The organism is Mesorhizobium sp. ZC-5, assembly GCF_025753855.1.
Classification (GTDB): Bacteria; Pseudomonadota; Alphaproteobacteria; order Rhizobiales; family Rhizobiaceae; genus Neomesorhizobium.
In genome coordinates this window covers 559,035-616,055 of sequence record NZ_JAOWPT010000002.1, presented here as the reverse complement: position 1 = coordinate 616,055, position 57,021 = coordinate 559,035, and the positions used below count along the sequence as shown (strand labels likewise).

Sequence of the window (57,021 nt, the reverse complement as noted above, 5' to 3'; positions counted from 1 at the left end):
ACGGCGGCGGACCAGTTGCGGCTTGGCCGCGCCGATATCATGCTGGCCGGCGGCACCGACGCACCGCTGGTCTACGGCATCCTGAAAAGCTGGGAAGCCCTGCGGGCGCTCGCCCGCGAGACCTGCCGGCCATTTTCCGCCGACCGCGACGGGCTGGTCATCGGCGAGGGCGCCGGCATGGCGGTGCTCGAGACCTGGGAGCATGCGACCGCGCGGGGCGCCACCATATTGGCTGAACTCGCAGGCACCGGGCTTTCCGCCGATGCGACCGACATCGTCGCACCCACCGTCGAGGGTCCGGTCGCGGCGATGCGAGCCTGTCTTCTCGATGCGGGATTGGCGCCCGAAGAAGTCGACTACATCAACGCCCATGGAACCGGCACCAAGGCCAACGACCAGATCGAGACGGCCGCGATCCGCCGGGTCTTCGGCAAGCATGCCGACAGCCTTTCGGTGTCGTCGACCAAGTCGATGCATGCCCATTGCATGGGCGCGTCTGGCGCAATCGAGATGATTGCCTGCGTCATGGCAATCCGCGAAGGCATCGTGCCGCCGACCGCCAACTACCGTGAAAAAGACGCGGAATGCGACCTCGATGTCACCCCAAACGTTGCCAGGGTTCGCTCGGTCCGTGCCGCGATCAGCAACGGATTCGCCTTCGGCGGCACCAACTCCACCATCGCGTTCAAGGCGGCCTGAGGCCTTTTTCCTCCTTGCTGCCGAGGCACTTCCGGCTTTTTGCCCGGCCGGCATTGATGAACTGGCGAAGCGTGCTTAACTGAAGCAAACCTTCCAGTCGCTGTAGCCTTGCTCAGCAATATCCAAGGAACCCCGATGGCCGACCTGTCCGTATTCCCCTCCGCATTTCCGATTACCCAGCGCTGGCCGGCGCAGTACCCCGACCGCATCCAGCTCTACTCCCTTCCGACACCCAACGGCGTCAAGGTTTCGATCGCGCTCGAGGAACTCGGCCTTCCCTATGAGCCGCATCTCATCGACATCGGCAAGAACGAGAGCTGGACCCCGGAATTTCTTTCGCTCAATCCAAACGGCAAGATCCCGGCAATCATCGATCCCGACGGTCCGGGCGGCAAGCCGATCGGCCTGTTCGAGTCGGGTGCCATCCTCGTCTACCTCGCCGAGAAGACCGGCAAGCTGATGTCCGCCGATCCGGCGCTCCGCTATGAAACCCTGCAATGGGTGTTCTTCCAGATGGCCTCGATCGGCCCGATGTTCGGCCAGCTCGGCTTCTTCCACAAGTTCGCCGGCCGGGAATACGAGGACAAGCGGCCGTTCCAGCGCTATCGCGACGAATCCAAGCGCCTGTTCGGCGTGCTCGAGGGCCGGCTGACCGGCCGCGAGTGGATCATGGGCAACGACTACTCCATCGCCGACATCGCCACCCTCGGCTGGGTCCGCAATATGGGCGGCTTTTACGGAGCCGGCGAAATACTCGAACTGGACAAGTTCAAAAATACGCAGGCCTGGCTCGATCGTGGCCTGGCCCGGCCGGCGGTCCAGCGCGGGCTGAACATTCCGGCGCGCGCCTGATCGATTGCATGAGGGCGCCGCTGTTTTGGACGGCGTCCTTTTGTCAGTGCGCTTCGTCCCAGTTGTCTGCGGCGCGCGCGTCGACATGCAACGGCACTGCCATGTCGACGGCCGGCATGGCGGCGTTTTCCATCACCTTCTTGATCACCGGCAATGTTGCCTCGACCTCATCCTCGGAGGTCTCGAAGATCAGTTCGTCGTGCACCTGGAGCAGCATGCGTGCCGAAAGGCCGGCCTCTTTCAAGGCATCTTCCATGCGGATCATGGCGCGGCGGATGATGTCGGCAGCCGAACCCTGGATCGGCGCGTTGATCGAGGCGCGCTCATTGAAGGCGCGCACCGACGGATTGGACGAGCGAATTTCCGGATAGTGGATGCGTCGGCCGAAGATGGTTTCGACAAACCCCTTGTCGCGGGCCATCTGCTTGGCACCGTCCATATAGTCGCGGATGCCGGGGAAGCGCTCGAAATATTTCTTGATGTAGTCACCCGCCTCGGATCGTTCGATCGACAGCTGGTTGGCCAGGCCGAAAGCCGAAATGCCGTAGACGATACCGAAATTGATCGCCTTGGCGCGACGCCGGACTTCCGAGGGCATGCCCTCGACCGGCACGCCGAACATTTCGGAAGCGGTCATCGCGTGAATGTCGATGCCGTCGGCGAACGCCTGCCGCAGTTGCGGGATGTCGGCGATGTGGGCAAGCACGCGCAACTCGATCTGGCTGTAATCGGCCGACACCAGCTTGTTGCCCTTGTCGGCGATGAAGGCGGTGCGGATGCGCCGGCCCTCGGCGGTGCGGATGGGGATGTTCTGCAGGTTGGGTTCCGAAGACGAGATGCGCCCAGTCGGCGTCGAAGCGAGCGCGTATGACGTGTGCAGGCGCTTGGTTTCGGGGTGGATGTATTCCGGCAGCGCATCGGTGTAGGTGGATTTCAGCTTGGTGAGCTGGCGCCAGTCAACGATACGGCGCGGCAGTTCGTAGCCCTCCGCGGCCAGTTCCTCAAGCAGCTGCGCCGTGGTCGACCATTGGCCGGACTTGGTTTTCGAACCGCCCGGCAGCCCCATCTTGCCGAACAGGATATCGCCCAGCTGCTTGGGCGAGCCGATGGTGAAGCGTTCGCCGGCAGCGGTATAGACATCTTCTTCCAGGGCGCCGGCACGCTGGGCGAATTCGCCGGACAGACGGGACAGCATCTGCCGGTCGACGGAGATGCCGCGTTCCTCCATGCGTGCCAGCACCGGCACCAGCGGCCGCTCCAGCCGCTCATAGACGGAAACCAGCCCGTCGGCTGCAAGGCGCGGCTTCAGGATATGCCAGAGGCGGATGGCGATATCGGCGCCTTCGGTCGCGTACGTCGTCGCACGCTCGATGTCGACCAGGTCGAAGGTGACGAGGTTCTTGCCGGAGCCGGTCACTTCCTTGAACGGGATCATGTCATGGCCGAGCCAACGCTCGGCCAATGCGGTGATGTCGTGCGCGCCGGTGCCAGCGCCGAGCACGTAGGAGATCAGCATCGTGTCGTCGAACGGGGCCACGTCGATGCCGAGCCGGTGCATCAGCAGCCAGTCGTATTTCAGGTTGTGGCCTATCTTCAGCACCGACCTGTCGGCGAGCAGCGGCTTGAGTTCCGCCAGTGCCTCGTCCAGCCCAACCTGGTTGTCGCTGCGACCGCCGCCGAGCAGATCGACGGCGCTGGCACGATGCCCAACGGGGATATAAGCGGCACGGCCTGGCCGAATCGCGAGCGAAAAACCCACCGGCTCAGCGCGCATCGGGTCGAGCGAGGTGGTTTCCGTGCGGAACGCGACCGTGCCCTCAGCGCGCGCTTCCGCCACCCATTGCTGCAGGGTGGCAAGGTCGCGGATGCAATCGTATTTGCCGCGATCGATCGCCACATTCATCGCTGCCTGCGCGCGGGCGGCGGCAAGCATCGCCGGCGTCTGCGGGGTATCTGCCGCTGCAGGGCCGGCCCCGGTTGTGGCAGGCTTGGCCGTTTCGACGGGCGAGGCGGATTTGGCTGCCGTCTGCCCGGAACCGACGTCCGGGCCATGCGCGTCGGCTCCACTCTCGACCTCGACCTTGGCGGACTCGATCACGGCGATATCCGCGCCGGTGGCTTCGGCGACGCGGCGCGTCAGGGTGGAAAACTCCATTGCCTTCAGGAAGGCGATGAGCTTCGGCCCGTCCGGCATCTTCAGCACGAGATCGCTCAGCGGTTCGGTGATGGCGACATCGTTCTTCAGCCTGACCAGGTCGCGCGATATCCGCGCCTTGTCGGCATTCCCGACGATCGATTCCCGGCGCTTTTCCTGCTTAATCTCGCCTGCGCGCTCAAGAAGCGTGTCGAGGTCCCCGAACATTTCGAGCAATTGCGCCGCCGTCTTGGGACCGATGCCCGGCACTCCAGGCACGTTGTCGACCGAGTCGCCGGTCAGCGCCTGCAGGTCGATCATCTTTTCCGGCGGCACGCCCCATTTCTCGATGACTTCCGGGACGCCGATCTGACGATCCTTCATGGGGTCATACATCGATACAGTCGGCCCGACGAGCTGCATCAGGTCCTTGTCGGAGGAGATGATGGTGACGTCGCCGCCTGCCTCCCTCGCCAGCCGCGCGTAGGTGGCGATCAGATCGTCGGCTTCGAAACCTTCCATCTCCAGGCAGGGCAGATCGAAGGCGCGCGTCGCCTCGCGTATCAGTCCGAATTGCGGGATCAGGTCCTCGGGCGGCGCCGAGCGGTTTGCCTTGTATTCGGCATAGAGTTCGTTGCGGAATGTCTTGGACGAATAGTCGAAAATGACGGCGAAGTGCGTCGGAACCACACCCACGGCGGTGTTTCTGGCGTCCTGCAGCAGCTTCCACACCATGTTGCAGAAACCCAGCACCGCGCTGACGGGAAGCCCATCGGATTTGCGGTTGAGAGGCGGGAGTGCGTGATAGGCCCGGAAAATGTAGCCGGAGCCGTCGACAAGGAAGAGATGATCGCCGTTTTTCATGGGCGTAAGCCCTAACGCGGAGGCGCCAAACTGTCTATTGCAATCGCCCAAAAGCCACGCCACTTATGCCACGCAACTGCCATACGGCGGACCATCACGGGTTTGTTACAAACTTGTAATTTTCGTGCCCTTGAATCGCCTCTTTTGGATTTCCAAATACGGGTCATCGGCAATTTTCGCCGAGTCCGGAATAAGGCCCGTCCCCCGCCTAACCCGGACACTGCGGCAGCCTCATCCCCCTCTCCGGGCTGCCGCATCGTTTCGAAAAAAGGCCGCCGTGGTTTCCCCTCCACCACGGCGGCATTTTTTTAACTCTCCCCCACCGCTGGCCCAATGCCGCCGGGCTTTCCGTTTCCGCGGTGCCGCTTTAGGGTGGCGCCCGCAGATTCGAAAGGAAGCCCGATGTCCGCACTTGCCCCGGTCCTCGATCGCCTTGACCGCGATCTCGACAAGAGCCTCGAACGGCTGTTCAACCTTCTGCGGATCAAGTCGATCTCCACCGATCCGGCCTTTGCCGCCGAATGCCGCAAGGCCGCCGAATGGCTGGTCACGGACCTCAAGACAATCGGCTTCGATGCCAGCGTGCGCGATACCCCCGGCCACCCTATGGTCGTCGCCCATCACGATGGTCCCGCCGGCTCCCCGCATGTGCTTTTCTACGGTCACTACGACGTGCAGCCGGTCGATCCGCTCGAACTGTGGAGCGATGACCCTTTCGACCCGGCTGTGAAAGAACGAGAAGGCGTGAAGGTCATCACCAGCCGCGGCTCCTCCGACGACAAGGGGCAGCTGATGCTGTTCGTCGAGGCATGCCGGGTATGGAAGGCCGAGCACGGTTCCCTGCCCTGCCGGATCACGCTGCTGTTCGAGGGCGAAGAGGAATCCGGCTCGCCGTCGCTGAAGCCTTTCCTCGATGCGAACAAGGACGAACTCAAGGCCGATTTCGCGCTGGTCTGCGACACCGACATGTGGAACCCCGAAACGCCGTCAATCTGCACATCCTTGCGCGGACTGGTCGGCGAAGAGGTTATCGTCAAGGCCGCCAATCGCGACCTGCATTCCGGCATGTATGGCGGTCCCGCCGCCAATCCGATCCGCATCCTGACGAAGATCCTCGCGGCCATCCACGACGACGACGCCCGCGTCACCATTCCGAGCTTCTACGACGGCGTCGAGGAAACGCCGTCGCAGGTGCTGCAAGCCTGGGAAACGCTCGGCGAGACCGCTGAAAGCTTCCTCGGCCCCATCGGACTGTCGCAGCCGGCCGGCGAAAAGGGACGCTCGGTCCTGGAAATGGTGTGGGCGCGCCCGACGGCCGAATTCAACGGCATCAACGGTGGTTATACCGGCAAGGGCTTCAAGACGGTGATCGCGGCGGAAGCCTCCGCCAAGGTGTCGTTCCGGCTCGTGCACAAGCAGAACCCCGAAAAAATACGCGCCGCCTTCCGCGCTTTCGTCGAACAGCGCATCCCGGCCGACTGTTCGGTGGAGTTTCACCCGCATGGCGGTTCGCCGGCGATCCAGCTCTCCTATGACTCGCCGTTCCTGGCCAAGGCCAAGGAGGCGCTGACCGACGAGTGGGGAAACCCGGCAGTGATGCTGGGCGGCGGCGGCTCGATACCCGTGGTCGGCGATTTTCGCAGCTTCCTGGGCATGGAGTCATTGCTCGTCGGCTTCGCCCTTTCGGACGATCGCATCCATTCGCCCAACGAGAAGTACGATTTGCGGTCCTTCCAGAAGGGCCAGCGTTCGTGGGCACGCATCCTCGCCGCGTTGACGAACTGAGAGGCCCGGCGATGAGCAACAGCAGCCCCACCATCCGCTTTCACAAGCACGACCTGCCCAATCTCGACCACTACAATGTCGGGGCGGTGGCCATCGACACCGAGACGCTCGGGCTCAACCCGCACCGCGACCGCCTCTGCGTCGTGCAGCTTTCGCCCGGCGACGGCACCGCCGACGTCGTGCAGATCGCTCCCGGCCAGCGCGAGGCGCCCAACCTGGTCGCCCTGCTCGGCAACCCTGCGATCACCAAGCTGTTCCATTTCGGCCGATTCGATATCGCCATCTTGTTTCACGCGTTCGGCGCCCTGGCGGAACCGGTATTTTGCACCAAGATCGCGTCGCGGCTGACCCGCACCTACACCGACCGACACGGCCTCAAGGACATCTGCGCGGAGTTGCTCGGCGTCAACCTGTCGAAAGTACAGCAATCGTCGGATTGGGCGGCGGAGATCCTAACCCCGGAGCAACTGGAATACGCAGCTTCCGATGTGCTTTACCTGCACCGGCTGCGCGATGCCCTGTCGGCAAGACTGGTGCGGGAAGGCCGCGTCGAGGTCGCCGACGCCTGTTTCCGCTTCCTGCCGACGCGCTCGAAACTCGACCTGCTCGGCTGGCCCGAAGATGATATTTTCGCGCACAGCTGAGTACGGCCGCTACGGTATCCTGATCGCGGTGCCGGAAACCTTCAGGCTCGACCCGCACGGCAGGACCCTTCCGTCTTCGTAGCGAACGCCCGCGAGTGCATTGGCTCCCTTGGCGGCCGCCTCGGTCTTGGCGGCGTCGAGGGCTACGTCCCAGCCAGCCCGCCGGTCCCAGAAGCGGTTGAGGCACGTCGTGGTGCTGACCTGCCCGATCTCGACGGCATTGGCGGGTTTGTTGTCGAGAACGGCTACCACCGGAACAGTAACGCCCTTTGCGGCGATGCGCGGCTCGATCTGGCCGCAGGCCGCAGCGGCCATCGCGGCAATCAGCACTGGAAAAGTTTCGGTTCGCATCCGATCGAAGCCCTTTCGAATCGAGATGTCGCGATTCTAGCCGGTTTCAAGCTTTGCCGGGTCTGAAAATGCTATGCGCCCGCGAAGTGCCTCCGATGGCCTGGATGGCCACCCCGGATCGCTCAGGATTTGTCCGTTTACCTGGGATTCAACACGGGAGACGATGCTGACCATGATTCGCTGAGGAAACAGACGTGCTCGAAACCTCGCTTTACAGCCCGGTAAAAGGGTTTCTCGAAGGCCTGGGGTTCATGGTCAAGGGCGAGATCGGCGGCTGCGACCTGCTCGCGCTGAGCGCCGATTCTCCGCCCATCGTGGTCATCTGCGAACTGAAGCTGCAGTTCAACCTCGAACTTGTCCTCCAGGGGGTAGACCGGATGGCCGCAGGCGACGAGGTCTGGCTCGCCGCATGCATGTCCATTCGCGGCAAGGGTCGCGAGAGCGACGCGCGCTTTCGCAACCTCTGCCGCCGCCTCGGGCTTGGCCTGCTCGGCGTCTCCGCCAGCGGCCAAGTGCATGTTCTTCTCAGCCCGGTGGCGCCGACGCCGCGGCGCGACCCGCGTCGCCGCTCGAGGCTGGTTGACGAACATCGGCGCCGCCAAGGCGATCCCGTCGCGGGCGGAGGCTCGCGTGCCCCGATCATGACGGCTTACCGCCAGGAGGCACTGGCTTGCGCCGCCGCGCTCGCCGACGGGCCAAAACGGCCGCGTGATTTGAAGCCCGCCATGCCCAACGCGCCCAAGATCCTGCTGCACAACGTTTACATGTGGTTCTCGCGCGTCGATCGCGGTGTTTACGAACTCACAGGGAAGGGTCGCGAAGCGTTGCAGCGATGGCCGCAATCCCCTGCCGCCGCCGACCTGCCGGCTGAATGACCCGACGAACGCGCGAACCGGCTTAAGGCCTCCTTAAATCGCCGCATTTAGTCTGCACCGATCGCCGCACCAACGGGGACGGACAGCGGACGCATGGCAGGCAGGGACAGGAACACACGGATCGAGCCGACATTCGACGGACCGTCGCGTTCGCGCGGGTCGTCCGGCCTGTCGGTGCGCGAGGAGGATCGCGTCGTGCCTTCGAACCGCAAGACTTCCGCGACCCGCAAATCCTCCAAGGCGCGCGCCTCCAAGTCCGGCCGGCGCAAGCGCGGCCTGTTCAGCCGGTTCGGCCGGCTTTTCTACTGGACCCTGGTGCTGGGGCTGTGGGGCGGCATCGGCCTTGCCGGCATCGTCGCCTACTACGGCGCCCAGATGCCGAGCGCCACGACCTGGGCCATCCCCGACCGGCCGCCGAATGTGAAGATCGTCTCGGCCGACGGTCAACTGGTCGCCAATCGCGGCATAACCGGCGGCGAGGCGGTCGGGCTGCATGAAATGTCGCCCTACATCCCGCAGGCGGTGATGGCGATCGAGGACCGCCGCTTCTATTCGCATTTTGGCGTCGATCCGATCGGCCTCGCCCGCGCCATGGTAGGCAACATCATGGAGGGGCGGCTTTCGCAAGGCGGCTCGACGCTGACGCAGCAGCTTGCCAAGAACCTGTTCCTCAAGCCGGACCGCACCATAGAGCGCAAGGTACAGGAAGTGCTTCTCGCGTTCTGGCTCGAGCAGAAATACACCAAGGACCAGATCCTCGAAATGTACCTGAACCGGGTCTATTTCGGCTCGGGTTCCTATGGGGTCGAGGCGGCCTCCCGCCGCTATTTCGGCAAGTCGGCGCGTGACGTGACGCTTTCGGAGGCCTCGGTGCTTGCCGGCCTGCTCAAGGCGCCGTCGCGGCTGTCGCCCGCCCGCGATCCCAAGGCCGCCGAGCAGCGCGCCCAGCTGGTGCTGGCGGCGATGCGCGAGCAGCAACTGATTGGGGAAAAGGAATTGACGACCGCGATGAGCGCGCCGGCGACAGAGGCGTCGTCCTACTGGACCGGCTCGGAGAACTATGTCGCCGACCGTATCATGGACGAACTGCCGGAGCTGATCGGCGAGGTGCGCAGCGACGTCATCGTCGACACCACCGTCGACCTGAATTTGCAGAAGCTGGCCGAACAGTCGATCCGCCGCCTGATCGAGGAAAAAGGCGAGAAGCTGAACGTCACCCAGGGCGCGCTTGTCTCGATCGACAATTCCGGCGCGGTGCGGGCGATGGTCGGCGGCGCCGACTATGCCGACAGCCAGTTCGACCGCGCCTCCGAAGCGCGCCGCCAGCCGGGCTCGGCGTTCAAGCCGTTCGTTTTCCTCGCCGCGCTCGAACATGGCCGCACGCCCGACAGCGTCCGCAACGACGCGCCAATCCGGATCGGCAAATGGAAGCCGGAAAACTACAACGGCAAGTATTACGGCAAGGTCACGCTGGCGACGGCGCTGGCCAAGTCGCTGAACTCGGTGGCCGCGCAACTCACCATGGAGGTCGGGCCGGATGCCGTCGTCGAGGTGGCGCACCGCATGGGAATCGAATCCAAGCTGCAGTCCAACACCTCAATCGCGCTCGGCACGTCGGAAGTGACGCCGCTCGAACTGACCGCGGCCTACGTGCCGTTCGCCAATGGCGGCTATCGCCCGGAGGTGCATTTTGTCCAGCGGGTGACGACGACCTCCGGCGAAGTGCTCTACGAGAATACCCATGACGGCTATCCGCGCGTCATCAGCCCGGAAATGGTCGGCATGATGAACGTGATGATGAAGCAGACGATCGACACCGGCACCGGCCGCAAGGCGGCGTTTGCATGGCCCGCCGCCGGCAAGACCGGCACCACGCAGAACTCGCGCGACGCCTGGTTCGTCGGCTATACCGCCAACCTCACCACCGGTGTCTGGTTCGGCAACGACAACGCCAAGGCGACCAAGAACATCACCGGCGGCTCGCTGCCGGTCACCGCGTGGCACGAATTCATGGTTGCGGCACACGAGGGCGTACCTGTCGCCAGACTGCCAGGCACATGGACGCCCGAGCCGCAGCGGCTGGAGGCAAGCGTGCCCGACGCGAACGTGCCAGATCCTGCGCTCGGGATCGGCACGTCCAACGCGCAGGATCGGCCATTGCCGCTTCCCGCGCGCCGCCAGCAGCCGGCCGGCCAGGCCGATGCAGCAGGCGATTTCGAACCGCCTGCGCGGACCGATCGCACGGCGTCGATCAAGCGGCCGGTGCCGCAGGCCGATGTCGGCGGCCCGACGGTGCGGCGCGAAACCTCGATCCTCGACGTCATCCTCGGCAACAACTAAAGCGCGTCGCGGAGAACAGGATTCGGCGGCCGCGCTTTAGATTCCTTGATTTGATGCATGTCGTTATCCCGAACCGGGGACACTTCGGGCGACATGCATTGGCAAATCCGGTCCGACGTAACCGTCGCCATGCGGCTTCCGGCGCCCTCGCAATGTGCCTCGCCATCCGCTACATAGCGGACTTGGAGAAGCACCATGGCTGAAGCCGATACAAGAAAGACCATCGTTCTGACCGGCGCCAGCCGGGGCATCGGCCACGCCACCGTCAAGCGCTTCTCGCGCGAGGGCTGGCGGGTCATCACCTGCTCCAGACAGGCATTCGCGGAAGATTGCCCATGGCCGGCGGGGCCGGAGGACCACATCAAGGTGGATCTGTCGGACCAGGAAGACGTCGGCATCGCCGTCTCCGAAATCCGCCACCGCCTCGAAGCGCATGGCGGCCAGCTGCATGCGCTGGTCAACAATGCGGGCATCTCGCCGAAGCTCAAGGACGGCAACAGCCGCATGAATTCCATCGACACGCCGATGCATGTCTGGCGCGATGTCTTCCAGGTCAATTTCTTCGCGCCGATCATGCTGGCGCGCGGACTGTTCAAGGAACTGGCGGCGGCGAAGGGCTCGATCGTCAACGTGACCTCGATTGCCGGCACCCGCGTGCATCCCTTTGCCGGCACCGCCTATGCGACCTCCAAGGCGGCACTCGGTTCGCTGACCCGCGAGATGGCGGGCGATTTCGGCCCGCATGGAATCCGGGTCAACGCGATCGCACCGGGCGAGATCGACACCGCGATCCTGTCGCCCGGCACCGAGAAGATCGTCGAGACGATCCCGCTGCGGCGGCTCGGTTCGACCTCGGAAGTCGCCGACATCATCTTTTTCCTGTGCTCGCAGCAGGCCTCCTACGTCACCGGCTCGGAGATACACATCAACGGCGGCCAGCACGTCTAGAACCCGCCATCCGGCGCGCTTCAAGCAGCTGGAGGTTGTTTCGGCTCGGGCTCCGAGGATGGTTCGAATTCCGGATCCGGTGGCGGCTCGTCCGGGGCGTCGGGCTTCGGCGCCTCGGCGCCAAGCTCGGTCAGCGGCTGATCGGATGTGAGCGGCCCGGCCATCGGCGGCTTGGGCTTGTCGGCGGTGGAATCCTTCAGGACCTGTTCGACGATGCCGCGGGCGATCTCGCGCTCGCCCATGATGACGATGTCGGCGCCGAGCCCGGTCAGATGGTCCACCTCGGCGTCGGAATGGGCGCGCGCGATGATGTTGATCGACGGATTGGCGGCTCGCGCCCGCATGACGATCTGGCCGGCCTCGAAGGCGTTGGGAATGGCGAGGATCAGACGGCGGGCGCCCGCCGGATTGGCCGCCTCGAACACTTCGGACCTGGCGGCGTTGCCGGTGACGATCTCGATCTCGTCGGCGCGCAGCCTGGCGATTGTCTTGTCGGCGTCCTCGATCACCAGGAACGGCAATCCGGCCTCCTTGAGCGATTTGCCGATCAGGCTGCCGACGCGTCCGTAGCCGATCAGGATCGTGTGGTCGTCGAGCGCGGTCGGCGGCGGTGGCCCGTCCGCCTCCACAGGCACGGCGGCTTCCGGCGAGGCGGGTTGCGTATCGGCTTCCACGTCCAGCGCCGTCTTGGCCTGCTGTTTCTCCAGCCACGGCTTCAGCCGGTCGACCACCACGAAGGCCAGCGGGTTCAGCACGATGGACAGGATGGCGCCGGCCAGGATGAGATCACGCCCCTGTTCCGGCAAAAGATCCAGGCTGACACCCAGTTCGGCAAGGATGAAGGAAAACTCGCCGATCTGCGCGAGACTCGCCGAAATGATCAGCGCGGTGCCGATCGGATAGCGGAAGGCGACGACGATCAGGAAGGCGGCGAGCGACTTGCCGATGACGATGATGAACAGCGTGGCGAGGATTGGCCAGGTGTTGTCGAGCAGGCTCAACGGATTGAACAGCATGCCGACCGAGACGAAGAACAGCACCGAAAACGCGTCGCGCAGCGGCAGCGATTCTTCGGCCGCGCGATGGCTGAGTTCGGATTCGCTCATGATCATGCCGGCAAAAAAGGCGCCGAGCGCCAGCGACACGCCGAAGAGGTGCGCCGCGCCGAAGGCAACGCCGAGCGCGATCGCCAGCACGGACAGACGGAAGAGCTCGCGCGACCCGGTATGCGCGACGTAGTGCAGGATCCAAGGGATGACGCGGCGCCCGACCACCAGCATGACGATGACGAAGGCCGCGACCTTGGCGAGCGTGATGCCCAGAACACCCCAGAGGCCATAGTCGAATTGCAGCGAAAGCAGGTTGCTGGTCGCGGCAGGCTGTTGCCCGGCATTGCCGCCCAATACGCCGGCCAGAGCCGGCAGCAGGACGAGCGCCAGAACCATGGCGAGATCTTCGACGATCAGCCAGCCGACGGCGATGCGGCCACGTTCGGTCTCGATCATGCGGCGCTCCTGCAGCGCGCGCAGCAGCACCACGGTGCTGGCAACCGACAACGCCAGGCCGAAGACGAGGCCGGCGCCGACCGACCAGCCGAGCAGCCAGGCGAGAGCAGCGCCCAGCGCCGTCGCGAAACCGATCTGCACGATCGCGCCGGGAATGGCGATGGCGCGCACCGACAACAGGTCTTTCAGCGAAAAGTGCAGGCCGACGCCGAACATCAGCAGGATGACGCCGATTTCAGCGAGTTCGAGGGCCAGTTCCTGGTCGGCGACAAAACCCGGCGTATGCGGTCCGACCAGCACGCCGGCCAGCAGGTAGCCGACAAGGGGTGGGATGCGGAAACGGTTGGCGAGTGCGCCGAAAACGAATGCCAGCCCCAGACCGGCGACGATTGTAGCGATAAGGGGCGTTTCATGCGGCATGAGTTATGGGGCGCCTTTCAAAAATTTCGGGATGGGGAGCGGCGGAAATCGCTGCATTTCCAATATTGTGGATGCGTTGCGCCAGCGCAAGCCGCAACGGGAATTTTCCATATTGTGCGATGCCGCTCCACGGCGAGAAGGAAGGCCTCGCGCGACCACATATCGCCCTTGCGAAATGCTCCGGCATGCTCCTTAGGGACAGTTTACTTTTCCGCTTGCGCGAAACCTCCAGCGCACCACCTTTCGCGGAAAGTAAACTGTCCCTGGCACGAGCGTCTCCGTTGCCACGCTGCGGAAATCCGCCCTGGCCATTGGGAGGCTGTGGCGCCTCCCGTGTAAAAGTGTGGGGGAGGCGGTGCGCGCCTGCCGGACGGACCGACAGCGCTGTTTTCAGTAACGATGCCCGAAAGACGCGCACCGCCGGCGTTGCTGCCCCGCCCGGCTCGCCCTGTGCCCGAAGGCCGTAGGCTCACCGTACGTCGAGGGCCGAGACCTTGGAGGCATTACCGCCCCCAGCCTCGCACCCGGAGCGAGGCCAGTCCCGACGCCGCTGTTCTCCCTGGTCAACCCGGTGGCCACCCAGACCCCCACAGAGAACAACACGGTCATTATGCGGGAGGCGGCGAAGGGTGTGGACAGACGATTTTTGCAACAATCGTACAAGTCATTGAAATTGCTGCGAAGAATCTTTGGTGGAAGGGGAAATTCGTAGAAAACGGGGTAAATCTGTCCACACCCTTGCGGGCAGCTTTCTCCATGGGTGATTACCGAAGCGGCCGGCCTTTGGTCACCGGCTTCCCCTCGAGAGGAGGCCAATCGCGTATGCAGATTGGCAACTGCGCTCGGCTCATACCCCCGCCCCGAACCCCTCCCCACAAGAGGGAGGGGACCGGGTAGGCGCTATTTCGGCTGAACGTTGGGCCGTCGACGTACCGCTTTATCAACCACGATCCCGATCACGCCTTCCAGCTTGGGCGGCTTCGCATACGCTCGTCCCAGCGCCTGACATTTGGAAGCCCGTCCGGGATTCCCATACCGAAGACTTCGCCGAGCCAGGAGCAGACCATGCCGTTGATGTCGGCGAAGGAAAAATTGTCGCCGGCGATGAAGGGACGGCCGTCGCTCATCTCGCGATCGAGCCACGCCCATTTATGCGGAACGGCCTGCTTCTGCGTTTCCGCGAAGGCCGGAAACTGCACCAGGCGGTCCTTGAAGAAGTCGCTCGAGTGCAGGGCCACGTTGCCGATGGTGCCGAAGACTTCCAGTTCGAGCCGGCGGTTCCACATTTCGATGCGGGCGATCGAAAGCGCGTCGGCGCCGAACAGCGCCGGTTCCGGATGAAGCGCCTCGAAGTAGCGACAGATGGCGACGCTCTCGGTGATCACGGTGCCGTCCTCCAGCACCAGTACCGGAATCTGGCCGAGCGAATTCAGCTTCAGTAATTCCGGCGCCTTGTGTTCGGCCTTGCCGAAATCGACATACGTCATCGGCACCTCCAGCCCCTTCTCGGCCAGGAAGATGCGGACCCGGTAGGAGTTCGGGCCCTCGCCCTGGTGAAGGGTCATGCCGGTCAGTTTTTTCATCATACGGTTCCTTCTGTTTTAGCAGCCTAACAGCACTGATCTTTCCGGCCATTCAAGGCCGCTACCGCGCGAATTCCGCATGCAGATTGTCGAGCGCGGCGTTGAAGCCGGCCCTGCTGCCATCGATCATGCTCTTTCCGCCGAATGCGGCGATCTGGTCCGTCAGGGTAAGCTTCGTGCCGCCCTCGGCGGCTTCGATCCCGATCGTGATCAACGAGAAGGACAGCCGGTTGGCGCCTTCCGAGACGACTTCGGAGGTGACGATGCGCGTGTTCGGCACGATGTCCCAGTAACGGGTCTCGACGCGGTAGATGAGGTTCTTCTTCGGGCCGCAGCGGCTGATGTCCGTCCCGCCGACGCGAAAATCCGTTTCGTCATAGACGAGGCCGGTATTGCTGGACGGTGCGCCCCAGCGCGTCCGCGCCTCGGGGTTCTCGAACGCCTCGAAGACGCGCGCCGGAGAGGCCGCGTAAAGGCGCTCCAGAACGATGGTGTCGTGATTGACGGGCGGGGCGGCAATGGTCATGGCGGTTTCTTCCTATTTTCCGGCTGCGGCGGCATTTGCGCGGTTCTTCGGAACCGAAAGGCGCAGGTGGGTGACGGACGGCGAGACGACTGCCCGGGTCGTTTCGAGGTCGATGCCGCCATGGCCGTCGAATAGGCGGGGGCCGCCGCCGAGCAGGATCGGCACCAGTTGCAGGACGATCTCGTCGACGAGGCCGGCAGCGAGATATTGACGGGCGGTCTCGGCGCCCATGACCACGATGTCCTTGCCGCCGGCGGCGGCGCGGGCCTGGTCGAGCGCGCTTTCGATGCCGTCGGTGACGAAGGTGAAGGTGCCGCTTTTCATGGCAAGCGGCGCGCGCTTTTCGTGGGTGAGCACGAAGGTCGGTACCGGAAAGGGCGTGTCTCCCCATGGTCCGAGGCCGACATCGAAGGTCCGCCTGCCGACCAGCACCGCGCCGAGGCGTGGAGCAAGCTCGGCCGCCATGTCCTTGTCGACGGCGCTGTCCGACTGGAATATCCACTCGTGCAGAGCTTCGCCGCCCTTGCCCATCGGTTCGTCGACGCTGACGCCGGGCCCGGCGACGAAGCCGTCGAGCGATATCGAGAACGCCAGAATGAGCTTGCTCATGTCTAATCTCCCTTGGTGAAGCTGCGCGGCTCTAGTGCTGCCTGCCGTAGTGGATGATGACGAGACCGGATTTCAGCGGCCGCGTTTCGAGAAGCTTCAGGCCGAGCCTGCCGGCACCGCCCTTGAACAGCGGCGTGCCGGTACCGAGCAGCAGGGGATTGAAGCCGATGCGGTACTCGTCGATCAGATCGTGCTCGACGAGGGTCGCCGCGAGATCGGCGCTGCCGAACAGGAAGATGTCTCCGCCCGTTGCTGCCTTCAGCTTGGCGATTTCCGCCGGAACATTGTCCTTCAGCAGCGTGGTGTTGTTCCAATCGGCACGCTCCAGCGTCCGCGAGAACACCACCTTATGCGCCTTGTTCATGAAATCGGCGATCCGGCCTTCGGCGGCCGGCCAGTAGCTGGCCATCATCTCGTAGGTGACGCGACCGAAGATCAGCGTGTCTGCCTCGTCCTGTGTCTCGATGATGTATTTTTCGAGATCGTCGTCGAACATGAACCAGCTGATGTCGCGGTCCGGGCCTTCGAAGAAACCATCGACGGTGACCATGTTCCACATGATGACTTTGCGCATTGAATTGTTTCCTGCGTGCATAGGGATTCGAGTTCAGGCAGCAGTGTCTCGATCAGGCGGCGTTGCGATTGCGCTGCAGTTCGACGGCAAGCGCCTCGTACAGCTCGCGGCAGCCGGCTTCGCGCTGCGCGACGTTGTCGTGGCCGTCGAGATAAGCGCCCTGTTCGGTATAGACGAGCTTCGTGCCGCCTTCGGTCGCGCTGATCTCGATGGTGCCGAGCGACACCGAGATGCGGTCTTCGCCGACCGTCATCGAGTAGGCACAAACGAGGCGCTGGTTCTCGACGATGTCATGGTAGACCGTCTCGTTGCTGACCTGCGGGCCGCCCTGGAAACGAAACGAGCTGCGCTCGATGCCGCCGACACGGAAATCCATCTCGAAGCTGTCGATCTGCCAGCCTTCGCCTTCGACGAACCAGCGGCGCTTGGAGGCCTTGTCGGCGAAGGCGAAGAATACCTGCTCGGGCGTCGCCGCTTCGTAGGTGCGCTCGATGCGGAAGGTGGCGTGGGTAACGGAACGTTCGGTCATTGTCCTGCTCCTGGTTCTACTTCTTGGGGTTGGTCTTTGATTGTTCGGCGAGGAATTCGCCGAGGCGGTCGAGCCGCCGCTCCCAGGTGGAACGGCGATCGGAAATCCAGCTTTCGGCGATGCCGAGGCCCTTGGGCTCGATGCGGCAAGTGCGGACGCGCCCGACCTTTTCGGAGCGGACGAGGCCGCTCGCCTCGAGCAGGTGCAGGTGCTGCATGACCGCGGAAAGCGACATGTCGAGCGGCTCGGCAAGCTCGCTGACCGAGGCCGATCCGCGCGACAGTCTTTCCACCATCGTGCGCCGGGCCGGATCGGCGAGGGCCTGGAACATCAGGTCGAGCTGGGCCGGATCGTGGAGCATGGCGTCAATTCTCCTCCGGCTTGATCGGGAAGAGCTTGAAGTACGGGCCGGCTTCCTCGATCACCCTGATGAAGGAAGGCCGCTGCATCAGCCGGTCGAGATAGGCGGCGACATTTTTGTGCCCGTCGCCGAACGGCTGCACCTTGTTGGCGTAGAAGAGGGCCGGCGACGCGGCGCAGTCGGCCAGCGTATAGGCATCGCCGGTGGCCCACTGGCGGTCCGCCATCTCGGCCCCGATGATGTCGTAGGACGAAAGAATTTCAGCGCGGGCAAGTTCGACGCCGTAAGGATCGGTCTTGCCGGAAGGCCGCAGCCTGTCGCCGACGATCTTCTGCATCGGCTCCTGGACATAGTGATCGTAGAAACGGTCGCCGAGGCGAACCTGAAGGGCAGTATCGCGGTCGGCGGGAAGCAGTTCGACTTTCCCTGGATAATGCTGCGCCAGATATTCGTTGATGATCGTCGATTCCGGGATGGTCCGATCCCGCGCGGTATCGCGCAGCACCGGAAACTTGCCGACCGGCCAGACCTTCAGGAACGCCGCCTTCGATTCCGCATTGCCGAGATCGACGATCACCGGCGCGAACGGCGTCTCGTTCTCGTAAAGCGCGATCAGCGTCTTCCAGCAGAAGGAGGCGAGCGGGTGGTAGTAGAGGGTCAGTGACATTTTTGCAGGTCCGTAATTGTAAAGCGGATGCTTAACTATTGTCGCGGCAGTCGAGTGTCAATGGTTAAGTTGTCACTTAACTTTTGGTGTGATTGAGAATGGCGGCGGCGATCCGGTCCCAGTCGTCGCGGTGCAGTTCGTGGCCACCGCCCTCGATCCGGACCAGCTTGCCGCCAGGCACGGTTTCCGCGAGTGCGGCGCCATGCTCGACCGGGAAGATCGGATCATCGGTGCCGTGGATGACCAGCAGCGGGGCTTGCATCTCGTGCAGTCGTCCCTGCCTGGCATCGCCGCCCTTCAGCATGAAGTGGTTGGTGGCGCTGAGATAGCCGCCCGAGCGGTCGTAATCGCTCTCGATGAAGGTCCGCGCGGCTGCTTCGTCGAAAGGATGCGCGCTGCCTGCAAGCATGCCGGCGTCCTTGACGACGAAGCCGGTTGCCTGGCCGCGATCGCTCCAGTCGACCGAGCCGCCCGCTTCGGCATGGTCCATGTAGGCCTTGGTCGCCTGTGGCAGGTGCGCGGTGTCCGTGCCTATCGGCGATGTGCTGATCGCGGTGAACGACAGAACCCGCTCAGGATGCGCCAGCGCAACGATCTGGCCGATCATGCCGCCGAGCGACATGGCGACGACGTGGGCGGCAGCGATGCCGTGACCGTCCAGCACGCGCAGGGCATCTTCTGCCATGTCGTCGAAGCTGTAGGGCGGTTCTCCCAAGGCATATTTGGTCGACAGGCCGGTGTCGCGATTGTCGTAGCGGATGACATGATGGCCGCCCGTGGCGAGCTTGCGGCAGAGCTCCTCAGGCCACCACAGCATCGAAGCCATCGCGCCCATGATCAGCAGAATCGGCGGATCGGCGGGATCGCCGAAGGATTGGGTGGCAATCTGGACGCCATCGGCACTGATGATCCTGGTGCTCATGTCGATCTCCATTCTCGCCTTCTCGCGGGGCCTCGATAACCAATTGCATTTTGCAACTGGTTGCACTATAATCAGAACCGGTTCGGAAATGCAACCGGTTTTTTTGGAGACATGAAAATGAACGAGGAGTTTCGGTCGGGATGCCCGATCAATCTCTCTCTCGAAGTGTTCGGCGACAAATGGAGTCTGCTGATCCTGCGCGACATGACGTTCGGCGGAAGGCGGCATTTTCGCGAGCTGATGCGCTCGCAGGAGGGCATCTCCTCGAACATCCTCGCCGACCGGCTGAAGATGCTTGTCGACAAGGGCATCCTCACCAAGGCGGACGACCCGTCCCACAAGCAGAAGGCGATCTACAGCCTCACCGAGATGAGCATCGAACTGGTGCCGATTTTCGCGCATCTCGGCGCCTGGGGCCGCCGCTGGCTGCCGGTGAGCGAAGACCTCAGCATCCGCGCGAAGCTGCTGGAGGAAGGCGGGCAGGAAATGTGGAACCAGTTCATGGCCGAACTGCGCGAGGAACATCTCGGCGCGCCGGCGCCGGACCGGTCGAGGACGGGCGGCAAGACGGTTCGCCAGACGCTGCAGGCGGCTTATGAAGCAGTGGTCGCGCGCCAGGCGGCGGATGCCACGGCGGAATAGGCTCGAACCGCCTATTTAACCTTGCACTTGCGGCCGTAAAGCTCCAGCCGGTGGTGCACGATGTCGTAGCCCAACGAGCGGGCGATTTCGTTCTGAAGCTGTTCGATCCGGTCCGACTTGAACTCGATAACATCGCCGGTTTCGATGTCGATCAGATGGTCGTGGTGATCGCCGCCGGCCTGTTCGAAGCGGGAAGGACCGCCCTCGAATGCATGGCGATGGATGGCGCCCAGGCCTTCGAGCAGCTTCATCGTCCTGTAGACGGTCGACAGCGAGATGCTGCTGTCGATGGCGACCGCGCGGCGGAAAATCTCCAGCGCATCGGGATGATCCTCCGTATCGGTGAGAATGCCGACGATGATGCGGCGAGGCCGCGTTATGCGCACCCCGGCCTTGCGTAGCTCCGCCTCATAGTCCGGCTTCTGAATCGCTGTCCTTGTCATGGGCCGACTATGCGACAGATGACAATGAGTTGCAAAAGATAAGCGCTTCTGCTGCGCCATTATTGCAAACGATTTGCAATTGCATTGACAGCTGACCGAGCCGACGCTATATCGTAACGGTGCCGGCGCTTGCCGGTGTTCCCCTTGTCCCCGGCAGGAAATCGACATGACGTTTCTTCGAGCCTTGCTCGCCTCAATTCTTGTGTTCGGATTTGCGCAGCAGGCAGCCGCGCAAAACGACAAGAAGTTCAAGGCGGTCACGACGTTCACCGTGATCGCCGACCTGGCGAAGAACGTTGCCGGCGATGCCGCCACGGTGGAATCGATCACCAAGCCAAACGCGGAGATCCACAATTACCAGCCAACGCCGGGTGACATCCTGCGGGCGCAGGATGCCGATCTCATCCTCTGGAACGGGCTCAATCTCGAACTCTGGTTCGAGAAATTCTTCCGCAATCTGTCCGAGGTGCCGAGCGTCATCGTTTCCGAGGGCATCGAACCGATGGGAATCGCGGAAGGCCCCTACACAGGCAAGCCGAACCCGCACGCCTGGATGTCGCCGGAGGCCGCGCTGATCTATGTGGAAAACATTCGCAAGGCCTTCGCCGAGCACGATCCCGCGAACGCCGACACCTACAATAGAAACGCCGCCGCCTATTCGGAAAAGATAAAGGCGGTCGTGGCGCCGGTTCGAGCGGCGCTCGACACCATTCCCGAGGAACGTCGCTGGCTGGTCACCAGCGAAGGCGCCTTCAGCTACCTTGCCCGCGACTTCGGCCTCAAAGAACTCTATCTTTGGCCGATCAATGCCGATCAGCAAGGAACACCCCAGCAGGTAAGGAAAGTGATCGACGCAGTGCGCGCCAACAAAATTCCCGTCGTGTTCAGCGAAAGCACCGTTTCCGCCGATCCAGCCAAACAGGTCGCTCGCGAGACCGGCGTCAAATATGGCGGTGTGCTTTATGTCGATTCACTCAGCGACGAAAATGGTCCGGTGCCAACCTACCTCGACCTCATCAAGGTCACGGCCGAGACGATCGCCAAGGGGCTTGCCGAATGAACGCGCCCGTCATGACCAGAAATGCGTCGTCTTCCGCGTCTGACGGAATCGCGGTCGAGGGCATCACGGTCACCTACCGCAACGGCCACACCGCGCTCCGGGATGCCAGCTTTTCCATTCCCCAGGGCACCATCACCGCCCTGGTCGGCGTCAACGGCAGCGGCAAGTCGACCCTGTTCAAGGCGATCATGGGTTTCGTGCCGCTGGCCGCCGGCAAGGTTTCACTGCTCGGCAAACCGGCGGCGCAGTCCCTCAAGCAGAATGCCGTCGCCTACGTGCCGCAGAGCGAGGACGTCGACTGGAACTTTCCGGTCCTGGTCGAGGACGTCGTCATGATGGGCCGCTACGGTCACATGAACATGCTGCGCATTGCGCGCAGCGAAGATCGCGCCAAGGTCGATGCGGCGCTGGAACGCGTCGGCATGAGCGACTATCGCAAGCGCCAGATCGGCGAGTTGTCGGGTGGCCAGAAGAAACGCGTCTTCCTCGCCCGGGCGCTTGCCCAGGAAGGGCGGATCATCCTGCTCGACGAACCATTCACGGGGGTCGACGTGCGCACCGAAGAGGCGATCATCGCGCTTCTGAAGTCGCTGCGCGACGAAGGGCGGATAATGCTGGTCTCCACACACAACCTGGGCAGCGTGCCGCGGTTCTGCGACCGTGCCATCCTGATCAACAAAACCGTCCTCGCCTCAGGTCCCACCGCCGACGTCTTCACACAGGCCAATCTGGAAAAGGCCTTCGGCGGCGTGCTGCGCCATTTCGTTCTCAGTGGCCACGATCTCCACGAAGATGCCGACAGTCGCCGGCTCACCGTGCTGACCGATGACGAGCGGCCGCTCGTCATCTACGGCGACAAGACCGCCGGCAATGGCGCGTCCAACGGCGGCGATGCCGGCAAATGACCGCGCTGCTCGCCGAACCGTTCAGCTATAGCTACATGGTCAACGCCATGTGTGTCAGCGCCCTGGTCGGCGCCGTTTGCGCCTTCCTTTCGTCCTATCTCATGCTGAAGGGCTGGTCGCTCATCGGCGACGCGCTTTCGCATTCCATCGTGCCGGGCGTTGCAGGAGCGTACATGCTTGGCCTGCCTTTCGCTTTCGGCGCCTTCCTCTCCGGAGGATTGGCCGCCGGCGCCATGCTTTTCCTGAACCAGCGCACCAAGCTCAAGGAAGACGCTATCATCGGGCTGATCTTCACTTCCTTTTTCGGTCTTGGCCTGTTCATGATCTCGCTGTCGCCCGCGTCGGTGAACGTTCAGACAATCGTGTTGGGCAACATCCTCGCGGTGACCCCCGAGGACACGCTGCAACTGGTGATCATCGGCGGCGTCTCGCTGGCGATCCTGCTGATCAAATGGCGGGATCTGATGGTGGCATTCTTCGACGAGAACCATGCCCGCTCGATCGGCATCAATCCCGACCGGCTCAAGGTGCTGTTCTTCACGCTTCTCAGCGCGTCCACGGTGGCGGCGCTGCAGACCGTCGGGGCTTTCCTCGTCATCGCCATGGTAGTCACCCCGGGCGCCACGGCCTATCTCCTGACCGACCGCTTTCCCCGCCTGATCGCCATCAGCGTGGCGATCGGCACGGTCACGAGTTTTGCCGGCGCCTATGCCAGCTATTTTCTCGACGGTGCGACCGGCGGCATCATCGTCGTCCTGCAAACGCTGATGTTCCTGATCGCCTTCGTGCTCGCTCCAAAACACGGAATGCTCGCCGCCCGGCGGCGCGCCCGGCTTGCGCTGGAGACGGGACAATGACCGACCTCCTGTCCATCCTGCTGCAGCCCTTTGCGTTTCCCTTCATGCAGCAGGCGCTGCTGATCTCGGTGCTTGTCGCAGCCCCCATGGCCCTTTTGTCCTGCTTCCTGGTCTTGAAGGGCTGGTCGTTGATGGGCGACGCGATTTCCCACGCGGTGCTTCCCGGCGTCGTGCTCGCCTACATCGCCGGCCTGCCGCTCGCGGTCGGAGCGTTCGCGGCCGGCATGACCTGTGCGATCGCGACCGGCTTCCTGAAGGAGAACAGCCGGGTCAAGGAAGACACGGTCATGGGCGTCGTTTTCTCCGGCATGTTCGGCCTCGGGATCGTGCTCTACACCAAGATCCAGACCGAAATTCACCTCGACCATATCCTGTTCGGCGACATGCTCGGCGTCAGCTGGCGCGACACGATAGAAACCGGCGTCATTGCGGCAATCGTCGTCGCCGTCATCGGTTTCTGGCGGCGGGACTTGCTGCTGCACGCCTTCGATCCGCAACACGCGCAAGCCATCGGCCTGCCGGTGCGGCTGCTGCATTACGGCCTGCTGTCGATCCTGTCGCTGACTATCGTCGGTGCGTTGAAGGCGGTCGGTATCATTCTTGCGATATCGATGCTGATCGCTCCCGGCGCAATCGCGTTTCTGCTGACCAGCCGGTTCGACCGAATGCTGGTGGTGGCTGTAATGGTCGCGGTCGCCGCGGCCTTCCTCGGCGTCTATGCGAGCTTCTTCATCGACAGCGCGCCCGCACCGACGATCGTGCTTCTGATGAGCTTCGCCTTCGTCTGTGCCTTCTTCATTTCGCGCCGGCGCATCGCCCTGGCAGAGCGCGAACAGGATAGGCCGATCCAGGAAAGCGATCCGGCCGCCGGCCGGTGAGCCGGGTCCGGCGCTCTTGCTTACGACAACTATTGAATTGACGGGATCGCCATGGGATGCTGGCCCCATAAGACAGATGCCACGATTTCAACGGGGCAAACGGGATGGGAGACCCAGACAAGCTCGAGCCGGGCGAACCGGTAAGGAAGGGAAGGAAAAGCATCGTCAATGTGCTTCCGCTTGCCCTGGTGAGGGCACGCGAAAGCGTGATGTTGCCGTTCCGCAACCTCTTGCGCCGCTATGACCTGACCGAACCGCAGTTCCGTGTCCTGCGCACGGTCGCCGAACTCAGCGACATCGAGCTGACCGAGCTTTCGCGTGTTACCGCGCTGCTGATGCCGTCGCTGTCGCGCATCGTGCGCGAACTGGAAGAACGCGGCTACATGAAGCGGCGAGCCGATCCGCACGACATGCGGCGCATGCTGGTGCGGCTGACCGACCGCGGGCACCGGCTGGTGGACATCGTGCTGCCGGATTGCGAAGCGGTCTACGTGGCGATCAAGAAGACGATGAGCGCCGAGAAACTCAAGCTCCTGCAGAGCCTTTTGCTGGAACTTGAAACCAAGCTGGCTTATCTCGACGTTTCATTCAGCGAGAAGCAGCTTCCGAGTGCCGACATCATCGCCATCACACCCCCAAAGCAGCGAGGCCGGCCGCCGAAACGTCCGGACTGATCCTGCCCCGGCTTCCCGCGCGGCAACCGCCGAATGCAGCTTCCGGCAGTTTGCCCCGGCCGGCTCCCCGCTCACATCGAACAGCCGCGACATCGGTCTGTCGCCGAGCGACAATCCGAACCGGTCAGCCGCATGCCACCGTCCCGGATCGCCGCAGCCATACGGAGCCTGATAATTGGCCAGTAATCCAGGGAACGTCTTGATCGTCGGAAGCGGGCATGCCGGCGTCGAGCTCGCCGCCTCGCTTCGGCAGCGCGGCTTCGACGGTCCGGTCACCATCGTCGGCGACGAGTCGGCTTTGCCATACCAGCGCCCGCCGCTTTCCAAGGAGTTCCTGAAAAGCGCCAGCGACACGGGGCTGCCACTCAAGGGCGAAACCTTCTTCCCTGCTCACCAGATCACGCTCCAGCTCGGAATGCGCGCTACGCGCATCGACAGGCAGAAGCGCGAGGTCGAACTCGAAGACGGTACGCGGCTTTCCTACGATCATCTGGCGCTCGCCACCGGCGCGCGCAACCGCATTCCGCCGATACCGGGTCTCGATCATCGGTCGATCCTCGAACTGCGAACGCTGCAGGACGCACAACGGCTGAACGATCGCCTCGCTTCGCTCCGCCATGTCACCGTCGTCGGCGGCGGCTTCATCGGGCTGGAGGTCGCCGGGCTTCTGCGCGCCCGCGACATCGCCGTCGATGTGATCGAGGCGACGCCGGTGCTGATGGGCCGCGTGCTGTCCAGCCCGATGTCGGCCTGGTTCCGTTCCTTCCACGAGCAGTTGGGAACGGGGCTCCATTTCGAAACCCTCGTGCAGGGCGTGCACCGCAGCGGCTCCGCCACCGAGGTCCGGCTGTCGAACGGCCGGCATCTCCACACCGACGCCGTCCTGATCGCCGCCGGCATCGTTCCCAATGCCGAACTCGCCGCCGAGGCGGGATTGGCCGTCGACAACGGCATCGTGGTCGACGACCGGCTTGTCACCAGCGATGCCGCTATTTCGGCGATGGGCGATTGCGCCGCCTACCCCAACATCCACACGGGCGGCATGACGCGGCTGGAATCGGTGCAGAACGCGGTCGACCAGGCGCGCTGCATCGCGGCGCGGCTGACCGGCGAGGACAGGCCGTATGACGGCTTCCCGTGGTTCTGGTCGAACCAGGGCAGCGCGCGCCTGCAGATCGCCGGACTGTCGAACGGCCATGACGGCACTGTCCTGCGCGGCGACCCGGACGGCGGAAAGTTCTCGATGTTCCTCTATCGCGGGGACCGGCTGATCGCCGTCGAAAGCATCAACAGCGCCGCCGACCACATGATGGCGCGGCGGCTCCTTGCGGCACGCATTTCCGTACCGAAGGCGGTCGCGGCCGATGTGGCCGCGAACCTGAAGGAATTGATGTAACGCTCCGGCGCCTGCCGTTAAAGCACGTCGCGCCGAATAGGATTCGGCGGCCGCGCTTTAGATTCCTTGATTTGATGCATGTCGTTATCCCGAAACCGAGGACACTTTCGGGCGACATGCATTAGGCAGCTTTCGCCTCCGGCTTATGCTGGAGGAAAGAAGAACCGTTCGCGTCGAAAATGTGCAGGTCTTCGGCGCTGGCGTCGAGCTTCATCGTCGCGCCGCGTTCGATCGGTACGTTGCCGGGCAGCTTGGCGATCAGCGGCAATTCGATGCCGCGGCCGATATCGACATAGACGAGCTGCACCTCGCCGAGCTGTTCGATGTAGTCGACCTTGCCCTCGAACAGGCTGTCCTTGCCCTTGGCGACATAAAGATCCTCAGGGCGCACGCCGAAGCTGATCTCCGTTCCTTGCGCGCTTGCCGGCGTGGCGATGGGCACGCTTGCCTTGCCGCCGATATGGGTGATGGCGGTGTTGCTGCCCGCCTTGTCGACCTTGCCGGGCAGGATGTTCATGGCCGGCGAACCGATGAACTGGGCGACGAACAGGTTGCCCGGCCGCTTGTAGAGTTCCATCGGCGAACCGACCTGCTCGATGCGGCCTTCCTTCAAAACGACGATTCGATCGGCGAGCGTCATCGCTTCCACCTGGTCGTGCGTGACATAGATCATCGTCGTGTTCGGCATCGATTCCTTGAGCTTGGCGATCTCGATGCGGGTGGCGACGCGCAGTGCCGCGTCGAGATTGGACAGCGGCTCGTCGAAGAGGAAGACCTTCGGGTTGCGGACGATGGCACGGCCGATGGCGACACGCTGGCGCTGGCCGCCCGACATCGCCTTGGGCAGGCGGTCGAGATATTTGGTGAGCTGCAGGATTTCCGCCGCCTGTTTTACCCGCTTGTCGATCTCGGCCTTGTTTTCCTTGGCGATTTTCATCGAAAACGCCATGTTGTCGTAGACGGTCATGTGCGGATAGAGCGCGTAGGACTGGAACACCATGGCGATGCCGCGTTTCGACGGCGGCACGTCGTTGACCCGTTCGCCGTCGATGCTGAGGTCGCCCGACGTGATCTCCTCGAGCCCGGCGATCGAGCGAAGCAAGGTCGACTTGCCGCAGCCCGACGGACCGACGAAGACGATGAACTCGCCCGATTCGATGTCGAGATCGATGCCGTGGAGAATGTTCAGACTGCCGTAAGCCTTCTTGACATTCCTGAGCGTAAGATCGGCCATTGCTTCCTCCCTACAATTGCTCCAGCCGGATCAGGCGAAACGCCCGAACCAGGCACCATAACTTTCAAGCCTGATCGTATTGCCCTCGGCCGCGTCCGCGAAGCCGTGCCCGGCGAGCGGTTGCGCGGCCCGGCCTTCGCCGAGGTCGACCGCAGCCGGCCGGCTGCCGAGATTGAAGGCGCAGACGATCTGTTCGTTACCCTCACGGCGGGTGAAGGCGACGACATCGCCCTCGCCCGCGAGAAACGTGATGTCACCCTTGGCGAAGGCCGGATGGGAGCGGCGGAACGCCAGGAACCGACGGTAATGCTCGAGCAGCGAATTCTGGTCGTCCTGTTGCCTGCTGACGGCCTGGGCGAGATGCGCGCGCGGCACCGGCAGCCAAGGCTTGGCCGTGGAGAAGCCGCCGTTCCTGGCATCGGCATCCCACACCATCGGCGTGCGGCAGCCATCGCGGCCCTTGAATTCGGGCCAGAAGCGGATGCCGTAAGGGTCCTGCAGATCCTCGAAGGCAAGGTCGGCTTCGCCGAGCCCCAACTCTTCGCCCTGGTAGATGCAGACCGAGCCGCGCAGCGACATCAGCAGTGCCGAGATCACCTTGAGATAGGCAAGCCGGTCAGGCTCGCCGGCGCCCCACCGGGACGCATGGCGCATCACGTCGTGGTTGGAGAAAGCCCAGCAGGACCAACCGTCGCTGGCCGCCTTGTCGAAATCCTCGAGCACGTTTCGCACCTTGGCCGCGCTGATCTTTTCCGGCGCCAGAAAGTCGAAGGCATAACACATGTGAACGCGGTTCTCGCCAGCGGTATAGGCCGCGACGACCTCCAGCCCGCGTTGCGAATCGCCCACCTCGCCGACCGCCGCGACGGCTGGATATTCATCTAGCAAGGCACGGAACCGCTCCAGGAAGCCGAGGTTTTCCGGCCGGCTCTTGTCGTAGACATGGTCCTGGTAGTTGTAGGGATTGACGGCGGGCGCCGTCTGGTCGTTGCGCTGCTCGATGGGCAGCGCCGGATTGTTCTCCAGCCCCTGGCTGTGGAAATAGAAGTTGATGGTGTCGAGGCGAAAACCGTCGACGCCGCGCTCCAGCCAGAAGCGCGTGACGTCCAGCAGCGCGTCCTGTACGGCGGCATTGTGGAAATTGAGATCAGGTTGTTCGGCCAGGAAGTTGTGCAGGTAATATTGCTGGCGGCGGGTGTCCCATTGCCAGGCAGAGCCGCCGAAGATCGACAGCCAGTTGTTGGGCGGCGTGCCGTCCGGCCTGGCATCGGCCCAGACATACCAGTCGGCCTTCGGATTGTTGCGGCTGGAGCGGCTTTCCTGGAACCACGGATGATTGTCGGCGGTGTGCGACAGCACCTCGTCGATCATCACCTTCAGGCCGAGCCGATGCGCCTCGGCGATCAGCGCGTCGAAGTCGGCCAGCGTTCCGAACATCGGATCGACGTCGCAATAGTCCGAAACGTCGTAGCCGAAGTCCTTCATCGGCGACTTGAAGAAAGGCGATATCCAGATGGCATCCGCGCCGAGATCGGCGATGTAGGACAGCCGCCCGATGATGCCTTTCAGGTCGCCGATGCCGTCGCCGTTCGAATCCTGGTAGCTGCGCGGATAGATCTGGTAGATCACCGCGCCGCGCCACCAGTCCGGATCGGGCGCCGGCAGCGGCGCCTCGGCCTTGCGGGATGCCGCCTGCATGGCGTCAGCCTCCCTTGACCGAGCCCGCGAGCAGGCCACGGACGAAGTAGCGCTGCAGCGAGAAGAAGACGATCAGCGGCACGATGATGGTGACGAAGGCCGATGTGGTCAGGATTTCCCAATCGCCGCCGCGCGAACCGAGCAGCGCGTTGAGGCGACCGGTCAGCACCAGCTGGTCGTTGCCCGAACCGAGGAACACCATCGCCACCAGAAGGTCGTTCCACACCCAGAGGAACTGGAAGATGGCGAAGGAAGCCAACACCGGGAAGGATAGCGGCAGCACGATCTTCATGAATATTTCGAAGTCGCTGGCGCCGTCGATGCGCGCCGATTCCATCAGCTCACGCGGCAGGCCGGCCATGTAACTCCTGAGAAGATAGATCGCGAAAGGCAGACCAAACCCGGTGTGCGCCAGCCAGATGCCGAGATATGTTTTCGATGGCACGCCGAACAGATTGCCGACGCCGTTGTAGATTTCAAGCAGCGGGATCAGCGCCATCTGCAGCGGCACCACCAGGAGGCCGATGATCACCGCGATCAGCAGAGCGCGGCCCGGAAACCGCATCCAGGCCAGCGCGTAGGCCGCGAAGGCGGCAATCATGATCGGGATGACCGTCGCGGGAATGGTGACCGTCAGCGAGTTCAGAAACGAGCGGCCGATGCCCTCCGAGAAGAGCACTGTCTGGTAATTCTCGGTGGTAAAGCGCGGCGGCACGGTCGACGCGTAATAGACACGCTGGCCGCGTTCGCCTTCGAACGCCTTGGCCGACGTGTGGACATAGGTGCCGTCCGCGTTGACCTGCAGCGTCTCGCCATCGCCCAGGTCGGCGACGCTGCCGGCCTCATAGGCGGTGGGCTGCTGCGCGCGGGTGCCGAAGGCGCTGATTTGGCTGGCACCGGGCGTTTCGAAAATGTTGCCCTCGATGACAAACTTACCGTCCTTCTCCTGCTGCGCGGAGGCCGGCGCAAGGCGCCCGGCCTGCGTCTGCGAGGAGCTGAAGAACGAGTTCCACCATCCCGAGGCGATGATCTGGTCCTTGTCGCGCAAGGATGAAACCAGGATACCGAGCGTCGGGATCGTCCAGATCACCACGAAGAACAGCACCGCGAGGTGAACGCCCCAGCGTCCGAAGGAGGATTTGCCGGCCGAGCTACCGCTTGCCTGGGCCATCTCAGAGCCCTCCTTCCTTGTTCGCCTGGCGAATGTTCCAGATCATGATCGGCAGCACCGCCAGCATGATGACCACCGCGATCGCCGCGCCGCGGCCGAAATCGCCGCCGCCGCGGAACATCCAGTCGAACATCAGGTTCGCCAGAACCTGGCTGTTCCACTGTCCGTTGGTCATGGTCAGCACGATGTCGAACACCTTGAGCACCAGGATAGTGATGGTGGTCCACACCACCATGATGGTGCCCCAGATCTGCGGGATCATGATCTTCCAGAATATCTGGAAGGGATTGGCGCCGTCGATGACCGCGGCTTCCAGCGTCTCCTCCGGAATGCCGCGCAGGGCCGACGACAGGATGACCATGGCGAAGCCGGTCTGGATCCAGATCAGGATGACCATCAGGAAGAAATTGTTCCAGAACGGCATCGATATCCACACTTGCGGCGCGCCGCCGAACCCCTGAACGATCGCGTTCAGGATGCCGATCTGCACCTGGCCGTCGCCCTTGTACTCATAGACGAATTTCCAGATGACGCTGGCGCCGACGAAGGAGATGGCGAGCGGCAGGAAGATCAGGCTCTTGGCGATGGTGCCCCACCAGATCTTGTCGGTGAGCACCGCGATGATGAGGCCGAGGAAGGTGCAGGCGGCCGGGACGACCAGCAGCCACAGCAAGTTGTTGAAGATCGAGTTCTGGAACTCCCGATCGCCGAGCGCCCATTGGTAGTTGGCCACGCCGACGAAACCCTCACCCGCCTTGTTCTGGAATGAGGTGATCACGGTGTTGACGACCGGGTAGATCAGATAGATCGTGAGAATGAGCAGCGCCGGGCCAATGAACAGCCAGGGCCGGATCAGTCCCTGACGGCGCAGATTGTCGATCGCCGCCGCGCCGCTGACGCCGCGCGACGGAAATATGATGTCGACCAGCTTGTTGGCGCCGTAGAAATAGACGACGCAGCCGCCGACGCCGAGCACAATAGCCAGTACGGCTGAAAATATCTGGGCACCCATGGTGCGTCCCTCATTTCGGGTTGAGTTCAACCACGGCGCCGGGGAGCGCCGCCCGATCCGGGCGCGGGCGCCCGGATTGCCGACTTTGGAATGGCCTGAACGGGGGCGGCGCGGCCTGGCGACCCAGACCGCCCATCAGGCCTACTTGATGGCGTCCCAGCTCTTCTGGATGTCGGCCGCCACGTCGGCTGCCGGCTTGCCGCCGACGAGATCGATCATGCCGGTCCAGAAAGCGCCGGCGCCGATCTTGCCGGGCATCAGGTCGGAGCCGTCGAAGCGGAAGGTCGATGCGTTGACGAGGATGTCGCCCTGCTTCTTCAGCGCTTCGTTGGCATAGGCCTCCTGGTTGGCCGTCTTCAGCGGCGTCAGCAGGCCGGACTGGGCCATCCAGATCTCGTGGGCAAGCGGCATCTGGAGATATTTAATGAATTCCCGCGCGGCCTTGGAGTCCTTGGTGATGGTGAACAGCGTGCCCGCACCGAGGACGGGAGTGCCGAGTTCAGGCTTGGAGGCCATCGGCGGCAGGTAGAAGAAGTCGGCGTCCTCGCCCAGCTTCGTGCCCTCGGGGAAGAACGAGGAAATGAACGACGCCTGGCGGTGCAGGTAGCACTTCGGCGGGATGCCGAAGAGACCCTTGGGGCTGTCGCGGAAGTCGGTCGCGGCGACCGCCGCCTTGCCGCCGTCGACATATTTGTCGTTGGTGGCGATCTTGGCGAAGATATCGAGCGCGTTGACGACCGCCGGGTCGTTGAACGGAATCTCGTTCCTGGTCCACTTGTCGTAGGTCTCGGGCGTCGCCGTGCGCAGCATGATGTCCTCGACCCAGTCGGTCGCCGGCCAGCCGGTGGCGCCGCCGGAGCCGAGCCCGATGCACCACGGCACGCCGCCGTCCTCGACGATCTGGTCGGTCAGCGCCTGCAATTCTTCCCAGGTCTTCGGCACTTCATAGCCGGCTTCCTCGAAATTCTCCGGAACATACCAAACCAGAGACTTCAGGTCGGCCTTGTAGGGGAAGGCGAAGAACTTCGCGGTGCCGTCCTTGTCCTTGTAGGTGCCGAGATCGACCCACGACTGGCCGGCGCCGTAATTGTCCTTGACGAAGGCGGCGGTCTCGTCGCCGAGCGGCGTCAGCAGGCCCTTCGAGGCCAGATCCTGCAACAGGCCGGGCTGCGGCAGCACGGCGATGTTGGGCGGGCTGCCCGCCTGCGTGTCGATGACAATCTGCTGTTCGTAATTTTCGGAAGAGGAATAGTTGATGGTGACGCCGGTCGCCTCGATGAAATAGTCGAGCATGCTGCGGACCAGGGCCTCGTCCTCGCCGCGCCACGGTCCGAAGATCGACAGGGTCTCGCCCTTGAGGTCGACCTTCTTCAACTCCTCGAAATTGTCCCAGTGGAAGCGGGCGTCCTCGCCCGGCTTGAACTTCAGTTCCGCCGAAGCGGGCGTCGCAAGAGCAAGCGCGGCCAACGCCGCTCCAAGCATCAGTGTCTTTTTCATCGATCTTCCTCCCGGTAGGATCCTATGAGGCGGACGAGACCTCCATCCCGTCCTTGCCGTCTGCAGGACTTCTTCCTTGAAAGAAATCCAAAGCGCTTTGGCTTCCGCCATAATCGCCATTGAACGCGCGGAGAGTCAAGCAGGAAGTTGGATAAATCGATTTAAACGGCAAATTTCTGACGCAATGCAATATGTTATTCGGCAGCGCAGCATGGAATTTTTCTTTTCTCTTGCGGATCGGACGCGTATCGTCCCCCGGATTTTGGCCGTTCTTTGAAAGCGCTTTGGGACCGATATCCCCGTGAACCTCAAACAATTGTCCCACATGCTGTCGCTGTCGCAGACAACCGTGAGCCGCGCGCTGAACGGCTATCCGGAGGTGAGCGAGGAAACCCGCCGCCGCGTCATGGACGCCGCCAAGCGCCACGGCTACCGGCCGAACCCGAGCGCGCGCAGGCTGGCGACCGGCAAGGCCGGCATGATCGGCTATGTGATGCCGACCGGCGCCAGCGTCGACATGGATCCGCATTTCGTCGAATTCCTGTCCGGGCTTGGCGATTATGCGCGCTCCCATGACCTCGACCTGGTGCTGAGCCCGACGGCGGCCGACGAGGAGGAAACGACCTACCGGCGCATCGTCGCCAACAAGCAGGTCGATGCGGTCTATGTCTCGTCGCCGCGGCCGGCGGACAGGCGGGTGGCGCTGCTCGAACATCTGGGCATACCTTACATCGTTCACGGCAGAACCGAAGGGCTTGATTTCGAATATCCGTTCCTCGACATCGACAACGAGGCGGCGTTCCAGGAGGCGACCCGGCTGCTGATCCAGTTGGGACACACCAAGGTCGCGCTGATCAACGGCGACGACAGCCAGACCTTCGCCATCCACCGCGAGCGGGGCCTGAAAAAGGCATTGGCGGCGAGCGGGCTGAAGCTGCCGGCGCACCGGCTGATCTCCGTCGCGATGACCGAGGAGAACGGCTATCGGGCAACGCGACGGCTGCTTGAGCATGACGAGGCGCCGACGGCGATCGTCTGTTCGAGCCTCTTCATGACGCTTGGCGTGGTGCGCGCGATCCGCGATCTCGGGCTGAGCGTGCCCGCGGATGTGTCGCTGATCGCCCACGACGACGTTTTCCCGTGGCTGAAGCCCGAGAACTTTTCGGTGCCGCTATCGACCACCCGGTCGTCGATCCGGGCGGCGGGGGCGCGGGTGGCCGAGCGGCTGGCGGCGCGCATCTCCGGCCTCGAAACCGGCCCTCGCGGCGAGATATGGCCCGTCGACCTGGTGGTTCGTGGCTCGATCGCCGGCGCGCCGGCTTGACCTGACCTAACGATCCTCGAAGCCGGTCAGCACGCCGACGGCATTGATGCCGATCTCGTCGACCGCGTAGCCGCCTTCCATGACGAACAGCGTCGGCAGACCGAGTTTGGCGATGCGGCGGCCGATCTTCGGATAGTCCTCCGAGGTCAGCTTGAACTGGCTGATCGGATCCTTCTCGAATGTGTCGACGCCGAGCGAGACGACGACGACATCCGGAGCGAAGGCGGCGAGCTTGCCGCAGGCATCTTCAAGCGCTGCGCCCCAGTCTTCCCATGCGGTGCCGAACGGCATCGGATAGTTATGATTGAAGCCTTCGCCGGCACCCTCGCCCCTTTCGTCGGCATGGCCGAGGAAGAACGGATATTCGGTCATCGGGTCGCCGTGCAGGTTGATAACCTGGACATCGGCGCGGTCGTAGAAGATTTCCTGGGTGCCGTTGCCGTGGTGATAGTCGACGTCGAGTATGGTGACACGAGCCGCGCCCTGGTCGCGGAACCATTGCGCGGCGACGGCGGCGTTGTTGATGTAGCAGTAGCCGCCCATGAAGGCCGACCCGGCATGATGGCCGGGCGGCCGGCAAAGCGCGAAGGCGGCGCGCTCGCCGGCCTTGACCAGTGCGGCCGCTGTCAGCGCGACATCGCAGGACGACTTGATGGCGTCCCATGTGCCTTTGACGAAACTCGCGCCGCCGTCGAAGGAATAGAAACCGAGCTGCGCGTCGATCGTCTGCGGCAGCACATCGGTACGCAGGCCGCGCGTCGGCCAAGTGTACGGAATGGCCGAGCCTTTTCTTCCGGCGGCTTCCCATTTCGGCCAGGCAGTGGGCAGGAAGTCGATGTAGTCGGCACGATGGACGCGCTTCGCCGCCTGCAGATCGTGGACGTCGGGCGGCAGGATCGGCCCGAGCTTTTCCGATTCGACGCGCGCCTTGATGATTTCGGCGCGCGAGGGCTTCTCGAAACCAGGCAATATCTCGCCGGCCATGAGTTCCATCTGGCCGGAATGGCCGGCGTGAAGCGGCGAGAATACTGTCTTCATGATGTCCCCTGATTGCTGCTTGCGGCAAACTAACCGGAGGCAGTGGCTCATCTCAAGCCGGCAAGGCTGGGCCAGGCCGTCAGACAACCTTGCCGAAGACCCCGCGCCCATCGATCCAGACGCCGCGGACTTCGAGGCCGCTGGAGAGGTGCACGAAGTTCGCGGCGGACCCTTTTCCCAGCCGCCCGTGGCGGCTGCCGACACCCATTGCCTGGGCCGGATAGAGCGAAGCCATGCGCAGTGCTTCATCGAGGGGGATACCGATCGTCCGATGCATGAAGCGGACGGCCGAGATCATGTCGAGATCGGCGCCGGCCAGCGTACCGTCTTCCAGCCGCAGGCTGCCGTTTTCGCGTTTGATCAGGCGGCCGTTCAGCGTGAAGGACTGCATGTCGGTGCCGATCGTCGCCATAGCGTCGGTGACCAGGAAAATCCTCGCCGGGCCGGACTTGCCGCGCAGGGCGATACGGATCGTCGCCGGGTCGACATGAATGCCATCGGCGATCAGTCCGGCATAAAGCGTGCCGGTGTCGATGGCTGCGCCGACAAGGCCGGGCTCGCGGTTGCCGATCTGGCTCATCGCGTTGAACAGATGCGTGACCATGGAGGCGCCTGCCCTGGCGGCGCCGGCGGCGGACGTGTAGGTCGTGTCGGAATGGCCGAGGCTGACGACGATGCCTGCCGCCACCAGCCGCGCGATACGTTCCGGCGTCACCGATTCCGGCGCCACGGTGGTCAGAAGGTGCGGCACCTTTTCATGCGCGGCGATCAGCGCGGCTTCGTCGGCATCGCTCATCGGGCGGATCAGCGCAGGATCGTGGGCGCCCTTGCGGGCGATCGACAGATGCGGCCCTTCGAGATGCAGGCCGAGAAAGCCGGGCACATGCTCACGCGCCGCCTGCGCCCCGGCCTCGACGGTGGCAGCGGTGATCTCGCGCGTATCGGTGATCAGCGTCGGCAGAAGCGCGGTGGTGCCAAATGGTGCGTGGGCGGCGCAGATCGTGCGGATGGTCTCGACGTCCTGGCGGTCGTTCAGCATGACGCCGCCGCCGCCATTGACCTGCAGGTCGACAAAGCCCGGCACGAGCATGCCGCCGTCGAGTTCAACCGCTTGCGCGCCGGCAGGCAGGGAGGCAATGGCTTCGACCGTGTCGCCTCGCGCGATGAGCGCGGCGTCTTCATGCCAGGTCTCGCCGTCGAAGATGCGCGCCCCGGAAAAGGCGGTCAGATCGCTCATACGGTCTCCGTCACCTTCTTGAGATTCCGGGGCTCGTCCGGGTTGAGGCCCCGGTGGCGGGCGAAGGCCTCGACGAAAGCGTAGAACGACACGATCAGCGCCAGCGGATCGGTGAGCGGGTGGCCGGTGGCGGCAAAAGGCAGCCGCGTCGCCTTCGCGGCCTTGTCGCTGGTGATAAAAACCGCCGCCTGTTTTTCGCCGAGCGCCTCGGCGGTCTCGGCCATCGACGGTTCAGAACGGTCGCGGGCGGCGAGCGCCAGCACCGGGAATCCAGGCGTCACCAGCGCCAGCGGTCCGTGCATCACTTCGGCGGCGCTGTAGGCTTCGGCATGCATGCCGCAGGTTTCCTTGAACTTGAGTGCGGCCTCGTTGGCGATGGCAAAGGACGGGCCACGGCCGAGGATGAACAGCGAGCTTGCGTCCTCCAGCGCGCCGGCGAGCTGCATCCAGTCGCAGCCGATCGCCTTGCGGAAATGCTGCGGCAGTTCGCCAAGTGCCGCGAGCAGCGCCTGATCGTCGGTGCAGTGCGCCAGCAGCGCCAGGCCTGCGACAGCGGAATTGACGAAGGTCTTGGTCGCCGCGACGCTTTTTTCGACACCGGCGGCGATGTCGATCGCGTGGTCCGAGGCGCGCGCCAGCGGCGAGTCCGCCGTGTTGGTGAGCGCAATCGTCAGCGCGCCGCCGCGCTTCGCCTCCTCCGCCATGGCGACGATGTCGGGGCTCTTTCCCGACTGCGATATGGACAGACAGGCGGAGCCGGCAAGCCTGAGTTGCGCGCCATAGATCGAGGCGACCGACGGGCCGACCGAGGCGACCGGGATGCCGGCAGTGAGTTCCACCGCATACTTCATGAAGGAAGCGACATGATCCGACGAACCACGCGCCACCGTCACCAGGAAGGCAGGGTTGCGGGCGCGGATGTCGCGTCCAGCCTCGGCAAGCGATTTCTGGGAAACATCGAGCAGCCGCGCCGTCGCGTCCGGAATCTCGTTGATTTCCCGCATCATATGGGTGGCGTTCGCCGTCACTGGCTGTCTCCGGTTGTTTCGCTGCCGCCCAACCGCAGTTCTGCGACAAAATCATAGGCGTCGCCCCGGTAGATGGAGCGGGTGAATTCGATGACGCGGCCGGTGGCGAGATAGGAAATGCGCTCGATGCGCAGGCTTGCCGAGCCGGCCGGTACGTCGAGCAGCCGCGCATCGGCTTCGCCGAGGTTGGCCGCGGAGATGCGCTGCACGGCGCGAACCGGACGGTTGCCGGTCTTCTCCAGCTCGAGATAGAGCGACGAGGTGACGGCCTCGGGGTCGGGGAGTGCTGCCGTCGGCAGCGACGCCCGCTCGATCGCCAGCGGCGTACCGTCGGCGATACGCAACCGCGATACCCGCGCCACCAGTTCCTTTGCCGACAAACCGAGCACCATCATCTCGTCGGGCGACGGCGGATAGATGCCGCGGTCGAGCCACTCGGATCGCGCCGCCATGCCGCGGCGCGCCATGTCCTCGGTGAAGGAGGTCAGCCGCGACAGCGACTGCTCGACGCGATCGACGCGCGGCGCCACGAAGGTGCCGGAGCCGTGACGCTGGATCAGCACGCCACCCTTGACCAAGTCCTGCACCGCCTTGCGCACGGTTACCCGCGAGATGTCGGCCTTGATGGCAATATCGCGTTCCGAGGGCAGCGCGTCGCCGGGGCCGATAATGCCGCGCTGCACCGCGTCCTCGATGGTCTTCTTCAGCCGCAGATAGAGCGGCGCGCCCCGCTGGCCGTTATCCTTGACCGTCGCGAAGATCCGGTCGGCGAGCTCGACCATGTCAGCCGCTCCCCTTGCCGAAATACCGCGCCGCCATCGCCACGGCGCCACCGAGGGCATCGTCGAGCGGCTGCTTCAGCAAGGCGCGATGGCGCGCTGAAAGCAGCGGCGCGTAGAGCGGCGCCAGACCGCCGAGCAGGCACAGCGGATCGCCGTCGCGTAGGTCGAGCACATTGAGCGAGGCCTCGACATCGGCCACCGCCTTGTCGACGATCCAGATGGCGACGATGTCGCCCTTGGCGGCGTGTTCGAAGACTTTCGGGGCGAAGCCGCCGAAATCGCCCGGCTTGGCGCTGGTGGTGAATTCCACCACGCCTTCGGGATTGTCGCGGAACACCGACAGCATCTCGTCGGTCAGCGGCGAGGGCGCCCGGATGCCGTCATGGGCAAGCAAGGTCTGCTCGAGCAGGTCGCGGCCGATGCGCGCGCCGCTGCCCTGGTCGCCGACCTGGAAACCCCAGCCGCCGATCGCGCGCGCCTTGCCGTCCCTGCGCGCCATGTAGGCGGTGCCGGTGCCGAGGATCGCCATGGCGCCATCACCGGAACCGACCGCGCCTTCAAGCGCGATCTCGGCATCGGTTTCGACGCGGCTCGCGGCAAACGGCAGGATCGCCTCAAGCTGCTGCCGGTAGGTGCCGACATTGGCGCCGGCGAGGCCGAGCACGGCAGCGGCTTGCGGGATGAGGTCGGGATCCCTGCCGGCATTTATAAAGGCCAGCCGCGCCGCCTCGACGATATTGCTGCGCGCGCCGGTGAGGTCGGTGCGGATGTTGGCAGCACCGCTCTTGGCGCGACCGAGCACGGCGCCGTCCGCCGTTGCCAGCGCGGCCCTGCAACTGGTGCCGCCGCCGTCGATGCCGAGCACGAATTCCAAGCGATTTCTCCTCTTGTTCGGATAATACCAATAAAATACCAATAGCCAAGTGTTAATTTGGCGGTCGCAGCTTTCAAAGCCTATCCCTCTGTATAATATGGAATATTGCTGTCTGCGGAGTGCATGGTTTCAAAAAAGTGTTAACGTTGCTGGACAAGTGGTATTTTTTTGGTATTGTCCATTCGACGGGAGGAATGGAATGGCCGTAAAGCGGACCGAACAGCAGCACCCAAAGGCCGACGGACTGGATTTGCAGCCGCCCGAAGCCGTGCTCCGCTTTCTCGCCGAAGCCCAGATCGAGGCCGCGGGAGCCGTGCTCGGCGCCGTGGATTCCATTGCGGAAGCGGCTGAAATCGCCGCCGCAACCTTGCGGAGCGGCGGCAGGCTCGCCTACGCCGCGGCCGGCAGTTCCGGCCTGATGGCGCTCGCCGATGCGCTCGAACTGCCCGGCACCTTCGGTATCCCGCGCGACCGCATCGTGGTTCTGCTGGCCGGTGGCGTCGAGGCGCTGAACAACCTCGCCGGGGCACCAGAAGACGATGGAGAGCAGGCGAAGCGCGACGTCGCCGATGCGGGCCTCTCGGAAGGCGATTGCCTGATCGCGCTGTCGGCCAGCGGCTCGACGCCCTATGCCGTCGCCGCGCTGGAGCAGGCGCAAGCCCGCAAGCTCAAGACCATCGCCATCGCCAACAATCCCGATACGCCGATCATCAAGCTTGCCGACGCCGGCATCGTGCTGGCGACGCCGCCGGAACTGATCGCCGGCTCGACCCGCATGGGCGCCGGTACGGCTCAGAAGATCGCCCTCAACATGCTGTCGACGCTGATGGCGATCCAACTCGGTCACGTGCATGACGGCTACATGGTCAACCTTCACGCCGACAATCTGAAGCTCAAGGACCGCGCCGCGCGCATCGTCGTGGCGGTCAGCGGCTGCGACCAGCAAGCCGCCGCCGAATGGCTCGACAAGGCAGGGGGCTCCGTGAAGACGGCGGTGCTTCTCGCCGCCGGCGCCGGCGACCGCAAAGCCGCCAAGGGACTACTCGAACGCGCCGGCCAGAAACTCAGGCCGGCGCTTTCCGAGCTAGAGGGGAGCTCGCGCTCTCAACACGGAACCTGAACAGGGTCAAACAGGGAGAACGGACATGACAAGAAAGACACTGACAGCGCTTCTCCTGGGATCAAGCATACTCGGCTCGGCCGGAACCGCTTTCGCCCAGGACGTGACGCTCAACATAGAAAGCTGGCGCAACGACGATCTCGCCATCTGGCAGGAGAAGCTGATCCCCGCCTTCGAAGCGGCAAACCCCGGCATCAAGGTGGTGTTCGCACCGTCGGCGCCGACCGAATACAATGCCGCGCTCAACGCCAAGCTCGACGCGGGCTCGGCCGGCGACCTCATCACCTGCCGTCCGTTCGACGCCTCGCTCGAACTCTACAACAAGGGCCATCTCGCCGACCTGACCGGCGTGCCCGGCATGGAGAACTTCTCCGACGTGGCGAAGTCGGCCTGGCAGACCGACGACGGCAAGGCAACCTTCTGCGTGCCGATGGCCTCGGTCATCCACGGCTTCATCTACAACCAGGAAGCCTTCGAGAAGCTCGGCATCACGCCGCCGGCCACCGAAGCTGAGTTCTTTGCCGCGCTCGACAAGATCAAGGCCGACGGCACCTACATCCCGATGGCGATGGGCACCAAGGACCTCTGGGAAGCCGCGACAATGGGCTACCAGAACATCGGCCCGACCTACTGGAAGGGCGAGGAAGGCCGCCTGGCGTTGATCAAGGGCGAGCAGAAGCTGACCGATCCGCAGTGGGTCGAGCCCTTCGCGACGCTCGCCAAGTGGAAGGATTATCTCGGCGACGGCTTCGAGGCGCAGTCCTATCCGGACAGCCAGAACCTGTTCACGCTCGGCCGCGCCGCGATCTTCCCGGCCGGTTCGTGGGAGATCTCGGTGTTCAACACGCAGGCGCAGTTCAAGATGGGCGCCTTCCCGCCGCCGGTGAAGAACGCCGGCGACACCTGCTACATCTCCGATCACAACGACATCGCGATCGGCCTCAACGCCAAGAGCAAGAACCTCGAGGCCGGCAAGAAGTTCCTCTCCTGGGTGGCTTCGCCGGAGTTCGCTTCGATCTACGCCAACGCGCTGCCGGGCTTCTTTAGCCTGTCGTCGACGCCGGTGAAGATGGAAGATCCGCTGGCGCAGGAATTCGTTTCCTGGCGCGAGAAGTGCAAGCCGACGATCCGCTCGACCTACCAGATCCTGTCGCGCGGCACCCCGAACCTCGAGAACGAGACCTGGGTTGAATCGGCGAACGTGATCAACGGCACTGATACGCCGGAAGTTGCCGGCGAGAAGCTGCAGAAGGGCCTCGACAGCTGGTTCAAGCCGGCTAAGTAAGCTCAATCTCCACCTTCTCCCCTTGTGGGAGAAGGTGGCCGACCCTGAGCTTGCCGAAGGGGAGGGGTGCTCCCAGCGGGCACTCCGTCCATCACCCCTCATCCGTCTCAACGCTTCGCGTCGATCCACCTTCTCCCACAAGGGGAGAAGGTGCTTGCAACGTTTACGCCTTCGTCCATCATCTGAAGCGCCGCGCAAACTTGACCGGGCGAGAGACCGAACCCATGGCCGAAACATCAACACCAAGCAGACCATTCCGCTGGCACATCGTCGTGTTCCTGGCGCCGGCGGTCCTCGTCTATACGCTGGTGATGATCCTGCCGTTGTTCGGCACCTTGCAGCTGTCGCTGTTCCGGACCGTGGAGAACGCCCAGTCCTTTGTCGGCCTCGACAACTTCCGCACGCTGTTCGGCGATCCGCGCTGGGCTGCCACCTTCTGGAACGCGCTCTGGAACAACACCTGGTTCTTCATCATCCACATGCTGGTACAGAACCCGATCGGCGTCGTGCTCGCCGCGCTACTGTCCAGCCCGAGGCTGCGGTTTTCCGCCTTCTACCGGACGGCGATCTTCATCCCGACCATCCTGTCCTTCGTCATCGTCGGGTTCGCCTGGAAGCTGATCCTGTCGCCGCTGTGGGGCGTGGCGCCCAATCTGATGGATCTGGTCGGGCTGAAAAGTCTGTTCACGCCTTGGCTCGGCAAGGAGGAATATGCGCTCACCACGCTCGGACTGATCTCGGTGTGGCAGTTCGTCGGCATCCCGATGATGCTGATCTATGCGGCGCTGCTGTCGATCCCCGACGAGGTGATCGAGGCAGCCGAGATGGACGGCATCACCGGCATGTCGCAGTTCTGGAAGATCAAGCTGCCGCTGATCCTGCCGTCGATCGGCATCATCTCGATCCTCACCTTCGTCGGCAACTTCAACGCCTTCGACCTGATCTACTCGGCGCAGGGGGCGCTGGCCGGGCCGAACTACGCGACCGATATTCTCGGCACCTTCCTCTACCGCACCTTCTTCGGCTTCCAGTTGCAGGTCGGCGACCGCAACATGGGCGCGGCCATCGCCTCGATGATGTTCTTCATCATCCTCGCCGGCGTGTGCCTCTACCTGTTCACCATCCAGACGCGCCTGCGTCGGTACCAGTATTGAGGAGCGCAACATGAGCCAGGCCCGCTCCTCCCTGCCGCGCACCATCGGCGCCCATGCGATCCTGATCGCCTATACGGTGATCGCGCTGTTCCCTGTGCTGGTGATCGTCATCAACGCGTTCAAGTCGCGCAACGCGATCTTCCGCCAGCCGCTGATGCCGCCGACACCGGAGACTTTCGACCTGGTCGGCTTCCGCACCGTGCTGACGCAAGGCGATTTCCTGCTCTATTTCCAGAACAGCCTCATCGTGACGGTGGTGTCGCTGTTCCTGGTGCTTTTGTTCGGCGCCATGGCGGCGTTTGCCCTGTCGGAATACCGCTTCAAGGGCAATTCGCTGATGGGCCTCTACCTGGCGCTAGGCATCATGATCCCGATCCGGCTCGGCACCGTCGCCATTCTCCAGTTGATGGTGGCGAGCGGACTGGTCAACACGCTGACGGCGCTGGTGCTCGTCTATACCGCACAGGGCCTGCCGCTGGCGGTGTTCATCCTGTCGGAGTTCATGAAGCAGGTGTCCGACGACCTGAAGAACGCCGGCCGCATCGACGGGCTTTCCGAATACACGATCTTCTTCAGGCTGGTGCTGCCGTTGGTGCGTCCGGCCATGGCGACGGTGGCGGTCTTCACCATGATCCCGATCTGGAACGATTTGTGGTTCCCGCTCATCCTGGCGCCGTCCGAAGCGACCAAGACCGTGACACTCGGCGCGCAGATCTTCATCGGCCAGTACGTAACCAACTGGAACGCGGTGCTGGCAGCCTTGTCGCTGGCGATCGTGCCGGTGCTCATCCTCTATCTCATCTTCTCGCGGCAGCTGATCCGCGGCATCACGGCGGGAGCAGTGAAGTGAGTTCGACTATGGAAAAGCCCCTGCGTGTCGTCGTTGCCGGGCTCGGCAACATGGGCAAGAGCCATGCGCTCGCCTACCACGGCAATCCGGGCTTCGAGATCGCGGCGCTGGTCAACAGATCGGGAGCCGCACCATCGGATTTGACCGGCTACGAGATGCGCCGGTCGTTCGAGGAAGCGCTGCGGGAATTCAAGCCGGACGTCGCCTCGATCAACACCTATTCCGACAGCCATGCCGACTATGCCGTGAAGGCGCTGGAGGCGGGCTGCCATGTGTTCGTCGAAAAGCCGCTGGCCACCTCCGTGGCGGACGCCGAGCGCGTCGTCGCGGCGGCGCGTGCAAACGGCCGCAAGCTGGTGATCGGCTATATCCTGCGCCACCACCCTTCATGGATGCGGCTGATCGTCGAGGCGCGGGCGCTCGGCGGGCCATTCGTCTTCCGCATGAACCTCAACCAGCAGTCCTCCGGCCATACCTGGGACACCCACAAGCAGCTTATGCAGACCACATCGCCGATCGTCGACTGCGGCGTGCACTATCTCGATGTGATGTGCCAGATCACCGACGCAAAGCCTGTCGAGGTGCGCGGCATGGGGCTGCGGCTCTCGGAAGAGATCGATCCGAAAATGTATAATTACGGCCATCTGCAGGTGCTGTTCGACGACGGCTCGGTCGGCTGGTACGAGGCGGGCTGGGGACCGATGATGTCGGAGACCGCGTTCTTCGTGAAAGACGTGATCTCGCCGAACGGCTGCGTCTCGATCGTGATGAGCGACAGCGCCAAATCGGACGACATCGACACCCACACCAAGACCAATGTCATTCGCGTGCACAGGGCTGAGACCCGCGCGGACGGCAAGTTCGCCAGTCCCGACCAGAACCTGTCGATGCAGGACGAGCCCGACCACCAGGGTCTCTGCGACCGCGAACAGGCCTTCCTGCTCAAGGCGATCCGCGAGGATCTCGATCTCGGCCGCCACATGGATGATGCGGTGAAGTCGCTCGCCGTGTGCCTGGCCGCTGACGAAAGCGTACGGACCGGGAAGGCGGTGAGGTTGTGATGACTACAACACAGCAGATGGCCGGCAGGCCAGAGGGCGGCGCTGTCTCGCAAGCTTCTCCGCACATATTTGGATGGAAACACTGATGGGCTCGCTGAAACTCCAGAACGTCAAAAAGAGCTTCGGCAAGGTCGACGTGCTGAAAGGCATCGACCTCGAAGTGACCGACGGCGAGTTCGTCGTCTTCGTCGGCCCATCTGGATGCGGCAAGTCCACGCTGCTGCGCATCATAGCCGGGCTGGAAGACCTCACCGGCGGCGATGTCAGGATCGACGGGGAGAAAGTCGACCACGTGCCGCCGGCCCAGCGCGGCATCGCCATGGTGTTCCAGACCTATGCGCTCTACCCACACCTGACCGTGAAAAACAATATGGGCCTCGGCCTGAAGCAGGCGGGAACGCCGGCGGCGGAGATCGAAAAGCGCATTGCGGCTTCCTCGGCGATGCTGTCGCTCGAGCCTTATCTGGAGCGCCGCCCCGCCGAGCTTTCCGGCGGCCAGCGCCAGCGCGTCGCCATCGGCCGCGCGCTGGTGCGCGAGCCCAAGCTGTTCCTGTTCGACGAACCGCTGTCCAATCTCGACGCCGCACTCCGCGTCAACACGAGGCTCGAGATCGCGCAGCTGCACCGCCGGCTGAAGGCGACGATGATCTATGTGACACACGACCAGGTCGAGGCGATGACGCTGGCCGACAAGATCGTTGTCTTGAACAACGGCCAGATCGAGCAGGTCGGCGGCCCGATGGAACTCTACAATTCGCCGGCCAACGAATTCGTCGCCAGCTTCATCGGCTCACCCAGGATGAACTTCATCGACGGTGCGCGGCTTGGCGAGACGGCCAAGACGGTTGGTGTCCGGCCGGAGCACCTGACGGTCGACAAGAAGAAAGGCACCTGGAAGGGTACGGTGATCCATGCCGAGCATCTCGGCGCCGACACCAATCTTTACATCGATACCGAGAAGGCCGGCCTGCTGACGGTACGCATCTTCGGCGTCTACAACGCCGAGCCGGGCGCGACGGTCTATGCGACACCGGAGCCCGGCAAGACCTACCGGTTTGGCAGCGACGGCAAGGTCATGGCATAACTGCCATACGAGGCCGCCCGGCTTCGGTGTCAGGCGGCATGCATGGACGACACGAGCATCAATGAAATCGCCGACTGGCTCGTTGCGCGCGGCCTTGCCGGCGACGACGAGGTTTCGCTGCTGCACGGCTTCTGCGAGCGTTGCGTCGCGGCCGGCATGGGCCTGACGCGCGGCGTTGCCATCATCGATACGCTGCACCCGGTGTACGAAGGCCGCGCCTTCTTCTGGGCCGGCGACAAGCAGCTTGAAACCGCCGTTTCCGAATACGGGCCGAGCGAAGAGGGCGAAAACGTCGAAGGGTGGCACCGCAGCCCCTTCTACCACCTGCTGCAATCCGGAAAGAGCGAAATGCGCCGCCGGCTCGAAGCGGGTGAAACGAAGGATTTCGAAGTTCTCGGCGAATTGCAGTCGGAAGGTCAGACCGACTATCTGGCGATGATCCAGCGCTTCGACCGCGAAGCGGCGATCGGCGAGATGGACTGCTTCCTTTCGCGCTGGCTGACGGCGCGGCCAGGCGGTTTCAGCGATGCCGAGGTCGTCGCCTTGCGTCGGCTGGTGCCGGCGCTTGGCCTGGCGATCAAATCGGCCTCACTGGCGCGCGTCGCGGAATCGCTGGTCGAGGCCTATCTTGGCCGCGATGCGGGCCGTCGCGTGCTGCAGGGCAAGATGTCGCGCGGAACCGTCGAGAAGATCAACGCGGTTTTGTGGTCTTCCGACATCCAGGGCTATACGCCGCTTTCGGAAACCATCGCCTCCGACCAGTTGATCCCGTTGCTCGACGATTACGCGGAGGCGGTCATCTCGGCGGTGCATGGCGCCGGCGGCGACGTGCTGAAACTGATCGGCGACGGCATCCTGGCGATCTTCACCGCCGACGATTCGGTTGCAGCCTGCCAGGCGGCGCTGCGGGCCGAAGCCGATCTGCGATCGAGGCTCTCCGCGCTCAACCAGCGCCGCGCCGCCGAAAACCGGCCGGTCGCTTCGATCTATCTCGGCCTGCACATCGGCGATGTCTTCTACGGCAATATCGGCAGCAAGGACCGACTCGACTTCACCGTCGTCGGCCAAGCGGTCAACGAGGTGAGCCGCATCGCCGCGATGTGCCGTTCGGCCGATCGCGACGTGCTGTTCTCTTCGGATTTTCGCGCCACGCTGCCTGAAGCAGAGCAGCCGGTTCTGGTTTCAGTCGGCCGCTATGCCTTGCGGGGCGTCGCGCGTGTCCAGGAACTGTTCACGCGCGACCGCGAGATAGGTTAAGCGTCCGCCTTCATCTGCTGGCGCTGGTTGCCCAACCCCTCGATGCCGAGTTCGACCACGTCGCCAGCCTTCAGGAACTTCGGCGGCTTCATGCCGAGGCCGACGCCGGGAGGCGTGCCGGTCGAGATGATGTCGCCGGGTTGCAGCGACATGAACTGCGACAGGTAGGAGACGAGGAAGGCGGCGCCATAGACCATGGTTCTGGTCGAGCCGTCCTGCCTCTTCTTGCCGTTGACCGTCAGCCACATCTTCAGGTTCTGCGGATCCTTCACCTCGTCCCTGGTTACCAACCAGGGGCCGATCGGGCCGAATGTGTCACAGCTCTTGCCCTTGGTCCACTGGCCCTGGCGCTCAGCCTGGAAGGCGCGTTCCGAGACATCATTGATGGTGCAGTAGCCGGCGACGTAATCCAGCGCCTCGGCCTCGGTCACGTATTTGGCCTTCTTGCCGATCACGATGCCGAGTTCGACCTCCCAATCGGTCTTCTTCGACCCGCGCGGGATCAGCACGTCGTCGTTCGGGCCGACGATCGCCGAGGTGGCCTTCATGAAGATGATCGGCTCGGACGGCACGGTGGCGCCCGTCTCGGCGGCATGGTCGGAATAGTTGAGACCGATGCAGATAAATTTGCCGACGCCGGCGACACAGGGTCCGATGCGCGGGTTGCCACGAACTGCCGGCAACGAGGCAGGATCGATCTTGGCGAGTTTCTTCAGCGATGCCGGCGCCAGCGCCGCACCCGCGATATCGCCCACATGGCCGGAGAGATCACGGATCTTGCCGTCGCCATCAATTACGCCGGGCTTTTCCGCACCCGCCTTACCATAACGCACCAGTTTCACTTGCTTCTCCCTTGCAGCCGCTTGTCTTCAAGCACGACCTTTCGTACAGGCCATGCAAGTGGAGTAAAGAGCCAGACAGCAATTTTCTTGGAAAACTAGTCGCCGTAAGGGACCCAGACGTTCTTGACCTCGACTGCCTTGCGGAGCAGCGCTTCCGGCGCCCATGGCCCTGCGTTCCAGTCGACCGCCCGACCGTTGCCGGTGAAGACGCGTTTCAGGTTGCCGATCGATTCCGCCTCCGCCTGCTTGCAGGTTTCCGCGTCAGCGATCACCCAGAGCCCGTCGACATCGTCATGCTTGGCCAGCACGGCGCAAAGCTCGGCAGCGCGCCCGGTGACGATGTTGATGGCGCCGGCCGGGACGTCGGAATATTCGATGACCTGGTAGAGATCGGTGGCCAGCAGCGCGTGACGCGCCGACGGCACGGCGACGACCGTATTGCCCATGGCAAGCGCCGGCGCGACCAGTGAGACGAGCGAAAACAACGGCGCATCGTCCGGCGCGACGATGCCGACGACACCGACCGGCTCGTGCAGCGCCAGCGTGACGGCGCGCGCAGGCGGCTGGTGGACGCGGCCCTCGAACTTGTCGGCCATCCCGGCGTGTTCGAACAGGCGCTCGACGGACGCATCGACTTCGGCGCGTGCGGCCTTGGCTGAGGCGCCGGTGAGCTGCGTCAGCCGCGCCGCGAACTCGTCGGCGCGGGCGGACAGGTTTTCGGCGAAGAAATAGAGCACCTGGCTGCGGTTATAGGCGGTCGCCTCGCCCCAGCCTTTCGATGCGGCTCGCGCCGCCGACACCGCATCGCGGATATCCTTGCGGCTGCCCAGCCCGACTTCGCCGGCAAGCCGGCCTTTCCTGTCGGCCACCGCAAAGGAATAGTTGCCGTCCGGGCGCACCTGCTTGCCGCCGATGAAGAGTTTCGGCGTTCGGTCGATCAGCGGCGCATCGCCTTCGCCAATACGGATTTCCGCCTGCGTTGACGGCTTGAGCATCGCACCGGCCGGTGTCTTCAGCGTGAGGTACTCCAGCATGCCCTCGCGGCCACCCTCGCGGCCGAAGCCGCTTTCGCGATAGCCGCCGAAGCCGCAAGCGGCGTCGAACATGTTGGTGCCGTTGATCCAGACGACGCCGGCCTTGAGCTGCGGCGCGACATGCAAAGCGAGATTGATGTTTTCGCTCCACACCGATGCGGCGAGGCCGTATCGCGTGTTGTTGGCGAGTTCGACCGCTTCCTCGGTGTTGCGGAAGGTCATCGCCGCCAGCACCGGGCCGAAGACCTCTTCCTGGGCAAGGATATTAGCCGGCGAAACACTTGTCGCGAGCGTCGGAGGGTAGAAGTAGCCAGATGACGGCAGCGCGGTGTCGGGCTGCCAGCACACCGCACCTTGCCTGGTGCCTTCTTCGACGAGGCCACCAACGCGGTCGCGCTGCACGGCGGCGACCAGCGGGCCGATGTCGGTGTTCTTGTCGAGCGGGCTGCCGAGGCGCAATTGCCCCATGCGCGTCTTGATCTTCGCGAACAATGGGTCCGCGATGCCTTCCTGCGCCAGAAGCCGCGAGCCTGCGCAGCAGACCTGGCCCTGGTTGAACCAGATGCCGTCGACGAGGCCTTCGACCGCGCTGTCAAGATCGGCGTCCTCGAACACCACGAAGGCCGATTTGCCGCCAAGCTCCAGCGAGATTTTCTTGCCGCTGCCGGCTGTTGCTTTCCGGATGATCTTTCCGACTTCCGACGAGCCGGTGAAGGCGATCTTGTCGACATCGGCGTGGTTGACGATCGCCGCGCCCGCGTCAGGTCCGCCCGGCACGATGTTGACGACGCCTTTCGGCACTCCCGCCTTCTCGCAGATCTCGGCGAACAGGATCGCCGTCAGCGGCGTGAACTCGGCCGGCTTCAGCACCACGGTGCAGCCGGCGGCGAGCGCCGGCGCGATCTTCCAGGCAAGCATCAGCAGCGGAAAATTCCACGGGATGATCTGGCCGACGACGCCTGCCGCCTTATGGCCCGGGAATTCCTTGTCCAGCGCCTGCGCCCAGCCGGCGTGATGGATAAAATGGCGGATCGCCAGCGGCACGTCGATGTCGCGGCTCTCGCGGATCGGCTTGCCATTGTCGAGCGATTCCAGCACCGCGAACAGGCGCTGGTGGCGCTGCATGGCGCGACCGATCGCATAAAGCACGCGGGCGCGCGCATAGCCGGAACTCGCCTGCCATTTCGGCAGCGCCTTGCGCGCGGCCGCGACCGCGGCGTCGATGTCGGCGTCGCCGGCATCCGAGATTTTTGCCAGTTGCTTGCCGGTTGCGGGATCCTCGGTGGCGAAGGTCTTGCCGCCGGCAGCGGCGCGCCAGGCGCCGCCAATGAACAGCGCCCTGGAGAAATCGCGGCCGGCAAGCCAGGCATCCGCCTCGTTGCGCGCTTCGGGCGCCGCGCCGTAATCCATCGCTTCGTACCGCTGCAGGATGTTCAAGCGGAATCTCCTCAAGCCATCGCGTGACGATGATTGGCCGAATAGCGACCGGTCAGATGATGTTCGAGCTGGCGCTCGATGTCGGTCAAAAGGCTCGACGCGCCGAAGCGGAAAAGTTCCGGTTCCAGCCACGGCCGGCCGAGTTCTTCCTTCATCAGCACCAGCCAGTCGAGCGCCGACTTGGCGGTCGAGATGCCGCCGGCAGGCTTGAAGCCGATGAGATAGCCCGTGCGGTCGTGATAGGCGCGGATGGAACGCACCATGGCGAGGCCGACGGGCAGCGTAGCGTTGACGCTCTCCTTGCCGGTCGAGGTCTTGACGAAATCGGCGCCCGCCATCATCGCCACCATCGAGGCGAGCATGACGTTGCGCAGCGTCGAAAGATCGCCGGTGCCGAGGATGACCTTCAGGTGCGCCTCGCCGCAGGCGGCGCGGAAGGCAACGATCTCGTCATAGAGCTCCTGCCATTTCGCGGCGTAGACGAGGCCGCGCGGGATGACGACGTCGATCTCGTCGGCGCCGTCCGCCACCGACGCCTTGATTTCCTCGATGCGGGTCTTCAGCGGCGACAGTCCGTGCGGGAAAGCCGTCGAGACAGCGGCGACATGGATGCCGGTACCCTTCAACGCGTCGACCGCGGTTGCGACGAACGGGTGATAGACGCAGACGGCGGCCGGGCGGATGTCCGCCCCGGCAATACCCAGGCCCTCGACGATATCCCGCCGGAATGGGTTGATCGCCTTGGCGCACAGCCGGCGGACGCGCTCGTCGGTGTCGTTCGAATTAAGGGTTGTCAGATCCATCACCGACACAGCGCGCAGCAGCCAGGCAGCCTGGTTGTCGGCCTTGATCGAGCGCCGCTTGGTCATCGACCCGACACGCCGTTCCAGGGCAGAGCGATTGACATGGCGCATCGCCTCCAGCCAGCCCAGATCGAGTTCCATGCCGGGATTGCGGGCGATGCCGGACGTTCTGGCGGGGGTTGCCGCATTGCGTGCCGGCAGCGCGGTCACGGAAGCGGTTTCGGCCGGCACGTCGGCAATGGCTTGCTTGCTGCTCATACGCCTTCCTCCTGCAACCGCCGATGCCTTGTCTTGCATTCATCGCGGGTTTGCCCGGACCCTCCCAGGCCACGGGCAGATATCAGGATACCGCGCGAAGCGTGGTCGCACGAGTCCTGTTTGGGCAGGTGATAAACGAAAATCGGTTCTGATGCAGTGAAATTTTGACCGGACGGTCAAGTTGCCCGTCAGGCAGTTTCCACTGGTTCTCTGCACGAAAGGGTTGTGCTACAAGCATATCCTCGATCAGGAGGACGCCGATGGATGTTCAAAGCCTTACCGTCCGGAATGGCCGGCTGACGCAATACGGCATTCCGATCGGGATGATCGTGGTCCTTGCTGTACTGCTCTTTTTCATCGGCGATCCGCTCAATCTCATCCTTGTGAAACTGACTGCGGTACCGCTGTTCTTCCTTGCAGGCCGCGGGCTCGACCTGATCTTCTCATCTGAAGCGTCCCGAACGCCATGGACGGCGGTGTTCCTTGAGCGCCAGATACTCGACGCCTTTATTTTCATCTGCTTTATGACGATCTTTCTCTGGCAGCCAGATGTTTCGGCGCTGCGCCTTGCAACGATTTTCATCGTCGGCGTGGTTTGCATGAGTGTGATGAAGATTCTCGTGGAGAGCATTACCCGCAGACGCAGTGACAAGCCTACGCGGTAGCAGCAGTACTCAGTCCCAAAGTATGATTTTCGTCAGTCGAGCCGGCCTCAGCCGACAAACGCCCGTTCGACGACGAAATCGGCGGGCTTGTTGTTGGAGCCTTCGTCGAAGCCGGCGGCCTCGACCAGCGCCTTGACGTCGTGCAGCATGTGCATGGAGCCGCAGATCATCACGCGGTCGGTTTCGCGGTTGAGCGGCGCGATGCCGAGATCCGAATAAAGCTTGCCGTTTTCCATCAGCCGGGTGATGCGGCCCATGCGCTGCGAGATTTCGCGGGTGGTCGACGAGTAGAGCGTAAGCCGGCCGTTGGCCATTTCGCCAATCAGCGGGTCGTTGGCCGACTGGTCGAACAGTTCCTCGCCATAGGCGAGCTCGGCATGGTCGCGGCAGGTGTGGGTGAGGATGACGTCCTCGAACTTCTCATAGGTTTCGGGATCGCGCACCAGGCTGGCGAAGGGCGCGATGCCGGTGCCGGTCGAGATCATGAACAGGCGCTTGGCCGGGGTCAGCGCGTCGAGCACCAGCGTGCCCGTCGACTTCTGGCGCAAAAGCAGCGTGTCGCCCGGAACGATCTTCTGCAATTCGGAGGTCAGCGGGCCATCCGGCACCTTGATCGAAAAGAATTCGATCTCGTCATCCCAGCTCGGGCTGGCGATCGAATAGGCGCGGAACACCGGCTTCTCGGCATTGGGCAGGCCGATCATGACGAACTCGCCGGAGCGGAAGCGGAAGGCCTGCGGACGGGTGACGCGGAAGGAGAACAGCCGGTCGGTATAATGCTTCACCGACACCACTGTCTCGGCATAGACATTCGCCGGAATCGGAAACTGTACGCGCTGGGCGTCGACGGTCTTGAGAGCTGTCACTTGCTGCATGGGACGAAAATCTTTCCGGCTTCAGGCGCAAGCCAAGCGTGGTTTCGCGCGCGAGAGCAAAGTCCCAGCGCGCCGGCAAACCGATCCTGGCAGGGGAGTCTTGTCAGTCGGAATTATTAGTATACAAATGATTATTGCGTCAAGATGGGGGCGGGAAACGCCTTTCCAAACTGTGACATATCCTTAGGCCGGGCGTTTCGGATTTTGGGCATGGTTGAGAAAGTTCGCGCAGCAGGCGATGCCGTCGTGGCGGGGATCGATGTCGGCGGAACCTTCACCGACCTGATCCTGATCGACGGCGGCGATGGCGGCAAGGTCCACATCGCCAAGACGCCGACGACCCCCGAAAACCAGGCATTCGGCGTCGTCTCCGCACTGGCCGACGCCGGCTTTCCGGTCGACGGCATCGACCTCATCGTGCACGGCACCACGACGACCACCAACGCGGTGCTGGAACGCCGGCTGGCCAAAACCGGCATGATCACCACGCGCGGCTTCCGCGACATCATCGAGCTTGGCCGGCGGACCCGGCCGCAGCCCTACGGCATGACCGGCGTCTTCGTGCCGGTGATCCCGCGCGACCTGCGGCTGGAGGTTGCGGAGCGGGTCGAGGCCGGCGGCATCGTGCGCACGCCGCTCGACGAGGACGAATTCCGCGCCGCCGTGGAGCAGCTGAAGCAAGCCGGCTGCGAATCGCTGGTCATCCATTTCCTGCACTCCTATGCCAATCCCGTGCACGAAAAACGGGCGGCCGAGATCGCTGCCGACCTCTGGCCGAACGATCACATCACCGCCGGCCACATGCTTTTGTCGGAGGCGCGCGAATTCGAGCGCGGCGTCACCGCCAGCGTCAACGCCGCGGTGCAGCCGATCCTCAAGCGCTATATCGAGCGGCTGCGCAACGAGTTAGAAGCCAGGGGCTACGCGCGCGACTTCCTGATCATGAACGGCAATGGCGGCATGATCTCGGCGCGCTTCGTCACCCGGGAGTCGGCGAAGACAGTGATGTCGGGGCCGGCATCCGGCGTGATTGCCGCCGCCTACACCGGCAAGCGCGCCGGTTACCGGAATCTCGTCACCTACGATATGGGCGGCACCTCCACCGACGTAGCGCTGATCCGCAACGCGCAACCGGCGGTGTCCAACGAGATCGAGATCGAATATGCGATGCCGATCCATGTGCCGATGGTCGACGTGCACACCGTCGGCGCCGGCGGCGGGTCAATCGCGCGTATCGACGCTGCAGGCCTGATCCAGATCGGGCCGGACAGCGCCGGCGCCAATCCGGGGCCGATCTGTTACGGGCGCGGCGGGCAGGAGCCGACCATCACCGACGCCAATCTGGTGCTTGGACGCCTGGACCCCAAAAAGCTGCTGGCGGTCGACAACCCTGTCACCGTCGAGGCGGTGCGCGCCATTTTCGTAGACAGGATCGGCCGCCCCGCCAAATTGGATGGCGTACAGGCGGCTGGCGCGGTCCTGCGGCTTGCCAATCTGAAGATGGCCGGCGCCATACGGATGGTTTCGGTAGCGAAAGGACATGATCCGCGCGATTTTGCGCTGTTCGCCTTTGGCGGCGCCGGGCCGCTGCACGCGACAGCACTGGCGCGCGAACTCGGCCTGCCCAAAGTACTGGTGCCGGCCCGGCCAGGCATCACCAATGCGCTTGGCTGCGTCGTCGCCGACCTGCGCCACGACTTCGTCAACACGATCAACCAGCCTGTCCTGGCGCTCGACACAGAATTGGTGCGGGCGGTACTCGAAGCCCATCGCGCCGAAGGCAGCGCGCTGATTGCCAAGGAGGCGGTCGAGCCGGAGACGATCCGTTTCGTCCATTCCGCCGACATGCAGTTCGTCGGGCAGACACATCTCCTCAACGTCCCACTGCCGTCGACCGAAATCGAGCGCGCAACACTGCAGGCGCTTTTCGAGAAGGCCTATTTCGCCCGCTTCAAGGTGGAACTGCCGGAGATCCGCGCCAGCCTGGTCAATCTCAACACGTCTGTCATTGGCGTTCGGCCGGAGGTCGACTTGTCGCGGCTGATCGATCCGGCGCGCCGCGCAACGAAACTCGAGGATGCGCGGCGCGAGACGCGGCCGGTCTGGTACGATGGCTCATGGCACGACACGCCGGTCTACGATCGCGAGAAGATCCCGCTCGACGCTATGATCGACGGCCCGGCGATCCTGGAGCAGATGGATGCAACGACTGTGATCGAGCCAGGCGACCGGGCAACGAGCGATGCGGATGGGAATATTGTCATTGAGGTGAGGAGATGAGAATTGCGCCGGAATCGCATACGCCCCCTCCACCATGCTTCGCATGGTCCCCCTCCCCCGCTTCGCAGGGGAGGGGGACCGCCGGAGGCGGTGGAGGGGGCATGAGTGCAACCCATGTGAGGCGGGCGGGCTCATGACCACCCTCGACGCCATCACCCTTTCCGTTATCCAGGCGGCACTCCAGCAGGTCTGCGACGAGATGGACCTGACGTTCTCTCGGGCCGCGTTCTCGCCGGTGATCGCCGAAGCGAACGACCGCTCGGACGGCATCTATTCGGCCGAGGACGGCTCACTGATCGCACAAGGCGGCGGCGGCCTGCCGGTGTTCGTCGGCGTCATGCAATATTCGACCAAGACGCTGATCGAGATGATCCGCGACGGCAAATGCCTGCCGCCGGAACCAGGCGACATCTACATCGTCAACGATCCCTATCTCGGCGGCACGCATCTTATGGATGTGCGTTTCGTCATGCCGGTCTATCGCGGCGGCAAGATCTTCTGCTGGCTGTCCAACACCGGCCACTGGCCCGACATCGGCGGTTCGGTGCCGGGCGGCTTCTCGGCCTCGGCAACCGCGGTCGAGCAGGAGGGGCTCAGGCTGCCGCCGGTCAAGCTGTTCAAGAAAGACCGCCTCGATCCGGAAATCTACGCCATCATCTGCTCCAATATCCGCATCGCCGACCAGCGTATCGGCGACATCAAGGCGCAGGCCGCCGCACTGCTGGTCGGGCAGGACAGGCTCTTTGAAATCCTGGATCGTTACGGTGACGAAACTGTCGTTTCGGCCATTGCCGAACTGCGCAAGCGGGCGGCCGAACAGATGGCGGCGCATATTTCGGTGATCAAGGACGGCACCTACCGTTCGAAGGCCTTTGTCGATTCCGACGGGGTAGTCGACGCACCGCTGATCATCAACCTCGCCGTCGAGAAGAAGGGCGACACGCTCACCTTCGACTTCGCCGGTTCGAGCCCGCCCTGCGCAGGGCCGATGAACAGCGTGCTGGCGACGACCTTGTCCTCGATTTACCTCGCCATGCGCCATATTTTCCCGGATGTGCCGATCAGCGCCGGCGCCTTCGAGCCTTTGATCGTCAAGCGGCCGGAGGGCACCTTTCTCGACGCCAAATATCCCCGGCCCGTTTCAGGCTGTGCGGCGGAAGTCTCGCAGCGCATAGCCGAGGCGGTGTTCGCGGCCATGGTGCAGGCGCTGCCGGAAAAGGTGACGGCGGCACCCGCCGGCTCGAGCGGCAATTTCGCGCTTGGCGGCCATGATCCCGCACGGGGGCGAGATTTCGTCATGTACCAGATCTCCGGCGGTGGCTACGGCGGCAATTTTTCGCATGACGGGCTGACCAACGGCTGCTCGACCATCGGTATCTCCAAATCGCCGCCGGTCGAGGTGATGGAGCAGGCCTACCCGGTGCTGTACCGCCACTACGCGCTGCGCGAAGGTTCCGGCGGCGCCGGCGAACGGCGCGGCGGCTTCGGTCTGGCCTATGAGGTGGAATTGCTGCGCGGCGAGGCCCGTGCCTCCTTTGTCATGGACCACGGCCGTTTCGGCCCGCAAGGCGTGCTCGGCGGCGCCGACGGCGCGGTGAATACCGTCACCGTGTTCCGCGACGGCCAAGCGCATGTGCCGCCGCACCTCTCTAAGGAACAGGACATTCCGCTGCAGGCCGGAGACCGGGTTCGGGTGCGCACGCCAGGCGGCGGCGGCTATGGCGATCCGCGACGCCGTGACCCGGACCTGGTGCGGCGCGACATCCAGATGGGTTACTACACGGCCGAACAGGCGGCCGAATTGTTTGGCTTCAAGGCTGACTGACCGCCCAGCCCTGCGCCGCACAATAGTGAACGCTGTCATAAAACTCCCTGCCGATGTCGCATCTTTGCAGGCCAAGAAAACCGCGGCGGCAGAAAATCATGCAACAACAACAGGGGGCACTGCATGCGTATTCTCGGCTATCTCGCGCTCGCCGCTTCGGCCGCGGGCCTTCTGGCGCTCGCCGCCGGATCGGCTTCCGCTCAGGAGAAAAAACTGAAGCTCGGGACCGAGGGCGCCTATCCGCCCTTCAACT

General features: G+C 63.7%; 53 protein-coding genes (2 of these 53 running past the window's edge). 27 read left to right on the top strand and 26 right to left on the bottom strand.

All coding sequences use genetic code 11. The features are described from left to right. Together OHD58_RS06215 and OHD58_RS06210 are read left to right on the top strand one after the other, a co-directional pair. Window positions 1-699, top strand: the 3' portion of a protein-coding gene (locus tag OHD58_RS06215; protein WP_263802195.1) for a beta-ketoacyl-[acyl-carrier-protein] synthase family protein. It extends 513 nt beyond the left edge of the window; only the last 699 of its 1,212 coding nucleotides appear in the window; the start codon falls outside the window, past its left edge; the stop codon is at window positions 697-699. Window positions 700-834: 135 nt separating this feature from the next. Then, the gene (locus OHD58_RS06210) at window positions 835-1,551 is read left to right on the top strand and encodes a glutathione S-transferase N-terminal domain-containing protein (protein ID WP_263802194.1); all 717 of its coding nucleotides are present in this window, start codon (window positions 835-837) and stop codon (window positions 1,549-1,551) included. Window positions 1,552-1,594: 43 nt separating this feature from the next. Here OHD58_RS06210 and polA read toward each other — a convergent pair whose 3' ends face one another. After that, window positions 1,595-4,549: a DNA polymerase I gene (gene polA / locus OHD58_RS06205; protein WP_263802193.1), complete on the bottom strand. Its 2,955-nt coding sequence runs from the start codon at window positions 4,547-4,549 to the stop codon at window positions 1,595-1,597. A gap of 402 nt (window positions 4,550-4,951) precedes the next feature. Between polA and OHD58_RS06200 the strand changes: the two genes are divergently transcribed. Both OHD58_RS06200 and OHD58_RS06195 read left to right on the top strand, forming a co-directional pair. Beyond that, entirely contained in the window at window positions 4,952-6,334 is a 1,383-nt protein-coding gene (locus OHD58_RS06200; protein ID WP_263802191.1) for a M20/M25/M40 family metallo-hydrolase, read from the top strand. Window positions 6,335-6,345: 11 nt separating this feature from the next. Then, window positions 6,346-6,978 carry a ribonuclease D gene (locus tag OHD58_RS06195; protein ID WP_263802190.1) on the top strand — a complete coding sequence of 211 codons (633 nt, stop codon included), beginning with the start codon at window positions 6,346-6,348 and terminating at the stop codon, window positions 6,976-6,978. 9 nt (window positions 6,979-6,987) lie between these two features. Here the strand turns inward: OHD58_RS06195 and OHD58_RS06190 are convergent, their stop codons facing one another. Further along, the gene (locus OHD58_RS06190; protein WP_263802189.1) at window positions 6,988-7,329 is read right to left on the bottom strand and encodes a hypothetical protein; all 342 of its coding nucleotides are present in this window, start codon (window positions 7,327-7,329) and stop codon (window positions 6,988-6,990) included. 194 nt (window positions 7,330-7,523) lie between these two features. On the opposite strand from OHD58_RS06190, the gene OHD58_RS06185 reads away from it, so the two are divergent. The 3 genes from OHD58_RS06185 to OHD58_RS06175 all read left to right on the top strand — a co-directional run bounded on the left by OHD58_RS06185 (window position 7,524) and on the right by OHD58_RS06175 (window position 11,492). Beyond that, on the top strand, window positions 7,524-8,204 hold the full coding sequence (locus OHD58_RS06185) for a DUF2161 family putative PD-(D/E)XK-type phosphodiesterase (RefSeq protein WP_263802188.1): 681 nt from the start codon (window positions 7,524-7,526) through the stop codon (window positions 8,202-8,204). 93 nt (window positions 8,205-8,297) lie between these two features. Then, on the top strand, window positions 8,298-10,544 hold the full coding sequence (locus OHD58_RS06180) for a transglycosylase domain-containing protein (RefSeq protein WP_263802187.1): 2,247 nt from the start codon (window positions 8,298-8,300) through the stop codon (window positions 10,542-10,544). A 195-nt stretch (window positions 10,545-10,739) separates the two neighbouring features. Beyond that, window positions 10,740-11,492 (top strand): SDR family NAD(P)-dependent oxidoreductase, encoded by a 753-nt coding sequence (locus OHD58_RS06175; RefSeq protein WP_263802186.1) that lies wholly within the window; start codon window positions 10,740-10,742, stop codon window positions 11,490-11,492. 20 nt (window positions 11,493-11,512) lie between these two features. Here the strand turns inward: OHD58_RS06175 and ybaL are convergent, their stop codons facing one another. From ybaL to OHD58_RS06130, 9 genes are all read right to left on the bottom strand, one after another. After that, entirely contained in the window at window positions 11,513-13,417 is a 1,905-nt protein-coding gene (gene ybaL, locus OHD58_RS06170; protein WP_263802185.1) for a YbaL family putative K(+) efflux transporter, read from the bottom strand. Window positions 13,418-14,373: 956 nt separating this feature from the next. Beyond that, window positions 14,374-15,000, bottom strand: a complete 627-nt coding sequence (locus OHD58_RS06165; protein WP_263802184.1) for a glutathione S-transferase family protein — start codon at window positions 14,998-15,000, stop codon at window positions 14,374-14,376. 61 nt (window positions 15,001-15,061) lie between these two features. Beyond that, window positions 15,062-15,526 carry an SRPBCC family protein gene (locus OHD58_RS06160; RefSeq protein WP_263802183.1) on the bottom strand — a complete coding sequence of 155 codons (465 nt, stop codon included), beginning with the start codon at window positions 15,524-15,526 and terminating at the stop codon, window positions 15,062-15,064. 12 nt (window positions 15,527-15,538) lie between these two features. Then, complete coding sequence (locus OHD58_RS06155) at window positions 15,539-16,135, bottom strand: dihydrofolate reductase family protein (RefSeq protein ID WP_263802182.1); 597 nt, start codon at window positions 16,133-16,135, stop codon at window positions 15,539-15,541. A gap of 31 nt (window positions 16,136-16,166) precedes the next feature. Continuing rightward, a complete protein-coding gene (locus tag OHD58_RS06150; protein ID WP_263802181.1) occupies window positions 16,167-16,709 on the bottom strand; it encodes a dihydrofolate reductase family protein in 543 nt (180 codons plus the stop codon). Window positions 16,710-16,761: 52 nt separating this feature from the next. Beyond that, window positions 16,762-17,238, bottom strand: a complete 477-nt coding sequence (locus OHD58_RS06145) for an SRPBCC family protein (protein WP_263802180.1) — start codon at window positions 17,236-17,238, stop codon at window positions 16,762-16,764. A gap of 16 nt (window positions 17,239-17,254) precedes the next feature. After that, window positions 17,255-17,599, bottom strand: a complete 345-nt coding sequence (locus tag OHD58_RS06140) for an ArsR/SmtB family transcription factor (RefSeq protein WP_263802179.1) — start codon at window positions 17,597-17,599, stop codon at window positions 17,255-17,257. 4 nt (window positions 17,600-17,603) lie between these two features. Beyond that, window positions 17,604-18,266, bottom strand: a complete 663-nt coding sequence (locus tag OHD58_RS06135) for a glutathione S-transferase family protein (protein WP_263802178.1) — start codon at window positions 18,264-18,266, stop codon at window positions 17,604-17,606. Window positions 18,267-18,342: 76 nt separating this feature from the next. Then, a complete protein-coding gene (locus OHD58_RS06130; protein WP_263802177.1) occupies window positions 18,343-19,188 on the bottom strand; it encodes an alpha/beta fold hydrolase in 846 nt (281 codons plus the stop codon). Window positions 19,189-19,305: 117 nt separating this feature from the next. Between OHD58_RS06130 and OHD58_RS06125 the strand changes: the two genes are divergently transcribed. Continuing rightward, window positions 19,306-19,830, top strand: coding sequence for a winged helix-turn-helix transcriptional regulator (locus OHD58_RS06125; protein WP_263802176.1), 525 nt, complete (start codon window positions 19,306-19,308; stop codon window positions 19,828-19,830). A gap of 11 nt (window positions 19,831-19,841) precedes the next feature. On the opposite strand, the gene OHD58_RS06120 is transcribed toward OHD58_RS06125, so the two are convergent. Next, complete coding sequence (locus tag OHD58_RS06120) at window positions 19,842-20,273, bottom strand: Fur family transcriptional regulator (RefSeq protein ID WP_263802175.1); 432 nt, start codon at window positions 20,271-20,273, stop codon at window positions 19,842-19,844. 166 nt (window positions 20,274-20,439) lie between these two features. Between OHD58_RS06120 and OHD58_RS06115 the strand changes: the two genes are divergently transcribed. The 6 genes from OHD58_RS06115 to OHD58_RS06090 all read left to right on the top strand — a co-directional run bounded on the left by OHD58_RS06115 (window position 20,440) and on the right by OHD58_RS06090 (window position 26,043). Further along, window positions 20,440-21,333: a metal ABC transporter substrate-binding protein gene (locus tag OHD58_RS06115; RefSeq protein ID WP_263802174.1), complete on the top strand. Its 894-nt coding sequence runs from the start codon at window positions 20,440-20,442 to the stop codon at window positions 21,331-21,333. Then, window positions 21,330-22,238 (top strand): manganese/iron ABC transporter ATP-binding protein, encoded by a 909-nt coding sequence (locus tag OHD58_RS06110; protein ID WP_318528235.1) that lies wholly within the window; start codon window positions 21,330-21,332, stop codon window positions 22,236-22,238. The genes OHD58_RS06115 and OHD58_RS06110 overlap by 4 nt, the downstream gene beginning before the upstream one ends. Next, window positions 22,235-23,095, top strand: coding sequence for a metal ABC transporter permease (locus OHD58_RS06105; RefSeq protein WP_263802173.1), 861 nt, complete (start codon window positions 22,235-22,237; stop codon window positions 23,093-23,095). Before OHD58_RS06110 ends, OHD58_RS06105 begins: the two co-directional genes overlap by 4 nt. Continuing rightward, entirely contained in the window at window positions 23,092-23,973 is an 882-nt protein-coding gene (locus OHD58_RS06100; RefSeq protein ID WP_263802172.1) for a metal ABC transporter permease, read from the top strand. The genes OHD58_RS06105 and OHD58_RS06100 overlap by 4 nt, the downstream gene beginning before the upstream one ends. Before the next feature lie 104 nt (window positions 23,974-24,077). Next, window positions 24,078-24,647, top strand: coding sequence for a MarR family transcriptional regulator (locus OHD58_RS06095; RefSeq protein WP_263802171.1), 570 nt, complete (start codon window positions 24,078-24,080; stop codon window positions 24,645-24,647). 175 nt (window positions 24,648-24,822) lie between these two features. Continuing rightward, window positions 24,823-26,043: an NAD(P)/FAD-dependent oxidoreductase gene (locus OHD58_RS06090; RefSeq protein WP_263802170.1), complete on the top strand. Its 1,221-nt coding sequence runs from the start codon at window positions 24,823-24,825 to the stop codon at window positions 26,041-26,043. Window positions 26,044-26,164: 121 nt separating this feature from the next. Here the strand turns inward: OHD58_RS06090 and OHD58_RS06085 are convergent, their stop codons facing one another. From OHD58_RS06085 to OHD58_RS06065, 5 genes are all read right to left on the bottom strand, one after another. Beyond that, complete coding sequence (locus tag OHD58_RS06085; RefSeq protein ID WP_263802169.1) at window positions 26,165-27,277, bottom strand: ABC transporter ATP-binding protein; 1,113 nt, start codon at window positions 27,275-27,277, stop codon at window positions 26,165-26,167. A gap of 30 nt (window positions 27,278-27,307) precedes the next feature. Beyond that, window positions 27,308-28,975 (bottom strand): alpha-glucosidase family protein, encoded by a 1,668-nt coding sequence (locus OHD58_RS06080; protein ID WP_263802168.1) that lies wholly within the window; start codon window positions 28,973-28,975, stop codon window positions 27,308-27,310. Window positions 28,976-28,979: 4 nt separating this feature from the next. Further along, window positions 28,980-30,146 (bottom strand): carbohydrate ABC transporter permease, encoded by a 1,167-nt coding sequence (locus OHD58_RS06075; RefSeq protein WP_263802167.1) that lies wholly within the window; start codon window positions 30,144-30,146, stop codon window positions 28,980-28,982. Window position 30,147: 1 nt separating this feature from the next. Continuing rightward, on the bottom strand, window positions 30,148-31,158 hold the full coding sequence (locus OHD58_RS06070) for a carbohydrate ABC transporter permease (RefSeq protein WP_263802166.1): 1,011 nt from the start codon (window positions 31,156-31,158) through the stop codon (window positions 30,148-30,150). 141 nt (window positions 31,159-31,299) lie between these two features. Further along, window positions 31,300-32,655: an ABC transporter substrate-binding protein gene (locus OHD58_RS06065; RefSeq protein ID WP_263802165.1), complete on the bottom strand. Its 1,356-nt coding sequence runs from the start codon at window positions 32,653-32,655 to the stop codon at window positions 31,300-31,302. A 76-nt stretch (window positions 32,656-32,731) separates the two neighbouring features. On the opposite strand from OHD58_RS06065, the gene OHD58_RS06060 reads away from it, so the two are divergent. Continuing rightward, the gene (locus OHD58_RS06060) at window positions 32,732-32,932 is read left to right on the top strand and encodes a hypothetical protein (protein WP_263802164.1); all 201 of its coding nucleotides are present in this window, start codon (window positions 32,732-32,734) and stop codon (window positions 32,930-32,932) included. Between the two features lie 24 nt (window positions 32,933-32,956). Then, window positions 32,957-33,979 (top strand): LacI family DNA-binding transcriptional regulator, encoded by a 1,023-nt coding sequence (locus tag OHD58_RS06055; protein ID WP_263802163.1) that lies wholly within the window; start codon window positions 32,957-32,959, stop codon window positions 33,977-33,979. A gap of 6 nt (window positions 33,980-33,985) precedes the next feature. Here OHD58_RS06055 and OHD58_RS06050 read toward each other — a convergent pair whose 3' ends face one another. The 5 genes from OHD58_RS06050 to OHD58_RS06030 form a co-directional block, all read right to left on the bottom strand. Beyond that, window positions 33,986-35,017 (bottom strand): histone deacetylase family protein, encoded by a 1,032-nt coding sequence (locus OHD58_RS06050; RefSeq protein ID WP_263802162.1) that lies wholly within the window; start codon window positions 35,015-35,017, stop codon window positions 33,986-33,988. A gap of 79 nt (window positions 35,018-35,096) precedes the next feature. Next, a complete protein-coding gene (gene nagA, locus OHD58_RS06045; RefSeq protein WP_263802160.1) occupies window positions 35,097-36,254 on the bottom strand; it encodes an N-acetylglucosamine-6-phosphate deacetylase in 1,158 nt (385 codons plus the stop codon). Then, window positions 36,251-37,282, bottom strand: coding sequence for an SIS domain-containing protein (locus tag OHD58_RS06040; RefSeq protein WP_263802159.1), 1,032 nt, complete (start codon window positions 37,280-37,282; stop codon window positions 36,251-36,253). The genes nagA and OHD58_RS06040 overlap by 4 nt, the downstream gene beginning before the upstream one ends. Continuing rightward, window positions 37,279-38,064, bottom strand: a complete 786-nt coding sequence (locus OHD58_RS06035; protein ID WP_263802158.1) for a GntR family transcriptional regulator — start codon at window positions 38,062-38,064, stop codon at window positions 37,279-37,281. The genes OHD58_RS06040 and OHD58_RS06035 overlap by 4 nt, the downstream gene beginning before the upstream one ends. Window position 38,065: 1 nt before the next feature. Further along, the gene (locus OHD58_RS06030) at window positions 38,066-38,938 is read right to left on the bottom strand and encodes an N-acetylglucosamine kinase (RefSeq protein ID WP_263802157.1); all 873 of its coding nucleotides are present in this window, start codon (window positions 38,936-38,938) and stop codon (window positions 38,066-38,068) included. Between the two features lie 199 nt (window positions 38,939-39,137). Here OHD58_RS06030 and OHD58_RS06025 point away from each other — a divergent pair, with 199 nt between their 5' ends. From OHD58_RS06025 to OHD58_RS05995, 7 genes are all read left to right on the top strand, one after another. After that, window positions 39,138-40,058 (top strand): N-acetylmuramic acid 6-phosphate etherase, encoded by a 921-nt coding sequence (locus OHD58_RS06025; protein ID WP_263802156.1) that lies wholly within the window; start codon window positions 39,138-39,140, stop codon window positions 40,056-40,058. Between the two features lie 25 nt (window positions 40,059-40,083). After that, window positions 40,084-41,343 (top strand): ABC transporter substrate-binding protein, encoded by a 1,260-nt coding sequence (locus OHD58_RS06020; protein ID WP_263802155.1) that lies wholly within the window; start codon window positions 40,084-40,086, stop codon window positions 41,341-41,343. Window positions 41,344-41,567: 224 nt separating this feature from the next. Then, window positions 41,568-42,497: a carbohydrate ABC transporter permease gene (locus OHD58_RS06015; RefSeq protein WP_263802154.1), complete on the top strand. Its 930-nt coding sequence runs from the start codon at window positions 41,568-41,570 to the stop codon at window positions 42,495-42,497. A 10-nt stretch (window positions 42,498-42,507) separates the two neighbouring features. Continuing rightward, entirely contained in the window at window positions 42,508-43,347 is an 840-nt protein-coding gene (locus tag OHD58_RS06010) for a carbohydrate ABC transporter permease (protein ID WP_263802153.1), read from the top strand. 8 nt (window positions 43,348-43,355) lie between these two features. Beyond that, window positions 43,356-44,408, top strand: a complete 1,053-nt coding sequence (locus tag OHD58_RS06005) for a Gfo/Idh/MocA family protein (protein WP_263802718.1) — start codon at window positions 43,356-43,358, stop codon at window positions 44,406-44,408. A gap of 85 nt (window positions 44,409-44,493) precedes the next feature. Then, complete coding sequence (locus tag OHD58_RS06000) at window positions 44,494-45,492, top strand: ABC transporter ATP-binding protein (RefSeq protein ID WP_263802152.1); 999 nt, start codon at window positions 44,494-44,496, stop codon at window positions 45,490-45,492. Window positions 45,493-45,534: 42 nt separating this feature from the next. Continuing rightward, window positions 45,535-46,749 (top strand): adenylate/guanylate cyclase domain-containing protein, encoded by a 1,215-nt coding sequence (locus OHD58_RS05995; RefSeq protein WP_263802151.1) that lies wholly within the window; start codon window positions 45,535-45,537, stop codon window positions 46,747-46,749. Here the strand turns inward: OHD58_RS05995 and OHD58_RS05990 are convergent. From OHD58_RS05990 to deoC, 3 genes are all read right to left on the bottom strand, one after another. Beyond that, entirely contained in the window at window positions 46,746-47,591 is an 846-nt protein-coding gene (locus OHD58_RS05990) for a fumarylacetoacetate hydrolase family protein (protein ID WP_263802150.1), read from the bottom strand. The genes OHD58_RS05995 and OHD58_RS05990 overlap by 4 nt on opposite strands. A 95-nt stretch (window positions 47,592-47,686) precedes the next feature. Continuing rightward, window positions 47,687-50,062, bottom strand: coding sequence for an aldehyde dehydrogenase family protein (locus OHD58_RS05985; RefSeq protein WP_263802148.1), 2,376 nt, complete (start codon window positions 50,060-50,062; stop codon window positions 47,687-47,689). 11 nt (window positions 50,063-50,073) lie between these two features. Then, window positions 50,074-51,123, bottom strand: a complete 1,050-nt coding sequence (deoC, locus tag OHD58_RS05980) for a deoxyribose-phosphate aldolase (protein ID WP_263802147.1) — start codon at window positions 51,121-51,123, stop codon at window positions 50,074-50,076. Between the two features lie 260 nt (window positions 51,124-51,383). Here deoC and OHD58_RS05975 point away from each other — a divergent pair, with 260 nt between their 5' ends. Beyond that, entirely contained in the window at window positions 51,384-51,788 is a 405-nt protein-coding gene (locus OHD58_RS05975) for a hypothetical protein (RefSeq protein WP_263802146.1), read from the top strand. 47 nt (window positions 51,789-51,835) lie between these two features. On the opposite strand, the gene OHD58_RS05970 is transcribed toward OHD58_RS05975, so the two are convergent. Then, window positions 51,836-52,663, bottom strand: a complete 828-nt coding sequence (locus tag OHD58_RS05970) for a ferredoxin--NADP reductase (protein WP_263802145.1) — start codon at window positions 52,661-52,663, stop codon at window positions 51,836-51,838. Between the two features lie 210 nt (window positions 52,664-52,873). Here OHD58_RS05970 and OHD58_RS05965 point away from each other — a divergent pair, with 210 nt between their 5' ends. The 3 genes from OHD58_RS05965 to OHD58_RS05955 form a co-directional block, all read left to right on the top strand. After that, on the top strand, window positions 52,874-54,943 hold the full coding sequence (locus OHD58_RS05965; protein WP_263802144.1) for a hydantoinase/oxoprolinase family protein: 2,070 nt from the start codon (window positions 52,874-52,876) through the stop codon (window positions 54,941-54,943). Between the two features lie 133 nt (window positions 54,944-55,076). Then, complete coding sequence (locus OHD58_RS05960; RefSeq protein WP_263802143.1) at window positions 55,077-56,768, top strand: hydantoinase B/oxoprolinase family protein; 1,692 nt, start codon at window positions 55,077-55,079, stop codon at window positions 56,766-56,768. 123 nt (window positions 56,769-56,891) lie between these two features. After that, window positions 56,892-57,021, top strand: the beginning of a protein-coding gene (locus tag OHD58_RS05955; protein ID WP_263802142.1) for an ABC transporter substrate-binding protein. The gene runs 653 nt beyond the window's last position; only the first 130 of its 783 coding nucleotides appear in the window; it begins with the start codon at window positions 56,892-56,894; its stop codon lies beyond the right edge, outside the window.

Coding starts and splice junctions, on each gene's coding strand:
- OHD58_RS06025 (WP_263802156.1), top strand. CDS start 39,138: ATGGCCGTAAAGCGGACCGAACAGCAGCACCCAAAGGCCGACGGACTG.
- OHD58_RS06000 (WP_263802152.1), top strand. CDS start 44,494: ATGGGCTCGCTGAAACTCCAGAACGTCAAAAAGAGCTTCGGCAAGGTC.
- OHD58_RS06080 (WP_263802168.1), bottom strand. CDS start 28,975: ATGCAGGCGGCATCCCGCAAGGCCGAGGCGCCGCTGCCGGCGCCCGAT.
- OHD58_RS06120 (WP_263802175.1), bottom strand. CDS start 20,273: ATGACAAGGACAGCGATTCAGAAGCCGGACTATGAGGCGGAGCTACGC.
- polA (WP_263802193.1), bottom strand. CDS start 4,549: ATGAAAAACGGCGATCATCTCTTCCTTGTCGACGGCTCCGGCTACATT.
- OHD58_RS05970 (WP_263802145.1), bottom strand. CDS start 52,663: ATGCAGCAAGTGACAGCTCTCAAGACCGTCGACGCCCAGCGCGTACAG.
- OHD58_RS06140 (WP_263802179.1), bottom strand. CDS start 17,599: ATGCTCCACGATCCGGCCCAGCTCGACCTGATGTTCCAGGCCCTCGCC.
- OHD58_RS06095 (WP_263802171.1), top strand. CDS start 24,078: ATGGGAGACCCAGACAAGCTCGAGCCGGGCGAACCGGTAAGGAAGGGA.
- OHD58_RS05965 (WP_263802144.1), top strand. CDS start 52,874: ATGGTTGAGAAAGTTCGCGCAGCAGGCGATGCCGTCGTGGCGGGGATC.
- OHD58_RS06085 (WP_263802169.1), bottom strand. CDS start 27,277: ATGGCCGATCTTACGCTCAGGAATGTCAAGAAGGCTTACGGCAGTCTG.
- OHD58_RS06210 (WP_263802194.1), top strand. CDS start 835: ATGGCCGACCTGTCCGTATTCCCCTCCGCATTTCCGATTACCCAGCGC.
- OHD58_RS06110 (WP_318528235.1), top strand. CDS start 21,330: ATGAACGCGCCCGTCATGACCAGAAATGCGTCGTCTTCCGCGTCTGAC.
- OHD58_RS06180 (WP_263802187.1), top strand. CDS start 8,298: ATGGCAGGCAGGGACAGGAACACACGGATCGAGCCGACATTCGACGGA.
- OHD58_RS06070 (WP_263802166.1), bottom strand. CDS start 31,158: ATGGGTGCCCAGATATTTTCAGCCGTACTGGCTATTGTGCTCGGCGTC.
- OHD58_RS06075 (WP_263802167.1), bottom strand. CDS start 30,146: ATGGCCCAGGCAAGCGGTAGCTCGGCCGGCAAATCCTCCTTCGGACGC.
- OHD58_RS05975 (WP_263802146.1), top strand. CDS start 51,384: ATGGATGTTCAAAGCCTTACCGTCCGGAATGGCCGGCTGACGCAATAC.
- OHD58_RS06200 (WP_263802191.1), top strand. CDS start 4,952: ATGTCCGCACTTGCCCCGGTCCTCGATCGCCTTGACCGCGATCTCGAC.
- OHD58_RS06155 (WP_263802182.1), bottom strand. CDS start 16,135: ATGAGCAAGCTCATTCTGGCGTTCTCGATATCGCTCGACGGCTTCGTC.
- nagA (WP_263802160.1), bottom strand. CDS start 36,254: ATGAGCGATCTGACCGCCTTTTCCGGGGCGCGCATCTTCGACGGCGAG.
- OHD58_RS06175 (WP_263802186.1), top strand. CDS start 10,740: ATGGCTGAAGCCGATACAAGAAAGACCATCGTTCTGACCGGCGCCAGC.
- OHD58_RS06130 (WP_263802177.1), bottom strand. CDS start 19,188: ATGAGCACCAGGATCATCAGTGCCGATGGCGTCCAGATTGCCACCCAA.
- OHD58_RS06125 (WP_263802176.1), top strand. CDS start 19,306: ATGAACGAGGAGTTTCGGTCGGGATGCCCGATCAATCTCTCTCTCGAA.
- OHD58_RS06100 (WP_263802172.1), top strand. CDS start 23,092: ATGACCGACCTCCTGTCCATCCTGCTGCAGCCCTTTGCGTTTCCCTTC.
- OHD58_RS06050 (WP_263802162.1), bottom strand. CDS start 35,017: ATGAAGACAGTATTCTCGCCGCTTCACGCCGGCCATTCCGGCCAGATG.
- OHD58_RS06005 (WP_263802718.1), top strand. CDS start 43,356: ATGGAAAAGCCCCTGCGTGTCGTCGTTGCCGGGCTCGGCAACATGGGC.
- OHD58_RS06165 (WP_263802184.1), bottom strand. CDS start 15,000: ATGAAAAAACTGACCGGCATGACCCTTCACCAGGGCGAGGGCCCGAAC.
- ybaL (WP_263802185.1), bottom strand. CDS start 13,417: ATGCCGCATGAAACGCCCCTTATCGCTACAATCGTCGCCGGTCTGGGG.
- OHD58_RS06035 (WP_263802158.1), bottom strand. CDS start 38,064: ATGGTCGAGCTCGCCGACCGGATCTTCGCGACGGTCAAGGATAACGGC.
- OHD58_RS06150 (WP_263802181.1), bottom strand. CDS start 16,709: ATGCGCAAAGTCATCATGTGGAACATGGTCACCGTCGATGGTTTCTTC.
- OHD58_RS06135 (WP_263802178.1), bottom strand. CDS start 18,266: ATGTCACTGACCCTCTACTACCACCCGCTCGCCTCCTTCTGCTGGAAG.
- OHD58_RS06105 (WP_263802173.1), top strand. CDS start 22,235: ATGACCGCGCTGCTCGCCGAACCGTTCAGCTATAGCTACATGGTCAAC.
- OHD58_RS06195 (WP_263802190.1), top strand. CDS start 6,346: ATGAGCAACAGCAGCCCCACCATCCGCTTTCACAAGCACGACCTGCCC.
- OHD58_RS06020 (WP_263802155.1), top strand. CDS start 40,084: ATGACAAGAAAGACACTGACAGCGCTTCTCCTGGGATCAAGCATACTC.
- OHD58_RS06145 (WP_263802180.1), bottom strand. CDS start 17,238: ATGACCGAACGTTCCGTTACCCACGCCACCTTCCGCATCGAGCGCACC.
- OHD58_RS06190 (WP_263802189.1), bottom strand. CDS start 7,329: ATGCGAACCGAAACTTTTCCAGTGCTGATTGCCGCGATGGCCGCTGCG.
- OHD58_RS05960 (WP_263802143.1), top strand. CDS start 55,077: ATGACCACCCTCGACGCCATCACCCTTTCCGTTATCCAGGCGGCACTC.
- OHD58_RS06015 (WP_263802154.1), top strand. CDS start 41,568: ATGGCCGAAACATCAACACCAAGCAGACCATTCCGCTGGCACATCGTC.
- OHD58_RS06010 (WP_263802153.1), top strand. CDS start 42,508: ATGAGCCAGGCCCGCTCCTCCCTGCCGCGCACCATCGGCGCCCATGCG.
- OHD58_RS06065 (WP_263802165.1), bottom strand. CDS start 32,655: ATGAAAAAGACACTGATGCTTGGAGCGGCGTTGGCCGCGCTTGCTCTT.
- OHD58_RS05995 (WP_263802151.1), top strand. CDS start 45,535: ATGGACGACACGAGCATCAATGAAATCGCCGACTGGCTCGTTGCGCGC.
- OHD58_RS06160 (WP_263802183.1), bottom strand. CDS start 15,526: ATGACCATTGCCGCCCCGCCCGTCAATCACGACACCATCGTTCTGGAG.
- deoC (WP_263802147.1), bottom strand. CDS start 51,123: ATGAGCAGCAAGCAAGCCATTGCCGACGTGCCGGCCGAAACCGCTTCC.
- OHD58_RS06115 (WP_263802174.1), top strand. CDS start 20,440: ATGACGTTTCTTCGAGCCTTGCTCGCCTCAATTCTTGTGTTCGGATTT.